Origin of the sequence: Flavobacterium saccharophilum (assembly GCF_900142735.1) — a bacterium.
In the GTDB taxonomy this organism is placed as follows: Bacteria; Bacteroidota; Bacteroidia; order Flavobacteriales; family Flavobacteriaceae; genus Flavobacterium; species Flavobacterium saccharophilum.
Window position 1 is genome coordinate 403701 of record NZ_FRBY01000004.1, and the last position, 57671, is coordinate 461371.

The following is a 57671-nucleotide window of genomic DNA, read 5'->3' on the forward strand; positions in this document are numbered from 1 at the left end:
TAGCATTAATTCTTCGATTGTCTTTGGTTACGGTCGTTTTTACAATGATGGTTAATGTTTCTGGAGCTTGGCGAGGTTTGGAATAAAGATGCGAGATTTTTCTGTTAAACACAAATTTTTCAAATACAAAACCATTTTTAAATTCAGACTAAAACTCCAATCTCACCAACGGCCGTTATGTGACGCTTTGTCTTAGTTTTTTGAAAATAATTTGTTTTAGTTCTGTTAGGGAAATATTGTATTTTTCAAAATTATCGTCCAACATTCTAAGATATTCCTCATGAGTGCAACTTACATATCTTACAGCTTGCTTATATATCACAATGTCGATCAACATCCATAAATAGGGATCCATTTGACCGATTTCAGTTTTCACAAATAATCTTTTACCTGATAATGGAAATATATAATCATCTTCATAAACATTTGGAAACTCATCTTTTTCAAAAATGATTGGGTTGTCAGAGCAAATAAAAGGCAAATCTTCGTGTTTCGGAATAATTGTATAAGGAGTTCTGCAATGAAGTCCTCGTACACTATCAAATAAAGAAGTCAGAAATCTATAACCTTTTATAAATTCGGGGTCGTTTTTCAATTCTTCTGATGCAATTTGATTTACTGAATCATCAGCATTGTGAACATTGAAACCTAATTGATTAGCGGGTGTACTTTGGATAATTATCTCCAATTCTTTTTTATTCTTTGGTAATCGCCAATACATAAGACTTGCAAAAGTGTTGAGCATTGGCATATCATCTTCATTTACATCAAACTTTGTGTCGCTTTCTGCTAGATCAATTTTTTTAATAATCTTAGATATTTTATCTTCTAAATCAGAATACGACTTTTCGATGAAATCACTATTGCCATGAGGTTTAAAAACTGTATTGGCATTTTTTTCATAGAAATATGAACCCGGAGAAAATTCTTTTCCTTTTTGAACAAAATATTTTTTTTGAACATTATAGATTTTAAATTTTCCAGATTGCTTTGTGAATCCTTTCAAATAAAAAACAGGAAGGTAATGATGTTTCGAGGAAATATTGTTCATTAGAAGGATTTAAAAATGTCAGATAACGTTCTGGTACAACAGCGGGTTTGGTACTAAATTAATCTCATTCTTCGGATTTGCCTAACCTTTCACATACTAACCAATTTTTCCATTAAGCCAAATCCCCACATTGCTTGTAGCGTATGTTGACCGATTTTTTTTATAGTTCGATAAAATCATTTGGAATACAGGCATTAGCAAACAGTTTCCCAAATTCCATTAATCTTCTTTCACTATTTATAAATACTCCTGTTTGTCTTTTTGTTACTTCGTCATAAATCACTTTTTGTTCACCAACTTGCCAAGTTCCAGCGAGATTTAAACTATTTAAATGATTCATATTCATCCAAATATTTTGAGGAAAGTCAAGTTTTTCCATGGGGAATTCTTCATAAAGAGTTTCCTTATTTATAAAATGATTTTTCTCTTCATTATAATCCGACTTTTGCTTTATTTTATAATTTTTCTGTTTAAGATAAAACAAGATTACCGCTTCATCTCTACTTAATTGTTTGATTATACTTGGAAACGCTGGATGAGCCAAATCTTGTTTAGATTTGTCAATAGATATAGCTAAAAGATTTATAAATAATTCACTTAGTAAAGTATTTTCATATGTCAAACTTAAACCTTCTAATGTCGGAATCACAATTTGCGGATGACCTTCGATTAAGTTTTCTTTATCAACTCTTTCTGAAACTTTTTCCAAGTATCTTTCCCATCTGTCGTGCTGTTTTGCTAAGTATTCAAATGGGGCAAGTAAAAAGCGAGAAGTTTTCGCAACACTCTCAAGAGATTTACCGATTTGTTTCATTGCAGGACTTAGAGTGTCCTCATACACTTTGTCAACAGGAATTAAACTCTTTATTTCATCTTGTATCATAATTTTCTTTTTTTTTGGTCAAAATATCTGCCAACGTTCTCGCGCTTGCGGCTGTTGCGGACTTAGAAGACGAGTATTTTTGGGTAAACGAAAATACGAATTAAAACGGTAATTCCACTAAATTCCGCAATAGCCACAAACGTGTGTTGGCAGTAGTTTTTAGTTCAGATACTAATTATTCTAAAAAACAGATTCATTTATATTTTCATTGATTAATTTATAGTCATTTGAATTTTTACTTAGAACTATTCTTGCAGTAATGAAGTTCAGTATATTCAGATGACAAATGATTTTATTGTTTTTAATTAAAAACTGATACGAATTGTATCGTTTTATGTCTTTCCAATTAAAACCGTCTATTTCAATATATGTAGGCATATCTATAATTAGTTTTCCAGATATTATTTCTTCAATAGCATTTCTGATAGCAATAGAAGTAGGATCTTTAAGATATTTTTCTTTAAAATGATAATAACCTAATTCATACGTTATTTTTAATAATTCTGGAATTATGTAAATTAAAGCTTTATTGTCATTCTCTAAGTTTATTTTAATATCTATATTGTTAAGTTTAGGATGTGAAATGGATGTTGTGTTTTTTCTTAAATCTTCAAAAGTATATGGGGGTTGATTACTTTTGGCTATTTTTTTGTTAATGGTTTTTAACATTCCTTCCATATTATCTGAATCACACACTATTTTTAGTGAGTTTTCAGTTTCAATAATAGTTTTTTGGATTATTTCAAATTTCGAATACTTTCCAGATTTTTCAAATATTAACTTACCTTTTATGCCTTCAAAAGCAGAATTTAATAGTGTATTAAAAGGATTAATTATACCATTTTTTCCTTTGATTTTTAAAAGAAATCTAATGATTTTAATGTATTCATTATTCGTTAACTCGTTGTCTATTTTAGACCCCATTTTACTGTTGCATAATTTACAACAATCATAAATTTTTAAATTACCACCTATAGCTTCAGGAAATATGTGTTCTTCATTGAACTCATTGATTACTTTTTTTTTCAAGCAAATAATACACTTTTTCATTTTTTTAGTGGAACGATATTTTAACGTAAGGTATTTCATTTGTTTTGGTTAGTTACTGCCAACTTGCATATATGTATAACAAAATCACACAAAGCTACCCAAATCAAGGTAGATATGTATGATTCTAATCACACATTATTCATTACCAAATATATCAATTTCTTTTTTCCAAATTATAAAAATTACGCAACAACCAAAATGTAAAAACCATTTCAACTCATTATTTTATAAAACATTCCTAATATCATATAATATAAAATCACAACTCTGCCTTAAATTTAAGGTCAATTTAAAACAAAGAAATCATGAGATCAATATGGACAGGTTCAATCAGTTTTGGTTTAATTAATATTCCGATTAAGTTGTTTTCGGCAGTACAGGAGAGTAACCTTGATTTGGATATGCTCGATGCAAAAGATCTTTCAAACATTATATTTAAAAGATTTAATGAGAGTACAGGCAAAGAAGTAGCTTACGGAAATATCATCAAAGGCTATAAAATAGAGGACAAATATGTAATTCTGGAGGACGAGGATTTTCAGGCTGCAGATGCGGTAAAAACTAAAACAATCGATATTCAGAGTTTTGTGTCTGAAAAAGAAATTGATAGCATTTATTACGAACAGCCCTATTTTTTGGAACCAGATAAAGGTGCTATGAAAGCCTATGCCTTACTTCGCGATGCGCTTGCGGCTTCCGGAAAAGTGGGAGTAACGAGTTTTGTACTGCGTAATAAAGAAAGTCTTGCGATTTTAAAACCGTACAAAAATGTGATTGTTTTAAACCGAATCCGTTTCGAGCAGGAAGTTAGAGATCCATCTGAATTAAAACTTCCGCCAGTTGCTAAATGTACGAGTGCAAAAGAAATGGATATGGCCGAAAAACTAATCGATCAGCTTACCGAGAAATTTGATATCAGCAGTTTTAAAGATGAATACACCGCTAAACTTTTGGATATTATTAAAAAGAAAGCCAAAGGAAAAGCGCCTAAAAAACCTGCAGAACTTAAAGTGGTTCACAAACAGACAGATGACCTTATGGAAATGCTGAAAGCAAGTTTAGAAACTAAAAAGAAAAAATCTTCTTAACCTCTGTCACGGTCTTCAATTTTTTTGATGATCTTTTTAACGTTGGCTCCTTTTTCTAAAACCGGTTTCCATAAATCGCCTTTTTTCTCAAAGCGGCTCAAAACATTTTTAATAGTAAATTGAGAAGGATGCAAATCATCGTTTACTTCGCTCCATTCTAATGGCGTAGAAACTGTTGCACCAGGTTTAGGACGAACAGAATAAGGCGCTGCCAAAGTTTGGCCGTGTCTGTTTTGTAAAAAGTCGATATAAATTTTACGGTCTCTTTTTTTGATGCTTCGTTCCAAAGTTGTTGTATCGGGTAAGCGTGATTGCACTTCTTTGGCAATTAATTCAGCTAATATTTTAGTGGAATCATAGTCATATTGCGCGCCTAACGGAATATATACATGCAATCCTGTAGCACCTGAAGTTTTACACAAACATTCGGTTTCCAGTTCATCCATGACTTCTTTGACGGTTAAAGCTGTTTTTACCACTTCTGTAAAATCCTGGTTATCGGGATCTATATCAATTACCAGCCAATCCGGATTTTCAATATGCTGAATGGTAGAATTCCATGGGTTGATTTCGATACAACCTAAATTCGCCATATAAAGTAAGGTTTCTTTATTGTTGCAAATCAAATAGTTCACATCAGCATCATTCGATTCTGAGAATATTTTTTTTGTTTTCAGCCAGGACGGACTTTTCTCAACATCTACTTCTTTTTGATAAAAACTCGTACCGGCTATTCCGTTGGGAAAACGATTCATAGATTGCGGACGATTTTTTAAATAGGGAAGTATAAGATCAGCCACTTCATTATAATACTGAACAATATCTCCCTTGGTAATTTTATCGTCAGGAAAATAGATTTTATTCTGATTAGTCAAATGAAGAACCGTTTTTCCCACTTTCAAATCATAATCATTTTCTGTTTTGCTTTTTTGAGTAGTTTCATCCATTTTTTCTTCTTTTTTTACTTCAGTTGTATTTTTGGTGTCTGTTGGTAGAAAAACTTCATTGGGCTTTTTATCTATTCTCAAGCCAAGATAAACCGGATGTCTAAGACGTTTATCAGCGGTCCACTCAGAGAATTTGATTTGGCAGACCAATTTTGGTTTTACCCACTGAATGGTATCCCGAAGACCTGTTTTTTCGTTTAAAGGAGAGTCAGTAATAAAATACGGCTGTAATTTAGTATATAGTTCTTCTAATATTTGTTCCGTAAAACCGGTACCGCATTTTCCAATATACTGAAGTCTTTTGCCATAATACTGCGCCATCAAAATAGCACCAAAATGCTTTCTTGAATTCTTTGGTTCGGTAATTCCAATAATAATAACTTCTTCCTGATTGGCGGTTTTAATTTTTAGCCAGTCATGCGAGCGTTTGTCTGATAAATAAACACCGTCTGCTTTTTTGGCCACAATACCTTCTTCTTTGTTTTTAGTAGCAAGTTCAAACTGTTTTATCCCGTCTCCAATAGAATGATCGGCATAGAAAATATTACTGAATTTGTATTTATTGAATAAAATTTTCAGTAGCTCTTTTCGATCCAGAGTGGATAGTTTAGTAACCAGATTTCCGTCTAAATTTAATAAATCGAAGACATAGTATTTTAAATTCCCGAAACCTGTTTTAAGGTAATTCTGAAGCAATTGAAAACTGGCTTTGCCTTGTTCATCTTCCACAACCACTTCACCGTCTAATACAACGGCATGATCAATTTTTTTTAATTCCTCGGCAATAGGTTTAAAATTGGTATTAAAAGAAATTTCATTTCTGCTGTATAATTCAACCTCTTCATTTGGATTGATGACCGCAATAGTTCTGTAACCATCATATTTGTTTTCGAAGATCCAGTCTTCATCATCAAATGCCTTATCGGTAATTGTGGCCAGCATCGGTTTAATGAATTCGGCAGGTTTAGCTGTTTTTTTAATTATTTGTTTAGTTTGATTTTCTTTGTCAGAATCTGCTTCTTTTTTCTCTCCCAAATCAGCTAAAGTCCTACTCGAAATAACCGATTTATCTTTTTGCAATATGTCGGTATCATTAACATATTTATCATTTTTTTTGATAAGCAACCACGCATTTTCCTGTTTACCATTTAATTTAACTAATGAAAATTCACCTTTGAGTTTTTTACCGGTAAGAACAAAACTCAGACGCCCTTTTTTTAAATTCGCCACCAAGGTTCGTTCGGGTGATGCTGTTTTCTCTGAGGGAGTATAGGTTCCGTTATCCCAAACAATAACATTTCCAGCACCATAATTTCCTGCTGGTATAGTTCCTTCAAAATCTTTATAACTGTACGGATGATCTTCAACCATCATGGCAAGGCGTTTCACATCAGGATCCATTGAAGGCCCTTTTGGAACAGCCCAACTTTTAAGAACACCATCCATTTCCAGCCTAAAATCATAATGCAAATGCGACGCGGCATGTTTTTGCACGACAAAAATCAATTTATTGGAAGATTTTTCAACTTTACCTTTGGGTTCCTGTGTTTGCTTAAAATCTCTTTTTTTATTGTATTTGGAAAGTGACATAAGTTAGAAATTGATACGTTAGAAAATGAGTGAAATAACTCCAAACTATATAGAAATACAGCTTAGAATAATTTAAGGAATTGTGATACTGGCTAATACAACAAATATAAAATTGAAAAAGAGGAAATTTTTTATAACATTCTGTCTGACGATTTCATAATTATCAGATTTTCTTGCGTTTTGCGCCTAATTTTTGAGACGATGTGTTTACGGTGCGTCTTCCAAATTTGAAACCTCGGGCTATTTTAGAATTAAAATTAAAAGTTAAGATTATTATTAAAATGGTTTGTTATCTAATTAACAAGTTTTCAAAAAAAACAGAAAAACTTCACGACCGAAAATATATTTTCATCTGATTTACAATAAATTGTATAAAATTTACGATTAATTATATAAAGTTATTCGTTTCATATTTTCGAAATTTGATGCAATTGAATAGTATTCAATCATATAGATTATTAATCCTTAACCTACACCTACCATGCTACACCGTAACTATATTACCATTTTGTCGAGTGCCTTATTAATGGCTTGTGGATGCTCAAATGACAAAGATCCTGTTGTAAATCCAGATCCCGGAACACCTACAAATCCTGTAGAAAATGAGCCGGCTAATACAACTTATAGCCCAGCTTTTTCAGGACAAACAAGAATTGGCGGTTTACAAACCAATACCAGCTATGAAGGAAAAGTCATAACCTCATCCTTAACTAGCCCATGGGGCATAAAAAGTCTTCCCGATGGGAGATTATTGATTAGTCAAAAAGCAGGCACCATGCGTATTGTCACTGCTGCAGGAGAAGTAAGTAGTCCAATAACGGGAATTCCAACTGTGAATCCTGATGGTCAGGGAGGATTGTTAGGTTTGTGTCTTGATCCTGAATTTTCTACAAACCGAATGATTTATTGGGTCTTTTCGGAAGCAGTGACAGGAGGAAATCAAACGTCTGTTGCTAAAGGAAAATTATCAACAGATGAAAAAACGATAGAAGGAGCAGTCGTAATTTATCGCGCTAATCCTGCTAATCCTAGTAATCTGCATTATGGAGGACGTATCCTTTTTGATCAAACCGGAAATCTGGTGGTGAGCACAGGAGAACGTTCTGTTTTACAAACAAGACCTTTGGCACAATCGGTTACAGCAGGACTAGGAAAAGTAATCAGAATAACTAAAAATGGACAAGCCGCGACAGGTAATCCAACGTTTACAGCAGCTGGCGCTTTACCAGAATTATATTCAATTGGCCACAGAAATCCTCAGGGATTGGCGCTTAATCCTGTTACCAACGAAATCTGGCTGGCGGAACATGGACCAAGAGGAGGTGACGAAATTAATAGACTGAAAGCAGGTGCAAATTATGGATGGCCAACAATTACATACGGAATTGAATATAGTGGAGAAAAAGTAGGAGCGGGGATTCAGAAACAAGACGGCATGGAACAACCGGTATATTATTGGGATCCCGTGGTGTCGCCAAGCGGAATGACTTTTTACACTGGTAATCGTGTTCCGGAATGGCAAAATAACCTTTTCATTGGAGCTTTAAGCGGAATGCACATTGTTCGTCTGGTTATAGAAAACAATAAAGTAATTGGCGAAGAAAGGCTTTTAGCAGGAGAAGGTCAACGTTTTAGAGATATAACACAAGGAAATGACGGAGCCTTATATGCAATCACAGATCAGGGCCGACTTTATAAAATAGACAAGAAATAAAATAGAAATAATATTAGAATGTAAAAATGGCGCTCATAAAGGCGCCATTTTTTTGTTATTTGAATAGAATTAGTATGAAAGATTTTCCTTGGATTTGTAATTACTTGGGTGCAAAGTAATTATTTGTTAGCAAAGCAACTGTTAAGGAAATAGCATAAACTGCAGTTGCAGTAAGGGCAAAAATTACATGGGCAATAAATAATTGTATATAATAACCTTTATAATCAATTGAGGGCTGATAACGCGAAATTTTAAAAAGAATCATCCAGCTGATAATGCCTGTAATTCCACTGGCAACGCCTAATAAAAGACCATGTAAAAAAGTTAATTCCAATATATTATGTGCCCAAAAATAATGGTAAATAGAAACGAAAGCCACTCCAATTCCATAATGAATCAACCAGCTCAATATGTTTTTGGAAGATTTGGAGAGATTGATATTAAAGTTATGCATTAAATAAGTTAGCAATACAGGTTCCTTATATATTTCTCTAAATTTTAGTGAGACTGCATAGCTAAATAATGTCATAGTCGATGTTGCGGCAATTGATACTATTATTATCTGGAAAATTAAGTAGATATCCATAACAGGTTAATTTTTTAGAGCGATAAAAATCAATATGTTTCATCAATTGTCATTGGTTATTGAAAATAGTTGAAACACAGCAATTGATATTAAGTACTCGCAATTGAATCATTTACCTAGATTCCATTTTTTTCTTCTTCTCGATTCCGAGTCTTTTGCTCTTCTATTTCGAGGTCCGGGTAAGTCAGATGATCGCCTTTATCAAGATTATTTTGATTTTTGTCCAGATTATTTTGATCATCGTAGATTTCCTCCTCCTCATCTTCGTGTAAAGCATCTAAAAATTCCCGATCCAAATTATCCTGATCGTTTGTGATAGAATCTTCTTCGTTAACTATGGTTTCTTCCTCAGGATTGTCATCGTCTAGCGGAATGTTTTCATATTGATCAACATAGCTTGTGCTTTCATCTGTTATAGGTTCTGTGACTGATGATTCGTTAGTTTGAAAATTACGGTCGTCTAGACTATAATTTTCCTGATTTTCTGTTTTCATATTTGAGCTTTTTTAATTTTTTTTCAAAGTCGATTTTTTTTCATCAGTACTTGGTTTTGCGCTTTCTTTTGAAGTAGTTTCATTAGAATCAGTTTTTTTGTCTGATTTAGCAAGTGGGATGTTGCTGCTTCTGTGATTTGTTGTATACATAATTCTAAATTTTAATTAATCTTGTAAGTCAAATGTAATGCGGTAGTAGTAATTTTATTTACAAGATTTTGGTTTGTAATTGTATAATTTTCAGTGAGTTGTATTTTGATTTGGGTTTGGAATTTATTGCAGAATTATAAGAACAAATTCAAAAAAAAGATGCCCTAATAGAACATCTTTAAAATTTATTTGGTAAAACTTGTTATTATGAGGGTATATAAACAGAAAATATACTGCCATGATTGATATTACTTGTTACTGTAATAAAACCATTATGATCGGCGATGATTTTTTTAGAAATTGTAAGTCCCAGGCCGCTTCCTGTATATTGATCATTACTATGAAGTCTGTAAAAAGGTTCAAAAATTTTAGTTTGATATTCCATACTAAATCCAATACCATTGTCGCTTATCTTGATTTTAGTATAATTAATTTCAGAATTTGCGCCAATTTGATTCATCTCTTCTTTTGATGGCTCTTCTGCTTCAATTTTAATTTGAGGTATTGTATTTTCTTTGGTATACTTGAGAGCATTTGCTATTAAATTGTTGAATAATTTTTGCATTTGATGGGGAACAATTCTCACTTGCGGTAAAGTATCAACTGTAATAATTGCGTTCTTCTCCAGAATATAATCTTTTAAATCGGCGATGATTTTCTTTACTATAACATTCAGATCGGTTCTTTGAGATTCTTTTTCATTAAAATTGATTCTCGAATAATCGATAAGATCGGTAATGAACTGATTCATATTTGAAGAAGCGATTCTAATTCGTTCCAGATTATGAAGTCCAGATTCTGTTAGATTTTTTTCGTTATCTAAGATTCGTTTACAAAACATCTGAATCTTTCGTAGCGGCTCCTGAATATTATTGCTTGCTCCGGTAGTAATAACTTTTAGCTGTTCGTTATATTTTTCTAATTCAAGATTTTTCTTTTTCAGTAATACATTTGTGGTTTCCAGATCTGTAATATCCTCAATCGCTAAAAGTATTAAACCTGCAGGCTGTGAATTTTGAATTTGATATGCATTAACAATCATAATTTTTTTACCGGTACCATTACAAAGAGTATCAACTTTAAAGTCCAAAACCGATTTTTTTTCACTAAACATTTTAAATAGTAATTCCTTAAATTCAGGAATATCCCATTGACAGTCTCCAATTTCGAAAAAGGAATGTCCTTCAGTTTCTTCTTCAGTGGTCTCAAAATATTTATAAAACGCCGGGTTAGCGCTTTTTACAAAAAAATCTCTGTCAATAATTAATAAAGGCTCACGAATAGTATTTACAATAGATTCAGAATAATTTCTCATCGAAATTAACTGTTCCTGACGATTCGTTAATTCATCATTGATAAATGATAATTCTGTATGGTTAGACTTTATATGTTCATTTGCAGTTTCTAATTCTAATGTTATTCTCTTAAGATCTTCATTTGCTAAAGCTAAATCATTTTGTAGTTTTTTAATTTGCAATTCATTGGATGCCTTTATGTTTGAGGTTTCTTTTTTATCGCCAGTAGTAATAATAGCCGAGGTAAAAGTTTCAGACATATAATCTTCTGTCATAAATTTTCGAACATAGATTTTTTCATGTTTTTCAATTGGTTCAAATAACTTTTGCCCATTTGCTATGCTTTCAGACTTTCCAAGAACTAAAATACCTTTGTCTTTTAGTGAATAATGGAAAGAGCTTAAAACTTTATTTTGCAAAAAGGAATCCAGGTAAAGAAGCACATTTCTACATGAAACCAGATCGATTCTCGCAAACGGAGGATCTTTTATAAAGTTGTGTACCGCAAAAATACACATGTCGCGAATCACTTTATTGATGTGATAGTGACCGTCTCTTTTGGTAAAATAACGTTGCAATCTGGTTGGCGAAACTTGTTGAACATCCTGCGGAGAGTAAATCGCAGTCCTTGCTTTTGTAATATATTTTTCAGAAATATCAGAAGCAAAAATCTGAACCTTAATAGCGCTGTTTCTTTCTGCTAAATATTCATGTAAAGCTATAGCCAGCGAATAGGCTTCTTCACCTGTAGAACAACCCGCAATCCATATACGCAAGTTATTATTTGTTGTATTTTGTACTAATTGCGTAAAAGCTAGTGCTGGAAGGGAATCAAAAAAGTTGTGATCTCTAAAAAAGTACGTTACAGGAATCAAAAAATCATTAAAAAGCAAATCCTGCTCCCTTTTGTCATTTCGAAGATGATTATAATAAGCCTGTAAATTTTCTTTTTGGCTCATTAACATTCGTTTCGCAATACCTCTTCTGATAGTAGGATGTTTGTAATGACGAAAATCATTTCCAGTTCTTAAGAAAATCAGATTTATAATTTGCAAAAGTATTTCTTCTTCATTCTTCGGCAAATGTTCTTCATTACTAAAAGCGTGATTTGTAGTATAACTTTTTCTTATTTCTACTAGTTGTGCAGGAATGAGTTCGGGCGCTAGTACATAATCAACAATATCTGCATCTATGGCACTTTGCGGCATTCCTTTAAATTCTGCCGTTTCAGGATCCTGAACAAGTGTTGTGCCACCAACTTCCTTTATCTTTTTAAATCCAAAAGTTCCGTCAAAGGCAGTTCCGGAAAGAATAACACCAATAGCAAAACTTTGATACACTTCTGCCAGTGATTCAAAGAAAACATCAATACTGGCAGTTCTACGTTCATTGCGCGTTCGCTGATGCAGTTTTAATACGCCGTCCTGCACAATAAGATTAGTGTTTTCGGGAATAATATAGATATGATCAGGAGCCAGATTAATGTCGTTTATAATCTCATGAACAGGGATTTCGGTCTGTTGGGTTAAAATTTCAGGTAAACTGCCCGCATGATCTGAAGATAAATGCTGTACAATTACATAAGCCATTCCAGAATTGACGGGTATCGCTTTTACTACTTTCTTAATAGCATCTAATCCGCCTTCAGAAGCACCAAAACCAACAACTGGAAAATTCTGTGTTGTTTTTTCGAAGAGTTTTGTATCAGTAAGTTTCATAGTTTAATCTAATTACTTAGATCAAAGATATAGTAAGTCTTTGATTATAAAAAGAATATAAAGAAGCTTGTGGAAATGATGTAAATTTGAAATGCTAAATATGTAAAAAAGCTTTCCAAAGCTTTTACAAATTAGATTTTATATAGTTTAAAAACTCTAATATTTAAAACCGAGGGAAATTTGTAAACAGGAAAGAAGTACTCAAAAATAAAATCTAATACAAAAAAATAAAAGTTGGACAAGTCTAAATCTTTAAATTGATACTTGGAAAATAACAAAAATCTGTTCGTAGAAATTAATAAAAAAAGTGCATGTATTGCAAGCATTTCTGTTACTTTTTTATCAATATCCGATAACTTATTTTTTAATTATAAAATTTCTCTTAAAATATTTTTTAGGTCATTAAAATTACTCGGTTTCGTTACATAATCTTTTGCATCAAGTAATTTTGCCAGATTTGCAGATATAGGTGCAGTCGAAAATATAATAACAGGAATATTTTTGATAGCATCTCTTTTTTTAATTTCTGCCAAAAGCTCGATACCACTCATTAAGGGCATATTGATATCAAGAAATATCAAATCAGGCTTAATTTCTCGATCAGCCAGTTTTTGAAGTGCTTCAATGGGATTGTGAAGTGCCATATAAGCAGCTGTTGAGACCGCTTCCAGTGCCTGTTGGAAGAATTCGCAATCATCAAAATCGTCATCAATTTGCAAAATATTTTTATACTTCATATGCAGCTTATTTGGTTTGACTTCTTTATCAGATGATTATCCTAGTAAATTTAAATCTTTTACAGATAATAAGTTGATTTTTAGATCTTTTTTTTAATTAAATTATAAGATTATTTTTATTTTTTTTAATTGAACAGAGCTAAAAAAAACTTGCTTTTAAAACAAGTTCTCTCTTTTAATATAGGCTTTGTATGATGCTAAGATGGAATTTTCAGAGAATCGGTGGTTATGCCTCCTAGGATTTTAAGTCTCTTATATAATCTTGATCATCATAATATTTACTGCAACTCATTGATACAATTATTAAAAACAGTACTTCCGTCATAATCTTAAAGTTTAAATTTTCTATAGATATAAGCTAAAGATTAGTTATTGAATTTTGCTAAAAATAACCTGATGTTAAAAGACGATTTTATATAATTTTTGTCTTTCGTTATATAATTCCCATGTTCGATAAGAGGAACGTTATTTATAGTAAATTTAAGCGCCTAAAAATAAGGACAGATAAAATCATTAAGATTGAAACCATGTAACATTTAAATCAAATTATATAAAAAAGCGAAGATTTATATCTTCATATTTGCTATAATAATGCCCAACAAAATTGAATCAATACTGAATTATTTAGTTTACAATCATAAAAACATAAAGCCGAAAAATCTATAAAAATAAAAACCTAAAAAAATAATCACACAGGAAGATTCATATTCTTGAATATTAAAAAAAGAAATGTTCAATTGAAGGTTTTGAAAACCTATTTTTTAATTATTAAAAATTTAATGATATGAACTCAGATTTTTTTGAAATAAACAACTATTTCGTTGACAATAGGAGCAGTTTGCGCAAGAATTATCATATTTATAATGATAAGAGGGAACGCATTGGAAGCATAAAACAGAAGCTAACATTAAAGGAAATGATGTTAAAATTATTTCCCTACAAAACTTTGTTTCCCTTTTCAATCGAAATTAGAAATGCAAATGGTGGTCTTGAATCTTCAATTGCAAAACATAATTTTTCATTTGTGTCTAATATTATGGTTTATGATGCACATGGCAAAAAGGTTGGAACAATCAATAAAAGAAATTTTTTCAAACCTGAATTTAAAGTTTTAAATGCTTCCAATGAAGTCATTGCCGAAATAAAGGATGCCTGGCATGGGCCAAATTTTGTTGTTTATGATACAACAGAAAAACAAATTGGGTCCATAGATAAAAAATGGAATGGAAGAATGAGGAATTTTGTCAAGTCAAATCGCAGTTATAATGTAAATATGAGTACAAGTTATTCAGAACATGAAAATAGGCTCACAGTTTTAACAAGCGCTATTACAATTAATATGCTTTTTTTTAAGTGAGTAAATTGAATATTTTGAAACAATATAAATAAAGTGGATTTTTAATTTATAAAAAAAAATTATTGAAAGAACTTTACACTCCAGAAATACCAAATAGGTCGATGACTTATAGTAATATACTACAAATTGATGACGATTCAGATGACTGTGAATTATTCATGGAAGCGCTGGAATCTGTGTCTGCGGCTACCTATACCGCAATTTATGATCCGGTGGAAGCACTGCGAAAACTGATGCAAAAGGAAATCTCTCCGGATGTTATCTTTCTGGATTTAAATATGCCCCTTATGTCCGGTCTTGAATTCTTAACTGAAATTAAAAAGGAAGAAGGATTAAAAGAAATTCCGATTATTATCTTTTCGACTTCGCAACTGGATGATATCATTCGTGAGGCCATAGCTCATGGTGCCGATGATTTTATATCCAAACCAAATAATTTTAACGACTTAAAGAAGATTTTAAGTCAATATATTTTTTCAGCTTAAGTGTTAGCCGTTTTATCATTGATTGTAGCCGCGGAAGGTGCATCAATACAAAAGGCACTTAAAAATAATTTAGAAAAGATTTTATTATTTTTCTTAATTTTATTGAGTAAACAATTGTTGCATAGTGTGATATGGCCTTTTAATTGTAATTAAATGAAATTATCTACTCAAATTTTTGTGGCTTTTACTTTGGTTATTTTGTTGTCCGTAGCGGACTCGTATACGAATTATCTGTTATCGAAAAAAGTACAGCTCAATTCACAGTTTCTTGCCAGATCTGAAGAGATTATTCGCAATTCTAATAAAACCCACAAATCGATTATCGAGATGCAAAGTGCTTTTCGTGGTTTTCTTCTTACCGAAGATTATACCTTTCTGGATTCCTATTTTATCGGATTAAAAAAAGTGCCTTTACTAATAAAAGAACAGGAAATCCGTATTGGAACTAAGAATGAACAACGGGCAATATTAGATTCTATAGGTAAACTTCATAGTGATTGGGTTCGATACTCAAAAGAGTTGATAAAGAGTAGAAAAGAATATCCGTCTTCTTATATGAATCTTTTTAATACTTCTCTAAAACGACATGTAGGGAAAAATATAAATGATGCCATTTCAGAAAAGTTTAACCGGTTTGATAAAATCGAATACAAAAGAAGAAAACACCATACAGAGATGTTATTGACTTCGCTAAAATATGCACATACTTTTTCTTTTATATTTCTGACACTCACCGTTATAGTAGGTCTCTTAAGTACAATGTTTATTATGTATATCACCAATAAAAGAATTACGGCAATGGTTCGTCTTGCTGAAAATATTTCAAAAGGGAATTTTACAATGGTGAAAGATACCAGAAATGATGAGCTGACTGCTTTGTCAAAATCGCTAAACAGAATGTCTGGTAAGCTGGATAAAAACATTCATGAACTTAAAAATAGAAACGCTGAGCTCAACAAATTTGCGTACGCGGTTTCGCATGATCTTAAAGCGCCAATCCGAGGAATTCACAACGTTGTCAGCTGGATTGAGGAAGATCATAATGAAGAGTTATCACCAGAAATTAAAAGATATCTTAAGATTATTCCGCAAAAGACAAGACGTATGGAAGCGCTTATTAATGGTCTGTTAGATTATGCCCGTTTAAACATAAAAGCACCTTCAGAAAATATAGATACTAATGCTCTGGTACATGAAATTGCAGATTCTCTTGTTCCTAGAAATTTTAAACTTGAAATAGGGAATCTTCCTGATTTATTTACTGAAAGAATTAAACTCGAACAGGTTTTTGCCAATCTGATTAGTAATGCAGTAAAATATACACCACAGGAAGATGCTGTAATTCAAGTCAGTTGTGTAACATTTGGAGGTGTTCATGAGTTTTCGGTAAAAGATAACGGAATTGGAATTGCTGTTGAATATCACGAAAAAATATTTGAAATTTTTCAGACGTTACGGGAACAAAACGAACAGGAAAGTACCGGTGTTGGACTGGCAATCGTGAAAAAGATCATTGACGACCAACAGGAAAGTATTATAGTCAAATCGAAATTGGGCGAAGGTGCCGAATTTATCTTTACATGGAGAAATAATTAAGTTATGAAAAAACCAACAATATTATTAGTTGAAGATGACGAATTGGATGTGATTAGCGTAGAGCGGTCTTTAAAGAAATTAGAAAGCGAATATGTGTTGCATACAGCCTATAACGGAATTGAAGCTTTAAAAATACTCAGAGATCCTGAAATACAATTTACTCCGGATGTTATTTTGTTGGATATTAACATGCCAAGAATGAACGGTATAGAATTCCTGAAAGTAGTAAGAGAAGATAAAAAACTAAAAGATTTAAAAGTGTTTATCATGACAACCTCTTCAGAGGAAATGGATCGTTCAGAAGCAGAAAAATTAGGAATAGCAGGTTATATTATCAAACCGCTGAATTATAATGATAACACAAAGCGATCTGATTCTATGGATGCGTTTGTGCAGTTTCATTTAAGAAAAATATTGTTTGACGAAATTTAAAACCTGAGGAGTATAATCAGGTAAGCTAAAATATAAAATATCAGATTTTTTTAATCATTCGATAAAGAATTGGGAATATGAAAAAAACAAACGAAATTAATATTGAAGAAGTTCAGGATATCCTTGAATTTCCAATTGTTTCAGGAGATAAACCTTCGCAGCCGAGAGGAAAAAAGGAAGATTCAGAAGAATCTATTTTGACTGATGCAGAGTTTTTAAAAATTTTGCTGAAAGTCAAAAATGGTAATTTTACGCAGCGTTTCCCAACGGATCAAAATGGAATTAAAAGATCAATCTGTGATACTCTGAATGAAATCATCGACCTGAATGAGCGTATGGTTTTCGAATTTCAAAAGGTTGGAAAAAGCATTGGTAAGCAAGGAAAATTAACGAATCGTGTTGCTCTTGACGGAGCGAGAGGTTCGTGGAGTTCCTGCGTTGATTCTGTAAATACACTGATTTCAGACCTGGTGCATCCAACGATCGAAATTGCACACGTAATTACATCAGTAGCAAAAGGAAATTTATCTCAGGAAATGCCGCTTTCTATTGAAGGAAACCCACTTCAGGGAGAGTTCTTAAGAATTGCAAAAGAGGTTAATGGAATGGTAAAACAGCTGAATCTGTTTTCGATGGAAGTTACGCGTGTGGCACGTGAGGTAGGTACAGAAGGTAAACTGGGAGGTCAGGCAAAAGTACGAGGTGTAGGTGGAGTTTGGAAAGATTTGACCGACTCGGTGAATAAGATGGCGAGTAACTTAACGGGGCAGGTACGTAATATTGCCGATGTAACAACAGCGGTAGCAAAAGGAGATTTGTCTAAAAAGATTACCGTTGACGTAAAAGGAGAAATTCTTGAGCTGAAGAACACCATTAATACGATGGTGGATCAGCTGAACTCGTTCTCCTCTGAGGTAACCCGTGTGGCGAGAGAGGTTGGTACAGAAGGAAAACTGGGTGGTCAGGCACAGGTAAAAGGAGTTGGAGGAACCTGGAAAGATTTAACGGATTCGGTAAATCAGATGGCAAGTAACTTAACCGGTCAGGTTCGTAATATTGCCGATGTAACAACGGCGGTGGCAAAAGGAGATCTTTCGAAAAAAATTACCGTTGACGTAAAAGGAGAAATTCTGGAGTTGAAGAACACCATTAATACCATGGTGGATCAGCTGAATTCCTTTTCTTCTGAGGTAACGCGTGTAGCGGTAGAGGTAGGTTCTGAAGGAAAACTGGGAGGTCAGGCAAAAGTGCGAGGCGTTGGTGGAGTTTGGAAAGATTTGACCGATTCGGTAAACCAAATGGCATCCAATTTAACTGGTCAGGTGCGTAATATTGCTGAGGTAACAACGGCGGTAGCAAAAGGCGATTTATCTAAAAAAATTACAGTAAACGTTGCGGGAGAAATCCTGGAACTTAAAAATACGATCAACACGATGGTGGATCAGCTGAACTCCTTTGGTGCCGAGGTAACCCGTGTGGCACGTGAGGTAGGTTCAGAAGGAAAACTGGGAGGTCAGGCAAAAGTAAAAGGAGTTGGGGGAACCTGGAAAGATTTAACCGATTCGGTGAATCAGATGGCATCGAACTTAACGGGTCAGGTGCGTAATATTGCCGAGGTAACCACAGCGGTGGCCAACGGAGATTTATCGAAAAAGATTACGGCTGTAGCCGAAGGGGAAATCCTGGAGTTGAAGAAAACCATTAATACGATGGTGGATCAGCTGAACTCTTTTTCATCAGAGGTAACGCGTGTGGCACTTGAGGTAGGTACGGAAGGAAAACTTGGAGGTCAGGCTAAAGTAAAAGGTGTTGGAGGAACCTGGAAAGATTTAACGGATTCGGTGAATCAGATGGCGTCTAACTTAACGGGGCAGGTACGTAACATTGCAGAGGTGACCACAGCGGTAGCAAAAGGAGATTTATCACGTCAGATTACCGTAGATACAAAAGGAGAGATTCTGGAGCTTAAAAACACCATTAATACGATGGTGGGTCAGCTGAACTCATTCGCATCCGAGGTAACCCGTGTGGCGCGTGAGGTAGGTACCGAAGGAAAACTGGGAGGTCAGGCGCAGGTGGAAGGTGTTGGTGGAACCTGGAAAGATTTAACGGATTCGGTGAACCAGATGGCATCGAATTTAACGGGTCAGGTACGTAATATTGCTGAGGTAACCACAGCGGTAGCAAAAGGCGATTTATCACTCCAAATTACAGTAGACGTAAAAGGAGAAATCCTTGAGCTTAAAAATACAATTAATACCATGGTGGATCAGCTTCGAGGCTTTGCTTCGGAGGTAACGCGTGTGTCCAGAGAGGTAGGAACAGAAGGAAAACTGGGAGGACAGGCGAATGTACCGGGAGTTGCCGGAACCTGGAAAGATTTAACGGATTCGGTTAACCAGATGGCAGGAAACCTTACTGCTCAGGTACGTAATATTGCCGATGTGGCGATTGCCGTAGCCAACGGAGATATGTCCCGAAAAATTACCGTTGACGTTCGTGGAGAAATTTTGCAATTGAAAGAAACCCTGAATACGATGGTGGATCAGCTTCGCGAATTTGCCTCCGAGGTAACTCGTGTGGCACGTGAGGTAGGAACAGAAGGAAAACTGGGAGGACAGGCGAATGTACCGGGAGTTGCCGGAACCTGGAAAGATTTGACCGATTCGGTGAATCAGATGGCGGGTAACTTAACCACTCAGGTACGTAATATCGCCGAGGTAACGATTGCCGTTGCGAATGGAGATATGTCGAAAAAAATTACCGCTGACGTACGTGGAGAAATTCTTCAATTAAAAGAAACAGTAAATACGATGGTGGATCAGCTTCGAAGTTTTGCTTCGGAGGTAACCCGTGTATCAAGAGAGGTTGGAACAGAAGGAAAACTGGGCGGACAAGCCTTCGTACCGGGTGTTGCCGGAACCTGGAAAGATTTAACGGATTCGGTGAATCAGATGGCCTCTAACTTAACGGGTCAGGTACGTAATATTGCCGATGTAACCAAAGCCGTAGCCAATGGTGACCTTTCAAAACAAATTACCGTTGACGTAAAAGGAGAAATTCTGGATTTAAAGAATACCTTCAACACGATGGTGGAACAGCTGAATTCGTTTTCATCTGAGGTAACCCGTGTGGCGCGTGAAGTTGGTACCGAAGGAAAGCTGGGAGGACAATCGGAAGTAAAAGGGGTTGCCGGAACCTGGAAAGATTTAACAGATTCGGTTAACTTAATGGCATCCAACTTAACGTCTCAGGTTCGTGGAATCGCGAAAGTTGTAACCTCCGTAGCAAAAGGAAACCTAAAGCAAAAATTATCCATTGATGCTAAAGGTGAGGTGGCACAATTAACCGATACCATCAACGAAATGATCGATACGCTGGCTACTTTCTCTGATCAGGTAACAACCGTGGCACGTGAGGTAGGAGCAGAGGGAAAACTGGGAGGTCAGGCCAATGTACCGGGAGCTTCCGGAACGTGGAAAAACTTAACCGAAAACGTAAACCAGCTTGCGGCGAACTTAACTACTCAGGTACGTGCAATTTCTGAGGTGGCTTCTGCGGTAACACAAGGGGATTTAACGCGAACTATTGGTGTTGAAGCAAAAGGTGAGGTAGAGGCTCTTAAGGATACCATCAATCAAATGATTTCGAACCTGAAAGCGACAACACTAAGAAATCAGGAACAAGACTGGCTGAAATCGAATTTGGCCAAATTTACCCAAATGCTTCAGGGGCAAAAAGAACTGAATTCGGTTACCAAAAAAATTCTTTCTGAGCTGGCAACGGTAGTAACGGCTCAACACGGACTCTTCTATATCTTACAGGAAGATGAGAATTTTGAGGATTCAAAACTGAATCTAATTGCCTCTTATGCCTATATCAAAAGAAAGAATTCTCCAACGCAATACGCTATGGGAGAAGGTCTTATTGGTCAGGTGGCGATCGAGAAAGAAAGAATTATTTTAAGCAATGTTCCGAAAGATTATATCAGAATCAATTCAGGTCTGGGTTCTGCCAAGCCTCAGGATGTAATTATTTTACCGGTTTTATTTGAAGGACAACTTAAAGCTGTTATTGAATTGGCATCACTAGACACTTTCAGCCAGACACACTTAGATTTCTTAGAAGGATTGACGGAGAGTATCGGAATTGTATTGAATACGATCGAATCAAATTCAAGAACAGAAGAACTTTTGGTACAATCTCAATCTTTGGCAAGTGAGCTAAAAAGTCAACAGGAAGTACTAAAAAATACCAACGAAGAACTGGAAGAAAAAGCCTTCTTATTGGCCAATCAAAAAGAAGAAGTAGAGCTCAAAAATCAAGAGGTTGAGGTGGCGAGAAAAGCCTTGGAAGAAAAAGCAGATCAGCTGACTTTAACATCAAAATATAAATCGGAATTCTTAGCCAATATGTCGCATGAGTTAAGAACTCCATTGAACAGTTTGCAGATTTTGGCCAACGAATTAATCGCCAACAGAGATGGAAACCTTTCTGAAAAACAAATTCAGTTTGCCAAAACGATCAATTCTTGTGGTGATGACTTAATTCAGTTAATCAATGACATTCTGGATCTTTCGAAAATTGAATCCGGTTATATTTCTGTTGATTACAATCCGATTAGCTTTAACGAAATCAGCCGATTTGTGGAATCCACTTTTAATCCAATTGCAGCAGCGAAACATCTTCGTTTTAAAATCACTATGGATGACGAACTTCCGGAGCTTATTGAAACCGATTCACAGCGTTTAAATCAAATCTTGAAAAACCTGCTGTCAAATTCGTTCAAGTTTACAGAAAAGGGAGAAGTACAATTAAAAATTTACAAAGCCAATAACAATTGGAAAATGGCAAATCTTAGTCTGGATAAAGCGGAAGCAGTTGTGGCTTTCGAAATTTCAGACACCGGAATTGGAATCTCCAAAGAAAAGCAAAATATCATATTTGAAGCTTTCCAACAGGCAGAAGGTTCAACCAGCCGTAAATATGGCGGAACAGGTTTGGGATTATCCATCAGCCGTGGACTTTCTGATTTATTGGGAGGAAGTATAGAACTGGAAAGTGATATGAATATCGGAAGTAAATTTACGCTGTTCCTGCCATTGCAATATGTAGATATTTCTGAGATTATTGATATTGATGTAGAAGAAGAAACAGATGTAAAAGGCCGCATCAAATCATTGCCTTCAGAGAAATTTAACCGCTCTGATATTGATTTGTTTTTTGTGGATGAAATAGGCGATGACAGAACCGATATTAAGCCGGGAGACAAAATATTATTGATTGCAGAAGATAATCTGACATTTGCCAAAATTATGCTCGAGCAAGCGCATATTAACGGAATTAAGGCTATAGTAACTACAAAAGGTAATGATGTGGTTGACTTTATAAATCAGTTTCATCCGCATGCAATTACAATGGATTTAAACATGCCGGATACCAGTGGATGGAAAATTCTGGACCGATTGAAAACCGATTTCAATTTGCGACACATTCCGGTTTATATTATTTCTGGTGAAGATGAACGAAACAAGGGCCTTAAACGCGGTGCAAGAAACTTCTTCCTGAAGCCGGTTAAGAACGATTCACTGTCGTATCTTTTTAATGATATTCATGATTTTAAGAATAAAAAGATCAAGAACCTTTTAGTGGTAGACGATAATGAACAAGAACTAAGCAGAATTATAAATGCAGTTGATGGTGATGATATTCGAATTTCCAGTGCACAAACAGCTAGTGAAGCCGTTAAATTGATTCAGGAAAAATCATTTGATTGTATTATCTTAGATTTGGTTTTGCCGGACGCAGACGGACTTGATATTATAACAGATTTGGAGAATAATATTGCCGGACAGGAAACCGCCATCATTATACATTCGGCAGGTGATGTCAATAAAAAACAACGCTTGAGACTGAATAGATTTGCGCATAGTATCATTACAAAAAGCGCCGGTTCAATGGAAGAATTGATTGATCAGACAGCACTTTTTATGCATCGTGTTCATAAAGAGCTGCCAGATGAAATGAAAGAAATCATCGAGTCTTTTTACTTAAGAGAGGATGTATTACCCGGTAAAAAAGTATTATTGGTTGATGATGATGTGCGAAATCTTTTTGCCTTAACAACGGCTTTAGAACGATACGGACTGGACGTAATTAGTGCCGAAAGCGGCCAGGAAGCAATTGATCTTCTAAATGAGAATAAAGATATCGATATTGTTTTAATGGATATTATGATGCCGGAAATGGACGGTTACGAAACCATGAAACGCATTCGTAAAGATGCAAGACATAAAGATCTTACCATTATTGCGGTAACCGCAAAAGCAATGAAAGGCGACAGACAGCGTTGTATAGAATCAGGGGCTTCAGATTATATGACGAAACCTGTAAATGTGGAGCAATTGTCTTCATTAATGCGCGTGTGGCTTAAATAATAATTTCATATTCAATGTAAAACCTAATGGGAGACAACGCAATTAAAATCTTAATAGTCGATGACAAAAAGGAAAACTTACTTTCCTTACAAGTCATTCTGGCTGACCGTGGTTATCAGTTTGTTGAAGCGACATCAGGAAAGGATGCGTTGCGGATTCTACTGAAAAACCAGGATTTTGCTATTATCCTAATGGATGTACAAATGCCATTGATGGATGGTTTTGAAACGGCCGAAATGATTCGCCAAAGTGAAAAACTAAAACATGTTCCTATTATTTTTCTAACCGCCAATATGAATACCAATGAATACATTTTCAAAGGGTATCAGTCTGGTGCTGTAGATTATATGATTAAACCGTTGTCACCTGAAATATTACAGGCGAAAGTGATGGTTTTCACCGAATTGTTCCGAAAAAATCAGGAGTTAAGAAAGAAGGAAGAAGAAACCCACACGCTGAACGAAATGATTTTAAAAGCCAATAAAGAACTTGCTTCTCAATACGCAGCGATCGAAAAACATGCTGATGAACTGAAAAAGAAGAACATGGAACTTGATGCGTTTACCTACATATCAAGCCATGATTTGCAGGAGCCGTTGAGAAAGATTCAGACTTTTGCAAATCTCATTATGTCTAATGAATATGCTAATTTATCTGAAGACGGTAAAACGAAATTTGACCGAATTTTATATGCCTGCAACAGGATGCGTGAGCTGATTAACAGTCTTCTTACGTTCTCGAGAGCCACTCTGGTTGACAGAAGGTATGAAGCAGTTGATTTGAATACCATTATTAAAGATGTAAAAGAGGCACTGCATGAAAATCTAAACGATATAGGAGCTACGATTACAACTGATTTTCATGATACAGCTAAAATAATTCCTTTTCAGTTTGTGCAGTTAATGGAAAACCTGATTCATAACGCCATCAAATTTGCAAAAACAGAAACGCCATTAGAAATTACCATAAAAAGTCGTTTGGTTAATGGGCCTGATTTACAAATCGAAAACCTGTCGACAGCTGTAAATTATTGTCATATTAGTTTTGGCGATAACGGTATTGGTTTTGAACCGCAGCACAGTGAGAAAATCTTCGGTGTTTTTCAGAAATTACATGGCAGGGATGTGTACGAAGGAACCGGCATTGGACTGGCAATCGTGAAGAAAATCGTTGAAAATCATAATGGTCATATAAATGCTATTGGTGAGCCTATGCAAGGCGCGACTTTCAATATTTATATTCCTTATTAGAGAGATGAGGTATAATGCTTGTTCCGTTTTTTAATAAGATTGATTTGCTAATAAAAAATTAATGAACTTTAGTTTAATATTTTTTTAAAGTAAATTATCTGATATTGAGATTTTTATAGTACTTTTAATGTATAAGACTCTAAACTTTTATCATATGAAAAACAAGATTTTAAAAGGATTATTATTAGGAAGTGTGCTAGTTTCAATGTTAGCCTGTAATACTAAGAAGGAAGAAGAAAAGCCCGTCGTAGTAGTTGATAAAGAGCAAATAAAAAAGGAAATTCAGGCTAAAGAAGATGAATTTGCGGCAACTTATAATTCTGGTGAAGCTAAAGAAATTGGATACTATGCTGATGATGCTATAAGTTATTATCAACACAGAAAACCTTTGGTAGGTAGGAAGGCAATTGGTGAGTTCCTGATGGCTGATTTAGGAACAAATTCTAATAAAATTTCTTTTAAAACGAATGAAGTTTTTGTTTCAAACGATGGAAATCAGGTAGTGGAAAGCGGTTCTTTTACCGTAACAGATTCTAGTAAAACTGTTTTAAATACCGGAAATTATCTTAGTTTATTTGAAAAAAGAAACGGTAAATATGTTTGCGTCAGAGATATGAGCGCTTCAGATATTGAAGTGGAATAAAAAGAAAACCAAATTTACAAATAAAAAAATGGACTAAAACCTAATAAGTTTTAGTCCATTTTTTTTGAAGGAGAAGAAGGTATTAACGTCTTCTTCCACCGCCTCCGCCTCCAAAGCCTCCGCCACCTCTGCTGCCTCCGCTAAAGCCACCGCTACCTCTGCTGCTGCTGTTAAAACTGCTGCCACCGCTACTTCTGGTACGGCCGGAATCAAAACTTGGACTTGATGAACGATTTGAAGTTGATGGACGATTTACGTTTGAAGATCGATCTGAAGTACCTGCTGACGGACGGTTCACATTCGAAGATCTGTCTGAAGTACCTGCTGATGGACGATTTACTTTTGATGAACGGTCTGAAGTACCCGCTGAAGGTCGATTTGCATTAGAGCCACGATCAGATGTCCCCGCCGTCGGTCGATTGTTGGTGTTTGCACGATTGCTCGTGTTTGCAAGATTTCCATTGCCATTACCATATCTTCCATTTGTCCGGTTATTGTTAACGGTATTGGATCGGTTTCTTTCGTTATTATAATGATTAATTTGATTTCTGTTGTTAATAATTACAGTGTTGTTACCTCCATGATAATGTCCTCCATAATAACCGCCGTGGTGATACCAATTGTTATGACGATAAATACCAACTGCCAACACTGTAAACGCTGCAAAATAAGGCGGATAATAGCCATAATAATACGGTGGATAATAAGGTACATAGGCAGGAGAATATACATATTGTACAATTGGAGCTGATTCTACGACAACAGTAGTGGTAGCAGGAACATTTACGGTAACAGGATTAGAACCCTGATAGGCAGGATTAGCAGTTACTGAATCACTTTTGGTTTTAGGTTCAATAACATAATTTTTGCCATAAAGATCTTCATCTCCAACCATTTGCAGAGAAACTTTTCCGTTCTTATCTTTATTTACTAATATAACGGCAACATCCTGGGTTTCTTTTTTACTAACGTTTACCTGCAGCACAAAAGTATATGCATTACCATCTTTTTTAGTGACGACTTTGATAAAATCTACTTTTTTGTCAAGATTTAAATCCAGGTTATTTATTCCTGTTTCTTTCTGATTTAATGATTTTTCAAATTCTTCAATTGTTTTTGATTTTTGAAAAAGATCCAGAACTGCATAAAGATCCAGATTATCGCCTGGAAGGCCTAACTCTGGCGCATCTTCTGCTGTCTGAGAAAAAACAGTAGAACTAAATAAACATATTACAACCACTAAAAAGGACAATAGAGATTTTTTCATAATTATAAAGTTTAGAAAAGTATACTGCAAGTTAGTGAATATCAATTGTATAAAAAAATATTGTGTTTATTTTATTTACACCTGTAATTTTGGCTATGCAGAAAGAAATAATTAGTTTTTTAACGTTCTAAGAAGAGATAGTATTAAGCGTCAGGCTTAGAATTATTAAATACTGTTGCAATAAACTAGTTTGAATAGCTAAATAATTTATTTTTGTATTAACTTAATTAATTATGGCTAAGAAAATTTTAATAGTTGATGATCATTTAGTAGTCCGAAATGGGGTTGCCATGGTTTTAGAAAAGCAAATTGAAGATGTAAAAATCTCAAATGCCGAAAATTTCTTTGATGCGATTGCACTGTTAAAAGAAGATTCTTTTGATTTGATTATTTTGGATATCAATATTCCAGGAGGAAAAAGTACAGAGATGATTACTGATTTGAGAGCGATTCAGTCTGCAGTCAAGATTCTTATTTTCTCTGCCCATGAAGAAGAGCAATATGCTGTAAAATATATTTCTGCCGGTGCTAATGGATATCTGAACAAACTTTCAAGCGAAGAAAAAATGATGTTTGCCATTAACTCTATTTTTGAATCGTCGACTTACATTTCTGCTGAACTGCTTACGAAGCTGGTCGATGCAAGGACAAGTAAAAAGGTGATAAATCCGTTAGAAGTCTTGTCTAAAAGAGAGCTTCAAATCGCACAATTGCTAATAAACGGTAATGGTAATCTTGAAATCTCGAATATGCTGGACATTCACATGTCTACAGTAAGTACCTATAAAGCCAGAGTGTTCGAAAAGCTGAAAATCAATAACCTGGTTGAACTTATTAATATTTACAAAACTTTTGAATCTTAGGTATACTCGACTATAATTTCAATAATGGTGCCTTCATTAATCGAACTCGAAATATTAATATCTCCTTTGATGATAATAAGAAGTTCTATAATCATGTGAAGTCCCAGATGATAATTTTTTACAATTGGGTTTTTGTAAAAATCAAGATAATAATCAATGAGTTCCTTACTCATTCCTTTTCCATTATCCATAATTATTAGTGATAACATATTATCTTTTGTGGCACATTGCAATTCTATTTCCCCGTTATTTGTGTTTTTTGTAGCGTTATCCAATAGATTATGAATGATAATTGATAATGCCTTTTTATTTGTTTTGATGAAAAAATCTTGTGGAACTTTATTGATAATAACTGTATTTTCTGATGCCGCTATTTTTTCAAAAATCTGAATTTTTTCTTCAATTAAATCATGTAAAGAATACCCTTTGTCTTCAAGCTTTCTTCCTTCTATAAATATCGTCGAATATTTAATTAGGTTTTCAACATATTCATATAGTTGATCTGACGATAATTGTATTGTTTCTATTTGTCTTTTTAGTTTTTCATCTTGTTGAATATTTATATTATCAGACAAATGATTTAGTGAAGCCATCAGAAATTTTAAAGGACTTTTTATATCATGGCTAATGCTTTTTACTAAAGTCTCTTGTTGCTTGATTTCCTGCTTTAGGTTCTTTTCTGTAGCTTTTAATTTGTTTACTGTTTTGGCTAGTTTTTTGGTTTTTTTTTCAATAACCTCTTTAAGCATTACATTCTTTAATTTTATATAATACAACCTTAAATGCCACATAAAAAACAAAAATAGTACGACCAACAAATAACAAAGAATCGTAAACCAGACGGTTTGATGAAACATTGCCGGAACTATCAGTGTAACTTTTTTATAAACGTAATTCCCTTCAAAACTAGATAATCCTCTGATTGTAAGAGTGTATTCTCCTGGAGGTAATGTGGTAAAGGATATGGATTTCTCGGATCTTATTTTTTCCCATCGACTATAAGTTCCTTTATCAAGCTTGGCTTCGAGATGTATATTTTCAGGATTCCCATAATACGGATAAGCAATTAAGAAGCTTACCCTTTGAAAATTATTTTTTAATACAATCGTATCTTTTGGAAAAAAAGACTTCTGATCTACAATGACCTTATCAATATAAAATTTTCTATTAGGAAGTAAAGTTTTTATTTTATAAGGATTAAAAAACACAATACCATTCATAGACGGTAAAGCGATTTGATCATTTTGAAGAATGTTTCCACAAGGCTGGCAGCCTCCGTTAAATTCATTCGTTAAAAAACCATCCTCTTTATTGTATAGATGATAATATATTGGTGTACTCTTGTTCTTGGCATATTTTAATAATGCCATTCTGGATACCTGAAAAAGACCTTTGTTAGTAGGAATCCAGAAAAAACCTTTTTTATCTTCGATTAAACAATGTGCAGAATTTAGGTAGTTATCTTCATCTATTGGAAAAGTTGACAATACACCATCTGAATAAAGGAAAAAACCTTTTTCATAAGTCGTTATCCATATTTTTTTTTCGCTGTCAATAAAAATACTTCTAATGTTTAGTCGCTCACTTTTCTTTACAATTGAAAAAGTTCCTGTATCAATTTTATATTTAAAAAGACCTTTTTCTGTTCCAAAATAAAGTGTATTGTAGTCGTATTGTGCAATATAAGTGATATTAAATTTTAGAATTTTTATAAGCTTGAGTACTTTATTTCTGATACAGTATAATTTTGCATGATTGTATTCATCCTTTTGAAGGCTAATCCAAATCGTATTATTGTCGTCTTTAAAGATGGTTTTCGGGCACTGTTTTAAATCATAACTAATATGTGTTTTATAATCTGATTTCTTTAAATAGCAATGAACTCCGTTACGCCTTCCAACCCATAAATTATTCTCATCATCTTTGGCAATAGATATATGTTCATTGAGCTCCATGCTTTTCAGAAAAGGAATACTGTCCAGAACTTTCTTATTATTGAAGATTAAACCTTCAGCGGTAACAATTGTACTATCTGTATAAGGTAAAGCGGCATAATAGATTTCTGCTGACTTATGTATATCTTTTTTTATCGTTTTAAAAGCAGGAAAGGTGATAATACACAAACCATTTGTATAACTTCCTAAATATAGTTTTTGGCTTTTCTTATCATAAAAAATAGAAATAATATTGCTTTTCTCAAACTCTGCAAAGTTTACTAAAGGAACTGCTGATAACCGTCCTTTTTCATTTGTTAAGAGATAAATTTTATTTTTTGAATAAAAAAATACCTGGTTTGCAGTTATGTTCCAGTATCGTTTTTGTTTAGTATTAAAAAGTGGGGAGTTTAGTTTTCCTGAGGATTTTCCAGTATCAGAAAAACTATCATAATCACCATTATTTTTGACGTAGTAAAGTTTGTCATTCAGTGCGAAGAATTTAAAAATATTCTCGCTTTTGTAGGCAATTTTATAGATGGTCTTTTTTTTAGCATCGCATAATTCTACTTTTTCGGTATCAACAAAAAAAAGATTGCCATTGGGCATTCTAATATAATAAGCCTCACGGGGATTGATTGTATTATGAGAAGGTAATCCGTCATGATAAAAGAACCGTTGACCATTTCTGGTAATGTTATAGGCAGGACTTCCTTTTTTGATTATTTTAATCGTCCTCTGATTAATAAGAACAAGCTCTTTTTTTTCTGTATTAAAACAGTACAGACTGTCTTTTTGTACGTTTCCTAAAATTTCAGTAAAACGACATTCCTTTAAATCAGTATTAGAAGAATTAAAAGTAAGGAAAGTATGACCATCGTAACGAACAAGACCATTTTCAGTCGTAATCCAGATAAAATTGTACTTACCCTGTACAATCGCTTTTACACTACTTTGAGGTAATTCATTGTTGTCTGCAGTATACCATCTTGCTGTGTAATTTTCCTGACAAGTTGCTTTAACTGCTGTTAGCAATAATAAAAAGTAACAATAGCGAAGGGATATAAGCAACGTCATTTTTGACATCGGACTGGTTTTAGACACACACAAACTTAGCAAACATTATTCATTATTTTGAATTTGTAGTTTTAAATCTACACACTTGTAGGTTTATTGAGACAGATTCTTGTAATCATAAATGGTTGATAAGGCTATATTTGCCCGAAACCACAGTCTTGAATTTTGGTAAAAAATGGTAATACCCCGAATTTTTATCAAGATGAGATTAATAAAAAAAGATTATGAAAATAGGTATTATAGGAGCTTGCAATATGACTTTGGATATTGCTACCAGAGCAGCAAAATCGGGACATGAAGTATTACTCAGTCATCCTAGATGTATTGAAAGTTTAAGGCCGATCGCAGCAAGAATGGGAGACAAAGTAAAATTGGTCGCTAAAGATAAAGCAGTAAAAGCAAAGATGATTGTACTATTTGTTCCTCGTGAAGAACTTAATGGATTTTTTGACGGTCTGCCAGATATGTCAGAAAAGATACTGGTACACACCAATAATCCTTTTTTTAGTACAGAAAGTTATTTATCGCCAATTGGAGAGGTAAAATCTTCAAGTGAAATTATAAGTGCACAATTGCCTAGTGCACATCTGGTTAAAATTTTTCATGTACTGGAACCTGAACTTATTTTATCGAAATGTCAAAGCCAAAACGGAAACGAAATATTCTTTATGGGAACCAATCAGGAAGCAAAAAATAAGGTGAAAAGTTTTTTAAAAACGATAGACTTGTCAGCTTGTGATCTTGACGAATTGTGTTCAGCGGGCCAATGCTAGGATTTTTAATCTTATAAAATACTTCCAGGTTGTCGTTCTGTAAATATCAGCATGAAAAAACATTATGACAACAAGGAAGTAAATTACATTTCAAGATTTACAATGATTTATTATTAATCAAATTTAAATAGTTTTTTGAAAATCATTTTTACAAACTTAAAGGCTGTCCTTATATAATTAACATTATTTCTTCCTTAAAATTCTTTAAAAATCTTCCTTAAAATAAGAGACAAAATTCAACATGTAATGTTTTGATTTACATGATTGTGCTATATAATAATATAATTGAATTTATCTACTTTGATAGCTTTTATCTATTGTGGTAAATTAATTTAATATGCATCTTTTGCTTTACTTTTTTATTTTGTTTGTAAATTAGTCTGATAATAAATCGATTAAGATTAAAACAAAAAATAAAATTGTAATTATGGACAACCAATCAAATGACATTAGCAAATGCCCTTTTCATAACGGGAGCATGGACAAAGTAGCAGCTACAGGCACAAAAAATCGTGACTGGTGGCCAAAACAATTAAAGGTAAATATTCTGAGACAAAATTCTTCGCTTTCAGACCCAATGGGTGAAAATTTTAATTACGCAGAAGCCTTTAAAAGTCTTGATCTTGAAGCAGTAAAAAAGGACTTACATGTACTTATGACTGATTCGCAAGAATGGTGGCCGGCAGATTTTGGTCATTACGGAGGTTTATTTATAAGAATGGCATGGCATAGTGCGGGAACGTACAGAGTAGAAGATGGTCGTGGTGGCGCAGGTGCAGGACAACAACGTTTTGCCCCACTTAACAGCTGGCCGGATAACGTGAGTCTTGACAAAGCCAGAAGATTATTATGGCCTATAAAGCAAAAATACGGTAGAAAAATTTCCTGGGCCGATTTGATGATCCTGACAGGAAATATCGCCTTAGAATCTATGGGCTTTAAAACTTTTGGTTTTGCCGGAGGAAGAGCCGATGTTTGGGAACCAGACGAAGCTGTTTATTGGGGTTCTGAAACTACATGGTTAGGTGGAGATGAACGTTATAAAGACGGTTCTGAAGGTGTACCGAAAGATCATGGCGTTGTTTCATCTGATGATAATGCAGATGGTGATATCCATTCAAGAAATTTAGAAAAACCACTTGCCGCTGTGCAAATGGGACTTATATATGTAAACCCGGAAGGACCAGACGGTAATCCGGATCCTATTGCTGCTGCCAAAGATATCAGAGATACTTTTGGTCGTATGGCTATGAACGACGAAGAAACAGTAGCGTTAATTGCAGGTGGACATACATTTGGTAAAACACACGGAGCTGCTTCTTCTGATCACGTAGCAGAAGAACCGGAAGCCGCAGGTTTAGAATTACAAGGTTTTGGATGGAAAAATAGCTACGGTTCTGGTAAAGGTGGAGATGCTATTACAAGCGGACTTGAAGTAACCTGGACAAAAACACCAACACAATGGAGCAATAACTTCTTCGAAAACTTATTTGGTTTTGAATGGGAACTTTCTAAAAGCCCTGCTGGTGCACATCAATGGGTAGCCAAAAATGCAGAACCTATTATTCCGGACGCTTTTGATAGTTCTAAAAAGCATTTACCAACAATGCTTACAACAGATTTATCATTACGATTAGATCCTGAGTACGAAAAAATATCCCGACGTTTTCTTGAAAATCCAGACCAGTTTGCAGATGCCTTTTCTCGCGCCTGGTTTAAATTGACACATCGCGATATGGGACCTGTTTCGCTTTATTTAGGAGCCGATGTTCCGAAGGAAGAGTTGATATGGCAAGATCCTATTCCTGCTGTAAATCACGAACTTATAAATGCGAATGATATTGAGCAATTAAAAGGAAAAATTCTGAATTCAGGATTAAGTATTTCTCAATTAGTTTCAACTGCATGGGCTTCAGCTTCTACTTTTAGAGGATCTGATAAACGTGGAGGTGCTAATGGAGCACGTATAAGACTGGCTCCTCAAAAAGACTGGGCAGTAAATAATCCGGCTCAGCTTAAAATTGTTTTAGATAAACTGGAAAGTATTCAGGCCGAATTTAATGCAGCTCAGGGTGGTGGAAAAAAAGTTTCGCTGGCAGATTTAATTGTTTTAGCAGGATCAGCAGGAGTGGAGAAAGCGGCTGCAGCTGCCGGAAGCTCTGTTACTGTACCTTTTAGTCCGGGACGTATGGATGCCTCTGCAGAGCAAACAGATGTTGAATCTGTTGGGTTCTTAGAACCTAAAACAGATGGATTCCGTAATTACAGAAGAACAAAATCAGCTGTTGCTACTGAAGAATTACTTATTGACAAAGCCCATTTATTAACGCTTACCGCACCAGAATTGACTGTACTTTTAGGTGGATTACGTGTTTTGGATATCAATGCGGACGGCTCTAAAAATGGAGTATTTACCAATCGTCCGGGTCAGCTTACCAATGATTTCTTTGTAAACTTACTGGATATGAATACACAGTGGCAAGCGGTTTCTAACGATAAAGAACTTTATACAGGAAACGATCGCTCAACTGGTCAGCCAAAATGGATTGGTACCCGTGCCGATCTTGTTTTTGGATCTAATGCAGAATTAAGAGCGCTTGCAGAAGTTTACGCTAGCAGCGATGCGCAGGAGAAATTTGTAAAGGACTTTGTTGCCACATGGAATAAGGTAATGAATCTGGATCGATTCGATTTAAAGAAATAATTTCTTTTCAATAGAATAAAAAATGAAAGAGGAGCCCTGGTTGTGGCTCCTCTTTGTCTTTATAGGCTTAAACTAAACTGCGTTTAGCTGCGTTTTTTTTCTTCTTTTTCTTCTTTTTCAACCAAATAATAAATCCGGTTACAGGTAAACTGGCTGCAATTAAACTGGCTAAGAACGCAATGATTTTCCCAAAAAGGCCAAAAAATCTTCCGGTATGAAGATCATAATTACTAGCTTCGATAATATCAACAGTATTAAAATCCTTATATAATTTATAACGAAGCAATTGACCCGTTGAAGCATCAAAGAAAAAAGTATTTTGTTTTCTGGACCATTCATACGGATATAACATTCTCAATCTAAGACCTCCGTCTTTTCTTATAGACAGGGTTACTGTATTGGCTCCCGGATATTGTTGTATCGCAGTTGTGTAAATTCGATTATAAAGTACGGCCAATGGCTCTTCTTTAATAATTGCTTTTGATTCTACTTTTATGCCTTCTGTAACTTCACTTCCGGTTAAGAATGCAGCTGCATTTTTTACGCCTTTAAAAGCAAAAAATAAACCGGTAAGAGCAATAACAAGCAGAAAGAAAGAAGCATAGAAGCCTAATACATTATGTAAATCGTAATTAACGCGTTTAAATGTTCCTTTCCATTTAATCGTCAAAGCTTGTTTTATTGCTTTTATGCGACCTGGAAACCATAATATAATTCCGGTTAGTAACATCAAAGTGAAAATGACTACAGACCATTTCTGAATAAAACTTCCAGTATCGCCCAAAAGCAAAGAAGTATGAAGCTTTCTGACCGTAGTTAACCAATCCTGAGTGCCAGTCGAAATTAAAGTACCATCATAAGGATTAAAATAATATGTTTTCTTTTTTGTAGAAAGTTCGACAGCAGCATTAGAAACTTTTTGATCTACTTTGATTGAAGTGATTTTTTGATCGGGTTCTGCTTTTTGAAAATTGAGGACAATTTTCTCAACGCCTGCAAAGTTCTTTTCCTGAATTGGTACAAGTAATTCTTCTTTTTTGCTCAAGCCTCTTAATTCTTCCTCAAAAACATAAATACAGCCAGTAATACTAATTATAAAAACAATTATTCCGGTTGCCAAACCTAACCATAAATGGACCTGGCGTGCTATATTTTTAATTTGTTTCTGATTCATTTTATAAAGCGTATACTAAAATTAGAGGCTGTTTTTTGAAAAGTTTTTCAAACAAGCTGCGCAAATGTAGATGTATTTTAGAAACATTCCAAATAACAATTTCGACAAATTAAGTCGTTTAGGTAGTAATTCAGTTAAAATGGAGAGCCGAATTTATTTTGAAAAAATAGCAATTTGCTGTTGATATATTTAGAAATATATTGTTCTTTTGCGCTCAATTTAGAATCAGTTTAAATAAGTATAAATATGAGGACAGCAATACTTTCAATTTCAGATTATATACAAGTACTAAATAAAAGAATAGCAGGTTTATCTTTGAGATCAGCATTAATTTTGATGTTTTTGTTGTTTAATTCCAGTGTACAGGGACAAACAACTGCAACCGGTTCAATTTCAGGTAGCGTAATTACCAATGACGGAAATGCCAGTCAGGGTGTAATTGTTAAACTAATAGAGATTAATAAAAACGCAGTAACCAATTCGGCTGGAAATTTCGAATTTAAAAAAGTACCATTCGGAAAATATACGTTGGAAGTTACCATGTCTGGTTATGAATCATCTCTGGAAAGTACCGAGATTACAGAGCTAAATCCAACGGTTTCAATTGACATCAAAGTAAATTCTTCCATTCAAAATCTGGAAGATGTGGTAATTCGTACCGGAGGAAATCGTTTTGCCAAAAAAGAAAGTTTTGACGTTGCCAAGATGCCTTTAAAAAACATCGATAACTCTCAGGTTTATATTGTAGTAAGTAAGGAATTAATGAAGGAGCAAGTAGTAACAGACTATAATAGTGCTTTTAAAAATGTTCCCGGTGCTGGTATTGCAGAAGTAAGAAATCAGGGACGTACGACTTCAATTTCAAGGGGTTTTCCAACTCCTCAGGTAGTTAGAAACGGTGTTGGAAGTTTTACTTACACTACAATTGATCCTTCAAATTTAGAGCGTATTGAGGTCATCAAAGGACCATCAGCAACACTTTTTGGAAGTACGTTGTCATCATTTGGTGGATTATTTAATCGTGTAACTAAAAAACCTTTTGATAGTTTTAAAGGGGAAGTTTCATATTCTGCAGCAAGTTGGGATCTGAACCGTCTGACTTTTGATGTGAATACTCCTTTAAACGAAGATAAAACAGCTTTGTTAAGAATCAATACAGCCTTACATAGTGAAAGAAGTTTTCAGGATGCCGGATTCAATAAAAACTTCTCAATTGCTCCAAGTTTCTCTTATGCAATCAATGACAGGTTGAGCCTTTTAATTGATATAGAATTCAGTATGTACAAAGCAACTTCACCAACCAGACTTGCACCTTTTGTTGTAGCAAACACGGAAAGCAGTATTGAGGAACTTGATATGCCTTATAAATTATCTTTTGCTAACAATACTATTAATTACACGAGTCAACAATACAACATTTTTGCACAGTTAAAATATAAAATGTCAGATAGTTGGGATTCTCAAACTATTTTGTCAAGAACAAGATCATCTTCTGATGGTTATGTGGTGGCTTTGCAAATGAGATCACCTACAACATTAAGACAACAGGTAACCTATCAGGAGTCACCTTTTTATGGAACGGATATTCAGCAAAATTTTATTGGAAAATTCAATATTGGCAAACTTAAAAACAGAGTAGTAGCCGGTCTTGATTTTTACAGCCTGCGTGCTACACGAAACGATGCCATTGTCAATATGCCGGCAATGGATTATAAAAAGCCTGGTGACGCTTATAACAATTTTAATATTCAAAAAGTACAGCCAATGTTTGCAGGTGCTACTTTTAATAATTTTGTATCTAATGACGAAGATACCTACAGCGCCTACGTTTCTGATGTTTTAAATGTAACCGATAAATTATTAGTAATGGGTGGAATTCGTTTGGATAAATATGAAAATCATGGAACCTATTATCCTAGCAAAGATTCTATTGCCGGAAATTACAATCAAACCGCTTTCTCTCCAAAATTTGGAGTAGTGTACCAAATTGTGAAAGACAAAATTGCGGCTTTTGGTAACTACATGAATGGTTTTAGCAATGTTTCAGGTTCAGATTTTGAGGGTAATACTTTCAAACCAAATCAGGCCAATCAATGGGAAGGTGGTTTTAAATTTGACCTTAGTAAAATATCAGCTACATTAAGTTATTATGACATTGCCGTAACAAATATAACACGTGACGATCCGGATCATGCAAACTTTTCAATTCAGGATGGAACTCAGGTCAGCAGAGGTTTTGAAGCCGAACTGATTGCCAACCCAATTTCGGGATTAAATATCGTGGCAGGTTATACGTACAATGATAGTAAATACGAAAAGAGTAACGCAAGTGTTCAGGGATTACGACCAACAACGGCAGGTTCTCCGCAAACAGCCAACTTATGGGCAAGTTATAGGCTAGTTACAGGTAGGGCACAAGGTTTAGGAATTGGTTTTGGAGGTATTTACGGAAGCGAATATTATCAGACAAACACAACAACTTTCAAATTTTCGATTCCTTCTTATACTGTTTTGGATGCTTCGCTTTTTTATGATCAGCCAAAATATAGAATTGGCCTTAAGGTGGACAACTTAACAAATGAAAAATATTGGTCTTACAGACTTGCAGCTCAAAACCCAACACGAGTTACTGCTAATATAACATTTAAGTTCTAAGTAACTTTAAATCAAAAAAAAGGGATTGTTTCATTCATGAGACAATCCCTTTTTTACTTTAAGAATTTGAATAGCATAAAAATGCTTATTCTTCTTCCTCTTCTTCCTCATCCGGTTCTGCTTGATTGGCACTGTATTCGTCCAACGTTCTTCTATCCGGATCATTTTTGTCGCTTAAATCTCTTTCAGCATCAATAGTTCGATTGCTGTTTTTTTGAAGATTAATATCATCGTTATCATCGAGATTTTGTCCGTCTGAATGATCAGTGTTATAAGGCTCTCTGTCTTTGTAATTATTCTGATGCTGATTAACTGCCGGATCTTTGCTCTCCATTGTTTCAGAAGTAATCCCTTCATTATCTGCTCTGCTGTTTCTGTGGTTTGAAGTATTCATAATAATAAGATTTTATAATTAATATTTACAAATCTATTAATCAAAAACAGAAGTAACTTATAAGATTTTTATTTGCAATTGTATTATTATCAGGTTTTTACAGTTATATGTTAGCTGTTTTTTAAGAAGAAAAAGGGTAAGCAGCCATAATTAAATAAGCAATTATTATAATACTCATTAGAAAAATAACAACGGTCAGCACCGTTATTAATAAGGTAGAATATAAGTATTCGCCTTTTTGCAGCAGTTTGTGCGTTTGTCTGTATTTCCAATACGATAAAAAAATGGTACTGGCACCTGTAAAGACTAATGCTATACCAATAATTATAGTTAAACCATTTTTAGGAATATTGGCTTCCTGAAAAAAACTGGCTGGTAATTGATTTACAAATAATGAAAATTTTACGATTACAAAGCCAAAAACCATTATTCCGATGCCTGTTCGCACCCATGAAAGAAAGGTTCTCTCATTTGACATTTGTTCGTTGATCATTTTTTTATTATTCTCCATTGTGTTCAATGTATATCTTAAAATTATAATAACAAAAGGGAAAAAACCTGTAAAGAATCTCTCCTTACAGGTTTAGTTTTTTTTATGTATTTGAAATCAGTTAAACAGATTCTATATAGGTTTTGAAATTGAGTATATCATCTTTTACCAGTTTTTCAAAATACGGATTAAGCAATTTTGCAGCGCTTTCTCCAGCAACTCCCAGCGGTGCGTGATAAGAAATAGTTACAATGATTTCTGTATTTTTTCCACTTGGTCTGAAAACAACTTTTCCCGCATTTTTTATGGAAGATTCCGGAAGAGAATTCCAACTGATTAATCTTTCTTTTTCATCTTTTATGATTTCAGCATTCCAGGTTATTTTACCTATTCCAGCCGGTCCTTTCGCAGTCCATTTCGAGGTAGTGTAAGTTAGCGGTTTTACAGCTTCAAGATGGTTCATGAATTTCGGAAAATTTTCGAAGTCACGCCAAAAATTATAGACCTCACTTATAGGTTTATTAATAATACTGTTAACTCGAATATTTACATTTGATGCCTTATCGTTTTTAAGATGATCTACAGCATCATACACCGGGCAATATCCTGACAGTCCGCGTAAAAGCATTGCGCCTCCTGAACCTATTTGTGTGATATTTTTGTCTTCTTTGGATAATCCTTTATACAAAAGATAACCGCCGCTGGTCACCATTAAAAATCTTTCCAGCGCTGAAACGTTTGTTTTAAGTTTTGAAGTTCCTGAATTAGAAACTTTTTTTTGAGATGTTGTTGCTGTTTCCATAATTCTATTTTTTTATTGATGTGCAATTGTTAGAGGGTTAAAATTAAGCTCTTTAAGCTGTTTTTCTTTTACAAGATTAATTTTGATTTTTACAGAATTAAGCTTGATAGAAGGAAATTGATCAGGTTTAAAACTTAGCAATATATGTTTAGCCTTAATTCTTTAGATTAAAACCTATTTACAATTTTAGAAATCAAAAAGGTTTCTCTTTTTGCATGTAGCTATGTGTTTTTTGTTTGATATGAATTTTATGTAAATCGATTTGTGCCGGACCATTGATAACAGATCCATCTGTTGAAAATCGGGAACCGTGACAAGGACAGTCAAAAGATTTTTCATCAGCATTCCAGTTTATAATACAGCCCAAATGAGGGCAGACTGCAGAAAATGCTTTTAAGGAATTATCATAATCCCGGTAAACGGCAATTCTCTTTAATCCGGATGAAATTACACCGCCTTCTCCAGCGGGTAAATCTGCCGTATTTTTTAAGTCAGATGTTGTAACCCAGTCTACATATTGTGATGCCATATTGCCTATTTCTTTTGCAAAATCAACGGCTATTTTAAGGGTAATGCGCGATGGGTTGTATAAATCTTCGTATTTATTTTTTATGCCCGTAATACTATCACAAATAATCATAGCGCCAATTGTAGCATGTGTCATACCGTTTCCGGAATCTCCTGTAATGATATAAATATTTTTATCTCCTGGGTTTTTGCCCATAAAACCCAAAGAATCCACAGGCTCCATAACTTGTCCTGACCATCTGTAAGTAAGATCATCTTCCAGCATCGGGAAATAATCTCGTGTCCAGGCTTCTAGTCTGTCATAACGCTCGGTCGCTGATATTCCGTCTTCATCGGCCTGACCAGTTTTGTGATCTTCACCTCCGGAGATTAGTAAATCGTATTTGTCATCATAATTTTCAAGACGTACATAATGATAAGGTTGTGAAACCCATTTTGATTTCTGATCACCGGTATCCCACCAAAGTGCGTAGGGAAGTTGCCCTTTCGGAATTTTACCTGCAATAACATAAGTTCTGTACGCATGTTGTTTGGTATGCATGGTCAGAACATCGTTTACGGGACTGTTTGTAGCTACTACAATATGTTGTGCAGAAAACATGTAGCCGTTCACTTTTGCTCCTTTTTTTGTAATATCTTCAGCATGCGCTTCGGTATATATAATGCCTCCCAAAGAAGTAATAGCTTCAGTAAGACCTTTTAAATAATGTAAAATATGAAATTGCGCCTGATTTGCAAAGGCCAGACATCTTTGGTTTTCGGCATTAGCCAATCCAGGAACTGATTTTAAAATACAAGTTTTTAATCCCGCTTTTTGTGTCACATGAAACTCCTTATCTAGATTTTCTTCTTTATCAGTTGGATGAAGAAATAAATAACCGTTTACTCTTTTAAAAGAACAATCAATATTTAATTCTGTCACAATTTTTTCAATTTCATCAATTGCTTTGGAGTGACTTTCAGCCGCAAGTGTGGCAGAGTTTTCTCCAAATATTTTTTCAAGGAAATAATAACGATCATCAAGCGCACAGGTTAAATGTGCTGTTGTGCGTCCGGTTTCGCCACTTCCTATAAAACCATCTTCGACCAGAACGACTTTTTTACCGGCTTTGAGTAATTTATAAGCGGTAGTTAAACCCGCAATTCCGCCACCAATAATAAGTACTTCAGTTTCTATATCCTGATTTGGTTTATTGCAGGAAATAATTTGAGTAGAATCAATCCAAAACGAAACATTATCGCCTGAAGTAATACTGGAGCTTTTTAAACTATGATTTGATTTATTGTCCATGATTGTTTTGTTTTTGAGGTTTGTCTATGTAAGAGACTGATTTTTAAAGTAAAGCAATCAAAGCTAGTAAGCCTTTGTATGGAAATCTTATAAGTTTAAGCCTAAATTTTATAGGATTACCATTATGTTAAATGCTTCTATTTCAGATAGTAATAAAAAATAAAAAACCGCTTAAAAACAATTTTAAGCGGTTTAAAAAAATAAAAAAAACGAAATTATTTCACCAAGTATTTTTTCTGAATTTGTTTTTTAACTTTTTTATCAATTCCATATTCTACTAGTAACATTTTGTCGATACTGCCATATTTCTTGATAGCAGTATTCCACGCTGATTCTAAGTAAGCTTGTTTTACACCCATTAATTTTGCCATTCTTTCTTCCGGAATTCCGTAGGCTTTGTACTTGCTTAAATCTGTTTTTGCGATGGCCTCGTTAGATCTTAAATAGTCTTTCATAATTTCTTCATCAGAAACATCTAAAATATGTAACAATAAAGAAGACGCAAATCCTGTTCTGTCTTTACCAGCCGTGCAATGAAATAGAACAACAGTTTCTTTTTTCTTCACTTCATCAAAGAAAGGTTTAAAGTCTTTTGCGTTTTCAGCAAATCCTGCATTGGCCGCGACCATTAACGAATCTGCCTGTGCTTCGTTGAAAGTTGGCGACATCATAATTTTCATAAATTGTCCCATTTCTTTACCGTTTATTGAACCAATGTTAGCTCGTGTAGTTACAATTTTTTCTCCTGTCGGAATAAAATCAGGATCTTTTTTTATTTCGTCGTCGTTTCTAAAATCGACTATAGTCGTAATGTTTAAGGCGTCGAATTTTTTAATATCATTTTCTGTCAGTTTAGAGAAATTACCCGATCTGAAAATAATATCTTCCTTGATTTTTTTGCCGTTTTTATTGTGAATTCCTGATAGTGATCTGAAATTTGGACTGTTTTCGATTTCCATATTTTTCTGAGCCTGACTTTGAAAAGCAATCATTAAAAAGACTGCTGTTGTGCGTAAAAGAGTTTGAGTTTTCATATTTAATTATTTTGAAATTAGAGACTGGAATTTTAATGCAAACTGAAGTATCAGCTTGCATTAAGTAGTATTTATAAAGTTTTTGAAAAGAAATGAATCTTATAAAATCTGGTATTTAAGACCTAACTGACCATTGATAGACGACCATTCGCTGTTAGTAATTCGGCCTTCATTGTTCCCCATGAATTGTTTGAATGGTTCGTTAGTAAGATTTCTAACTTCCATAAAAACTTTGATTTTATTGCTGATAGAATAATCCGCAGAGAAATCAACAGTGAAATTTGGCATAGCCGAGATATAATAGTCCGGACCTAAATTTTGATTAATCGTTTCTACTGATTTTCCTCTGTAATTTCCGGCGATTCTAAACATGAAGCCATATTTTTCGTAGAAAAGAGAAGAATTAAACAATAACTTAGATTGATTTGGCAATGTAGTTTCGTCCGTAGCCGTTACATTTCCTTGCGCATCATATCTTGAAACTTCTAATTTTGATTTGATAATTGAAGTATTAAAATCGATTCCGAATCCGCCCCAGAAACCATTCCATTCTGTAAATCTTTTTGTGATTCCAAATTCAAAACCTAATAAACTGGCGTCTTTAATGTTTTTAGGCTGCGTCACGATATAATTAACGTTATTGATTCTTTCTGCCGAAATATCCCTGAAAATATAGTCGCTAATATCTTTGTAGAAAACACCCGCCGTAATCAATCCGATATCTTTTAAGAAATACTCTCCCATAAAATCTAAATTATTAGAAAAAGTAGGCTTTAGATCCGTATTTCCCCTTGTGATTTTTGGAACACCAGCCGTCACATCTATAATTTCACTCGGATTTAAATCGGGTAAATTTGGTCTTGAAAAAGTTCTGGTATAAGCCGCTCTGAAATTGATGTTTTCATTGAAAGCATATTTCAAATGCACCATTGGCAAAAACGCATTATACGATGATGTTTTGGTAATTGGCGTTGCCACTTTAGTTTGCGAATCATAAGCGGTACTGCTCATCGTAACATTCGTTTCTTCATTTCTGGCACCGGCAATGATTTTTGTTTTTTCAGATAAATCATAAACGCCCATAACATAAGCGCTGAACACATTTTCTTCGCCTTTAAACTTTGTGGTTACATTCGTAGCCGGAGAATAATCTGCAAAACCATTTGCTTTTAAGTATGATGGTGTGAAAATATCAAACAATTGATTTTTCGTAATCGGATTTACAATTAGGTTATTAAACGGACTTCCAATTTCTGAGAAGAAATTATTAGCATTTGGATAAGGTTCCGTTTGTAAACTGCTCATCGGAAGTAAGGCTGGCGAGCCTGGAATTCCTAAAGCGGCTCCCGGCAAATAAACGATTGGCGTTTGCTGTCCTTCATAATCTTTGAATCTTAATTTTGAACCCGCTTTGATTACAAATTTGTCTGTTGCATCATAATTAAAGTTAATTTGTCCCACTTTATCATGATCCCTTTGGTCCAATTGGGTAATGACCAATTGTTGTAAAGTTAATTTCGTTGGATCCATAACATCATTCGGATTCGTCAGTTTTGGATCGATGTTGTAAATGTTTACACCATTTCCGTCAGGAGCATCAAAAGTATTATAAACAGCGCCATCTGATGATCTTACACCAAAATCACCAACCAATTTTTGAGAAAACTGAGCAATTGGTAATCCTCGCATATCAGAAGGCATATTTGGTGGAGTGTCCAAAAGATACGTCATTTCGTTATTGGCAAACGACCAGTCAAATTTTAATTTAGAACCAATTCTGTGTTCTCCGCCAATTTCAATTCCATTTAAATCTGTTTTATAATCAGAATAACGGTAGCTAAAAGTATATCTCTTTTTAGCAAAGTCATAGAAAGATTCATAAACCGGACGTACATCCCTGAATTTATCATACAAGAATTTCCCGAAAAACTTATTCTTATCGTTCAATTCAAAATCAATTCCACCGCTTATTGCTTTTGTAGTTCTTTGTCCAAAATATCTTTTAGCATCAACTGTATTAATACCATATTTTTGAGATTGTACAGGAGCATTAATGTTGTAATCCACTACCATTTCATCAGTAGCGAAATTTCTGTCCCAAATAGAAGCTGCCAATACAATTCCTAATTTATCTTTAAAGAATCTTTGTCCGTAAACTAAAGAGGCATTATAAGAACCTTTTTCAGCTTTTTGATTGTAACCGCCTCCAAGACTCGCATTCAGCATTGTTTTTTTAGGGGCTGTTCTGGAGATAAAATTTACAGATCCACCAATGGCATCTCCTTCCATATCAGGGGTTATCGCTTTTGATAACTGGATGTACTGAATCATTTCGGTCGGAATGGCATCTAAAAGTGTGTTTCTCGTTCCCATTACAGAGGCACTTGGCAATCTGGTTCCGTTGTACAAAGTCGATGTCCATCCGTAAGGCGTTCCGCGTACACTCACCTGATTGGCTTCTCCATGATAACGGTTTACACTCACACTTGGCATTCTTTGAACCGCTTCGGCAGCATTACGGTCTGGTAATTTTCCCACGGCATCTGCAGAAAGCACATCCATAATGGCCAATGATTTCTTTTTCATGCTTAAGGCTTTGATTTGAGATGGCCCAGTAAAACCTTTTACAATAATTTCTTTTAATGCACCTTCTTCTGCAGCAAGAGTAACCGTTCCCAAATTATTAATACCCGAAACTAATTTTATTTCTTTGGTAATCGTTTGGTATCCCATATAACTAAAGGAAACTGTAAGCTTTTCTCCCGATAAATTCGAAACTTGAAAATTCCCATCAAAGTCTGTTGAAGTTCCCGTTTTTCTTTCTAAAATAGAAATATTTACTCCCGGTAAAAACGTTTTTCCATCAGAAACTTTTCCGATCATTGAAGCATAATTTTGCGCTATAAGTTGATTTCCGGATAAAATCAAAGCAAATAACAATAGTAGTTTTTTCATTGTGTGTAGTTAATTTTTATTTTCTGCTGCAAAACTATCTGATGGTTATTTTCCGGAAGTCTTTTTAAATTTAGGCGTACAAAAAAGACTAAAATTATTTTTAAGTTATTGATTTTTAGTTGTTTGTGAATAATATCAAATGGTTAACTAAATATGAAGGACTTGTTATTTTGAAATTGAATTTGGTCTGGAAATACTTTTCTTATAAAAAAACAGGCTTTACGAGAATGCATTTTCTGATGATAAAGCTTCTTCATGCACTTTTTTATAGTCACTTGGAGTTGCTCCGGTAATTTGTTTGAAATATTTGTAGAAAGTCGATTTGTTTTTGAATCCGCTTTCGTATCCAATAGTGACAAAATTGGCATCTTGTTTTTTATCAATTAATCTTTTGGCTTCTTCAACTCTTAGGGAATTTATGTATTGATAAAAATTGGTTTTCAATTCGACATTAAGCGCTTGTGTGATTTTTACTTTTGAAATATGTAAATCAGCCGAAAGTTTATCCAGATTGAATTCAGAATCGAGATGGCCTTTTTTGGTTTTGAAATAAGCTTGAATAGCATTGATGATCTCATTCATTTCATCTGATTTCAATTCGTAGTTTTTATACTTCTCTTCGTTTTTAAGTTCAATAACCAGTTTTTGAATTTCAAAAAATATGGCAAACCGAATGTGAATGACGTAAATGAAGATAAAGAGCATCAGACAATAATAAACGAATCGAAGGTTTACGATCATCTCCCTATTAAGAGCCAAAAGTACAAGTCCCAAAACAGTTAATACTCCCAATGAACAAAAAACGCTTCCTATGACTTTTACAATACTGATTTTTAAATTGAAAATTCGTGTTGTATCTAATCGTGATGAGCGGATGTATCGTAGACAATAAACACTATAACCCAGGAAAGAGGGCAGCAAAAGCAACATTACGATAAGGTTAGAAAGTTTAATGATTTTTGGGAATACAGGATTGGTTACCGCAATAAACACTACAACTATGTTGAAAGCAAAACCTATAAAGAACGGAATGCAATGGTAACAGATTTTTCGGGTGGAAATGGGTTTGCCAAATACCGAAAGCATATAAAAATAAAGCAACGGACCGTAAAGGAAAGAGAAACTCCCGTGCAGTTTTTCAAACAGGTTGACATCCTGATAAAAGAAGAGTATGGAGATCTTATAGAGAAGGTGAAAAAATATAGTGCCGAAAAAGAGAGTGAGATAAAAATCTTCCTGTCTGAATTTTTTATTAAAAAAGATTAATAAAGCAGTTATTAAGGATTGAATCGAGGTTAAATAGAGAAGGAATAACATAATAAGTTGTATTGATAAACAAAACTAGTCGATGAGAATTATCATAAGGTTACCAAAAGATTAAGCTACCTGAACCTGAAAAATTTGACAATCATTTTAGTTTTCATTTCTGAAGAAAATTATAGAATGTTATTTCACTAAAAATTCAAAAAGTTTACTAATAGTAAAAAAACGAACTATTATGAAGTTCTGGAAATTCAGATAAATTGCTTCCGCAATTATTGTTTTGTAAAGTGATATGAGGCCTTATTTTTAAAGAGAATTTTGAATAAAAGCCGTAGTTTTCAGCTAACTATGTTTTCTGTTTTTTTACAAATCCTTAACAAATTACCGCCCTTAAATTTCCTTTTTTTTAACAATTACATAATTCTCGTTTTTTCACTATTTGTAAAATTCATTGTTAATTTGCTTCAATAAATTTAATATTTGTAAACAATTAACCATGAAAACAATTTACAAGGCAATTTTTATTTTTTCTGCTATACTCTTTGCACAAAACATGACAGCGCAAAAAGGAACCATCAGCGGAACCATTACAGATTCACAGTCTCCATTGCCGGGAGCCACTATTATATTGTCAAATAATCAAAAAACAACAACTGACTTCAGTGGTTCTTTTACGATTCAGGATGTTAGATCAGGAAATTTTGATTTGCAAATTGCTTATATAGGATATGAAACAAAAACCATTACTGTTGAAGTTAAAGACAATCAAAAAGTAAGTTTAGGTATTATCACACTTTCTACCAATTCAAAAGAATTAAACGAAGTTGTAGTAAGCGGAATGACCCAAAGAAATAGTGAAGCAAGAGCGCTGAACATGCAAAAGAAATCAATGAGCATTGTAAACGTAATTGCTGCCGATGGAATAGGAAAACTTCCGGATCGTAATGCTGCAGAAACGGTACAGCGTATGCCCGGAGTTTCGATTGAAAGAGATCAGGGTGAGGGACGTTTCGTTTCGGTGAGAGGGTTACCACCTTTTTGGTCATCAACTACAATCAACGGAAACAGGATTCCGACTGCTGAGGAAGAAACTACTTCAAGAGCTACTGCATTTGACTTCTTCCCATCAGATCTTATCGCTTATGTTGAGGCTACAAAAGCCATTACACCAGATATGGACGGAGATGCCATTGGAGGAAGCGTAAATTTTACCACGCAGACTGCTCCAACCAAAAGAACCATTAAAGCAAGTGTTTTTAGTGGATACAATCAAAAATCAGACAAAGGAATTTACAGCGGATCGCTTACTATTGGTGACAAAAGTAAAAACGGAAAATTCGGTTACATTATAAATGGTACGTACTGGGACAGAAATTGGGCAACGGATAATTACGAAGCCAGAAGACAAGGAGATCAGGGAGTTTACCGATTAGAATTGCGTGATTATACCGGAGTTAGAAAAACAACAGGTTTAAATGGTGCAATGGAATTTAATCCGTCTTCAAGAGATAAAATCTTCCTGAAAGCAACTTATGGCGGACTTACAGATGAGGAAACACATTACAAACACAGAATCCGTTTTGACAAATTCAGTAGTGCAAGCAACGCTTTAACTGTTGAACAACAAGATATTCACAACGAATTAATGACACAGTTTATTGGAATTGATTTAGGTGGAAAACACCAATTGGCCAATGGCAATTTAGACTGGAGTCTGGCTTCTTACAGAAATCAGTTTAAATATGGAAATATTCCAAATGCAGAAGACAACAGTTATTTCTTAATGCAGTTCAACCAAACCGGAGTAGGCGTTAAACCGGAATATATGAATACGGTTCCGGTTGCAAATGGCGGAGCAGGAGGACCAAGAGCCTATTGGGCTGCTGACGGCGGAATGCTGGATCCAAACAATCCAAAATCAATATTTGACTTTTTCTCAGATCCAAATTTCCAGACAGATCCGACAAAAATGAAATTCTCCACTTTAGAGTTGTATAAAATCAGCATTGTAGAAAGAGATAACATTATTGCGGCCGTAAACTACGAGCACAATTTTAATGAAAAACTTAAAATGAAATTTGGTGTGAAATTAACAGACAAAGATCGTATCGCCACATTTAGAGATGAATATTACAATTGGACAGGATCGCCAACACCATTTTTATCAGATTACAGTCAGGATTTAATTCTTCAGCCTGGAGGAACAGATTATATGAGAAAAGAAACAGGAACGAATATTGGAAACACTTTCGGACCGGTTTTATCTACAGATGGAATGACGAATTTTTTCAACACTTCACAAGGTAATTTAGTTTTAAATCCGGCAGATTCTCAAATTCCGGAATTAGGAAAAGGATTAGGAAGAAACTTTAATGTAGACGAAACAACTTCTTCTTTTTATGCAATGGCAACGTATTTAGCTACTGATAAATGGACAGTTTTAGGAGGGGTGAGAGTTACGAATACCAATACGAAAGTAACCGGAAAAACAGTAGAAAATGATGTAGTGGTTGATGCTGAAAACACTAAAAATTATACCTCAGTATTGCCAATGTTACATATAAAATATTCTCCGATTGAGAATTTAAACCTTCGTTTTGCTACAACCAGAACTTTTGCAAGACCAAACTTTGGAGACATTTCTCCAGCCGGTTCTTTGAATACTATTGATGGTGAATACGCTGGTGGAAATCCAAATTTGAACCCAACTTACTCTTGGAACTTTGATTTATTGGGAGAATATTTCCTTGATGAAGTGGGAATTATCAATGCTGGAGTTTTCTACAAATCAATTACAGATCCAATTTTTGACGATACCTACCAAGGAACTATTAACGGAATTTCGGATATCGAAATCAGCTCACCAACAAACGGTGGTAACGCCTGGATTGGCGGAGTGGAATTCGGATTCACAAAAAGATTCAGCTTCTTGCCAGGATTCCTGAAATATTTCGGAACTCAGATCAATGCAACACTTATGAATTCTGAAATGACTTTGGGTAAAAACGCTAATAATCCAAACGGAAGAAAGGTGTCAACTCCTTATCAGGCAAAAGAATTATACAACTTACAATTGTTTTATGAAAGCGGAAAACTTAACGTGAGAGCAGCTTTTAACCACAAAGGAGCCTACGCAACAAGTTTTGATGCCAATGCCAAAAATACTGACATGAACGACATTTATTATGGTAAGTACAATTCACTTGACTTCTCTGCTTCTTATAAAGTAGGCGACCATTTCACCATTTTCAGTGATGTAAATAACGTTTTGAATGAGCCTTTAATGTATCATTTTGGAGAAACGCCAAACCGACCAAAACAGGTGGAGTATTATGGAGCGAAATTCAATCTAGGACTTAAATATAATTTATAGACAACTATAAGTTAACCCGTTGGATGTTGGAAGGTTTTATTTTTACAGTTTATTTTTTTTTAATCGACTGCATTTAACGGGTTTCTAAAAAAGGATATCCAATCTAAATTTTACAGCACAATTATCATTTTAATTTTAAGGAACTAATGTCTAATAAAGCATCTAATTTCAGGTTTATTTTAAAAACATCCATAGCGGCATTTGGTACTTATTTTTGTATGTATGCTTTCAGGAAACCTTTTACGGTAGCCACATTCGACCATATGTCCTTCTGGGGAATTGACTATAAAATATTGCTGATTTTAGCGCAGGTTTTAGGGTATACGTTATCTAAGTTTTTGGGAATCAAGATTATTTCAGAATTGAAATCATCAAAAAGAATTCTTTATTTAATAAGCTTTATTGCGATTTCAGAATTGGCATTACTAGGTTTTGCACTAGTGCCTGCACCTTATAACATCGCATTTTTATTCATAAACGGACTGCCTCTCGGAATGATTTGGGGAATCGTTTTCTCTTATATAGAAGGAAGAAAAACAACCGAATTATTAGGCGTTATTTTATGTTCAAGTTTTATAGTTTCCTCGGGCGCGGCAAAGTCTGTCGGTTCCTTTGTCTTGAAGGTTTTGGGATGCAATGAGTTTTGGATGCCTTTTGTTTCGGGATTGATTTTTATAATTCCGTTAATCGTATTTTCATTGTTTTTGGAGAAAATCCCAAATCCGGATAGCGAAGATTTGGCTTTACGATCGAAAAGAAGACCGTTGAGTAAAAAAGAACGCGCTTCGTTATTTCAGCAATTTGCTTTTCCGTTAACGGCCATTATCATCTTCTACGCGATGCTAACGGCCATGAGAGAATTTAGGGATAATTTTGCCAGAGAATTATGGGATACTTTAGGGTATAAAGAAAGTATTTCAATTTATATGTATTCTGAAATTCCAATTGCGATTTCAGTGCTGGTAATTTTGGGTTTCTTAGGAAGCATGAAAAACAACTACAAGGCGTTTAAAAGGTATCATTTGGTTTTGTTTATTGGTTCATTGCTTATTGGGTTAACGACTTTTTTATTTCAAAAGCATTTAATGGGGCCACTTCCGTGGATGATCATTTCAGGTTTTGGAATGTACGTTTGTTATGTTCCGTTTAACGGTCTGTTTTTCGACCGAATGATTGCCACTTATAAAATTGATGGAAACACTGGTTTTTTAATTTACATCGCCGATGCTTTTGGTTATTTAGGAAGCGTTTTGGTCTTGTTTTTCAAAAATTTTGGTGACAAGAATATTTCACTCTTAAGCTTTTTTACCACTTGTATTTATCTGTTATCCTTTGTCGGGATAATTACAACCATAATGTCGTTTAATTACTTTAAGCGCAAATTCAAAAAAACAATAAAAATTAACACCACTCCTTTATACACCTGAACAAAGGAAAAATTAGAATAAATAAATTACACAAACACAAAAACATGAAAGAGAAATATGATTTAATAATTGTAGGGTCGGGAGTTTTAGGCACATTTCATGCCTACCACGCTTTACACAAAGGAATGTCAGTTGCTATTCTGGAAAAAAATAGCAAACCCGAAGGCGCCACCGTTCGAAATTTTGGTCAGGTTGTACCATCAGGAATGGACAGAAAATGGCAAAACTTCGGAAAAGAAAGTTTAAAAATTTACAAAGATATTCAGTCCCAATTTGATATCAGTATTCGTCAGAACGGAACGGTTTATTTGGCTTCAAACGACGAAGAAATGCAATTGATAGAAGAGTTGCATCAAATCAATATTTCAAATGATTACGAATCTAATTTGCTGACAAAAGAACAATGTCTGACAAAATACGCCGGATTGCGATCTGATTATTGTACAGGAGGATTATTTTTTCCACAGGAAGTAACGGTTGAACCTTCAACAATGATTCATAAATTACATCAATACATGATAGCCAATTTAGGTCTTGATTTATTTATGAATACCACTGTTTTGAATGTTGAAAACAGAACTGATGGAGTAGTGGCAACCACTTCTGCCGGACAAGAATACAAAGCTTTAAAAATCATTATCTGTAACGGAAGTGATTTCAAAATACTGTATCCTGAAATTTACAACAGCAGTGATTTGGTTGTTTCTAAACTTCAGATGTTGCAAACTAAACCTCAAAATAACTATAAATTAGATGGTTCTATTTTGACGGGATTAACGATTAGAAGATATGAATCTTTTGAAGAATGTAAATCGTATGCGACAATAAAGGCAAAAGAAAATCCCGATAGTTTTGAGAAGAAATACGGGGTTCACATTTTATTCAAGCAAGCGCTGGACGGATCTGTAATTTTAGGAGATTCACACGAATATGCTCCGGCAAAAGATATTGATTCCCTTGGATTTGATTTGAATATGGATATTGACAATTTCATGATTGAAGAAGCCAAAAAGATAATCGATTTGCCAACGTATGAAATCCAAAACAGATGGTTCGGAATGTATTCACAATGCAAAACCAAAGATATTTTTGAGCATACAGTTGATGAAAATATTCATATCATAACCGGAATTGGAGGCAAAGGAATGACCGGAAGCGCAGGATTTGCCAAACATAATATTGCCAAAATTTTTAATGTTTAATTTTTCTAGCCACTCCCGATAGCTATCGATAAAGGATTAAAAAGATTTAAAAAAAATCTGCCTTAATCTGCTTCAATCTGTAAAAATCTGCGTGAAAAATTAAGCACAATTACATTCAACATGTAAATACATGTTCACAAAAAATAAAACACACAAAATGAAAATTAATGAAATTGAAATGGTCGTTTTTGATATGGCCGGAACAACAATAAACGAACAAAATATAGTATACAAATCACTGCATAAAGCCATCAATAAATTCGGAATTGAAGTTTCGTTGGAATTGGTATTGTCATTAGGTGCAGGAAAAGAAAAACATCAGGCCATAAAAGATATTTTAAAGCACATCAACAATACAGATTCAAATACATCAAATTTAATCTTTGAATATTTCAAGGAAATACTGGATCAGGAATATTTGTCTGCAAAAGTGTTACCAATTGAAGGTGTCGAAAATGTACTTCAAAACCTTAAAAAAGATGGTGTAAAAGTAGTTTTAAACACAGGGTATAGCAGTCATGTCGCCAATACATTATTAGAAAAATTAAACTGGAAAAAAGACAATCAGTTTGATGCTTTAATTACAGCTGATGATGTTGTACTAGGCCGTCCTTTTCCGGATATGATCCACAAAGCGATGCAGTTGTTTGCTATTACAGATGCTTCAAAAGTATTAAAAGCAGGAGATTCAGCTATTGATATTGAAGAAGGTAAGAATGCAAAATGCGGTATTACAATCGGCGTTTTATCAGGAGCGCAAACACGATCTCAACTCGAAGAAGCAAAGCCTGATTATATTTTAGAATCTCTGGCCTCTTTATATAGTATTGAGAATTAAAGAGCTCTTTTTTTTAACACATAGGAACATAGATTTTAGGCACTCAGAAAGGCGTTTCACTTTTTTGAAAACACATAGCTATGCCCTTTATTTAAAATAAATAATGTTTTTATGTATTAAAAATAGCCACTCCCGATAGCTTTTTTGGATAGAAGATTAAAAATAAAAATCTAATGGATCTGCGTGAATAATGATACACATCGCTATGTGTTTTCAAAAAAGTGAAATGCCTTTTTACATATTTTATGCTATGTTTCTATGTGTTTAAAATGTTCGCAACGTATTAAAATAGAATTCTTTATAAGTAAATAAATAGTAACCCATTAAAACAATTCAACCCAATGAAAAAGATTTTTAGATTAAGTTACGTTACAATTCTGGCAAGTGTACTTTTAGTTACATCTTGTACCAACGATACAACATTTACGAGCGACGAAAGCGCTGTAAATGCGAATAAAACGAATTCCAAAACAGCCAAGACAGCACTTGCCGGAGGCGTTAAAAAACTCCTTATTATTGGTATTGATGGCTGTCGCGGAGATGCTTTAATGGGCGCCAACACGCCAAATGTTCATGCTTTATTACCGAATTCAGTTTACAGTTTAGATGCTTTAACAGAAGCGCCAACCTGGAGCGGAAACGGCTGGTCGACGATGCTTAGTGGTGTAACACATTTAAAACATGGCGTTACGGATAACTCTTTTTCAAGTCCGAATTTCGGAACCTATCCAAGTTTTTTAAAACGTCTTGAAACTTACAATGCCTCTTTGAGAACAATGTCTATTGTTCATTGGGCGCCAATCAATACTTACATTGTAGACGGAATTGATTTGGAGAAAACCCTTACCACAGATTTAGCGGTAAAAAATGAAGTTGTTGCGGCTTTGACAAACGACAATCCGGATGCTTTATTTTTACATTTTGATGATGTAGATCACGCCGGTCACAGCTACGGATTTTCATTGAATGTACCACAATATAAATCTAGTATTGAAACTACTGATGGTTATATTGGAGAGATTTTAACTGCTTTAAAAAACAGACCCAATTATGCCAACGAAGACTGGCTGGTTGTTGTTGCACCGGATCATGGTGGAACATTGGCAGGATCTCACGGAGGATCATCTTATGAAGAAAGAAATATTTTTACCATCTTCAACAATAAGAATTTCACTTCAACAAAAATTGAAAAACCAGTTGATCCAACAACATCAATCACAGGAAGTTTTGCCCATTTTAATGCAAATAACAAATATGCTTCAACGACGAATGCACTTTACAATTTCGGAACTTCAAGTTTTACGGTTGAATGCAGAGTAAAAACTTCAGGGTATTCTAGTGATCCTGCTTTAGTTTCAAATAAAAATTGGGCAAGTGGTAAAAATCGTGGATTTGTAATTTGTGCCAATACAGGAGGAGTATGGAAAGTAAATATCGGAGACACTCAAAATCGTGTAGATATTTCCGGAGGTACAATCACCGACGGAAAATGGCATCATTTAACTTTGGTGGTAGATCGTACAGCTAAATTGGTTAAAACCTATCAGGATGGCGCTTTTGTTGGTCAGGCTACGATTCCAAATAACTTTGGAAGTTTGACTTCAGGATTGCCATTTGCAGTGGGGCAGGACGGAACATTAACGTACGGCGCCAATGTAAACGGAAATATTGCAGAGGTTCGTGTATGGAATAAAGCTTTAGCTGAAGCTTCTATCTTAAATTATACTTGCTCATCTGTTACTTCTTCTCATCCGGACTACGCCAATCTTATTGGTTATTGGAAAGGAAATAATGGTTCAGGAAATAGTTTTACAGATTCAAGTACAAAGCAAATACCTCTTACGTTTGCTAATACACCAACATGGACAACAAGTACAGCTACCTTAAAATGCGGAACAGCAACTGGAGTTGTTCCAAAAATGGTAGATATCGCCTATTCTTCTCTACAATGGTTTGGAGTACCGATCAACTCAGGATGGTCGTTAGACGGACGCTCATGGCTTCCGGCGGGAAATTAATTCAGTTTGTGTTTTTTATTGTTAAAAGGTTGTCTCTGTTTCTGGAGATGACCTTTTTTTTATTTAACCGCAAAGTTTTTTTACCGCAATCCCGATAGCTATCGGGAGCTAAGGTTTACGCAAGGTTCGCAAAGTTTTAAAGCCAAAGCTTTGCGAACATTGCGTTTTTATTTTCTTTGCGAACATTGCGGTTAAATATAACGCAGATTAGCTATTACTTTCGGAGTAGAAGTAAAGCACAAGCATAACACAATTTTCGGAAGTTCTGTTTTCAGGAACGTGTGGATGTCTTCCATTAAAACATAAAGAATCACCTTCACTCACAAGTACTTCAACATCATCAATAATATAAGTCACGCTTCCTTTGATGATGTATTTAAATTCCCAGGCATCTGTAATTACTTTTTCACGTTTGCAATTGGGTTCAACTTCAAGGATTACAGCTTCAAAACCAATAGAATTAATGCTTTTACTGAAAATATGATAGTAATTAAAACCAGTTGTTTCGGCTTTGTCTTCTTTCTCTATCTTTTGATAGTCTTCTTTTTTAATGTGGATGTATTTGGCATTTTTGGTATTTTCTACACCTTCAAAAAAGTAACTGACATCGGTATTTAAGGATTGTATTAATTCAATTAAAACGGGTAGGGACGGTATGGTTCGGCCGTTTTCGATTCTCGAAATTAGTCCGTTACTAACGCCGGCTCTGTTGGCAACTTCATGAATAGTCAATGAATTTTTCTTTCTAATTTCTTTTAATCTTTTTCCAATACCAATTAAAAAATCTTCCATAATAAAACCTGTAGTTTAAATGGTAAATATAATACATAGTCTCCAATGTTTAGTTTTTAATCTGAGGCAAAACTTAACATTGGGGCGTTATTTTTAAAGGTATATTTGTTAATAATTAATTAACATTCAGTTAAAATGTAAATAACATTGAAAATTATTTAAAATTTCACTCTAATAATATATCTGCACATGAAAGAAAAAGAAAATGAATTAAATGAAAACTCTGAAAACGATAGTTTAAAAACCAGTGAGCAAACTCTTGAAAATGAAATTGCTTCTGACAATGACATAAAAACAGAAACAACAGATTTAAAACCATCGGCAGTAAAGCCAAAAACGATCGTAACAAAAAAGAAACCCGTTAAAAAGACTGAAGTTCTAGTACCAGAAACTACAGAACAAAAAGAAGAAACTGTTTCGGCTGAGGCTTTGGAAAAAACGGAAGAAATTGTTTCAGAAGATAAAAATAATAGTAAATCTAAAAAGAAGAAGATCAAGATGAAAGAAAAAGACGCAAAAGACAAGGACAAAGAGAAAGCAAAAAAGAAAAAACAAGTAGCTAAGAAAAAAGAAAAAGCGAAAGAGGATAAAAAGAAAGAGAAAGCTAAAAAGGCAAAACAAAAAGCAAAAGCTAAAAAGAAAGCCAAAGCGAAAAAAGCAAAAGACAAAGCTAAAGCGAAAAAAATCGCTAAAAAGAAAGCGAAAAGATCGAAATCAAAATCGAAAAAGAAGAAATAAAAATAAAGCCCTGAAATTTCAGGGCTTTATTTTTTTACTGCAGTATTCTTTTCTTTATTCCGAATGTGTTCCCGATGCGAGATTCCCCAATTGATCATTTCAGCTATAATAGGTCCAAAAGATTGACAATATTCTGTTGATTCATAAAGTATTGGCACTTTCGCATCACGGTCTTCTGTTCTTTTAACCAGATTATTGAGTTCCATATCTTTTAATTCTTTCGAAAGCATACGCGATGTAATTCCGGGAATACTTTGCTGAATTTCCTTGAAGCGCGTATTTCCATTACAAATGGAGTTGATAATAGGCAATTTCCATTTCCCTCCCAAAACATGTAAAGTATCCTGAAGCGCCTGAAACTCTTCCTTCTGATTTCTCGCCATAGCTAGTATTTATTGTGAAAATATTTTAATAAAGATAATAAAGGCTTGCAAAATATAAAAGAAGAAATTCTTTATGATAATGATTTTGGTATACTCCATGATACCGCTAAGAAAGTAATATACTTTCAGATTTAACTTTGTACCGTTAATTTAAAACATAAAAAAATGGACAATTTAAAAAATAAAGTTGCCG

At 34.3% G+C, this 57671-nt stretch carries 43 protein-coding genes (2 of these 43 cut by a window edge); 21 read left to right on the forward strand and 22 right to left on the reverse strand.

Annotated elements, in window-relative coordinates:
* The 4 genes from BUA98_RS14900 to BUA98_RS14915 form a co-directional block, all read right to left on the reverse strand.
* Nucleotides 1-6 carry the 5' portion of a phosphotransferase gene (locus BUA98_RS14900; protein WP_072973817.1) on the reverse strand. It extends 987 nt beyond the left edge of the window, so only the first 6 of its 993 coding nucleotides appear in the window; it begins with the start codon at nucleotides 4-6; its stop codon lies beyond the left edge, outside the window.
* A gap of 169 nt (nucleotides 7-175) precedes the next feature.
* Nucleotides 176-1051 (reverse strand): DUF4238 domain-containing protein, encoded by an 876-nt coding sequence (locus BUA98_RS14905; RefSeq protein WP_072973818.1) that lies wholly within the window; start codon nucleotides 1049-1051, stop codon nucleotides 176-178.
* Between the two features lie 160 nt (nucleotides 1052-1211).
* Nucleotides 1212-1934 carry a DUF4393 domain-containing protein gene (locus tag BUA98_RS14910; protein WP_072973820.1) on the reverse strand — a complete coding sequence of 241 codons (723 nt, stop codon included), beginning with the start codon at nucleotides 1932-1934 and terminating at the stop codon, nucleotides 1212-1214.
* Between the two features lie 180 nt (nucleotides 1935-2114).
* Nucleotides 2115-2984 carry an HNH endonuclease gene (locus tag BUA98_RS14915; RefSeq protein ID WP_072973822.1) on the reverse strand — a complete coding sequence of 290 codons (870 nt, stop codon included), beginning with the start codon at nucleotides 2982-2984 and terminating at the stop codon, nucleotides 2115-2117.
* Nucleotides 2985-3289: 305 nt separating this feature from the next.
* Here BUA98_RS14915 and ku point away from each other — a divergent pair, with 305 nt between their 5' ends.
* Complete coding sequence (ku, locus tag BUA98_RS14920) at nucleotides 3290-4072, forward strand: non-homologous end joining protein Ku (RefSeq protein WP_072973824.1); 783 nt, start codon at nucleotides 3290-3292, stop codon at nucleotides 4070-4072.
* Here ku and ligD read toward each other — a convergent pair.
* Nucleotides 4069-6609, reverse strand: coding sequence for a DNA ligase D (gene ligD / locus BUA98_RS14925; protein ID WP_072973826.1), 2541 nt, complete (start codon nucleotides 6607-6609; stop codon nucleotides 4069-4071). The genes ku and ligD overlap by 4 nt on opposite strands.
* Before the next feature lie 481 nt (nucleotides 6610-7090).
* On the opposite strand from ligD, the gene BUA98_RS14930 reads away from it, so the two are divergent.
* A complete protein-coding gene (locus BUA98_RS14930) occupies nucleotides 7091-8323 on the forward strand; it encodes a PQQ-dependent sugar dehydrogenase (protein ID WP_072973828.1) in 1233 nt (410 codons plus the stop codon).
* Nucleotides 8324-8423: 100 nt separating this feature from the next.
* Here BUA98_RS14930 and BUA98_RS14935 read toward each other — a convergent pair whose 3' ends face one another.
* The 5 genes from BUA98_RS14935 to BUA98_RS14950 all read right to left on the reverse strand — a co-directional run bounded on the left by BUA98_RS14935 (nucleotide 8424) and on the right by BUA98_RS14950 (nucleotide 13303).
* The gene (locus tag BUA98_RS14935) at nucleotides 8424-8909 is read right to left on the reverse strand and encodes a hypothetical protein (RefSeq protein ID WP_072973830.1); all 486 of its coding nucleotides are present in this window, start codon (nucleotides 8907-8909) and stop codon (nucleotides 8424-8426) included.
* 116 nt (nucleotides 8910-9025) lie between these two features.
* Nucleotides 9026-9403, reverse strand: coding sequence for a hypothetical protein (locus tag BUA98_RS14940; protein WP_072973832.1), 378 nt, complete (start codon nucleotides 9401-9403; stop codon nucleotides 9026-9028).
* 12 nt (nucleotides 9404-9415) lie between these two features.
* Nucleotides 9416-9553, reverse strand: coding sequence for a hypothetical protein (locus tag BUA98_RS22385; RefSeq protein ID WP_159433470.1), 138 nt, complete (start codon nucleotides 9551-9553; stop codon nucleotides 9416-9418).
* A 205-nt stretch (nucleotides 9554-9758) separates the two neighbouring features.
* Nucleotides 9759-12566, reverse strand: coding sequence for a CheR family methyltransferase (locus BUA98_RS14945; protein WP_072973834.1), 2808 nt, complete (start codon nucleotides 12564-12566; stop codon nucleotides 9759-9761).
* Between the two features lie 368 nt (nucleotides 12567-12934).
* Nucleotides 12935-13303 (reverse strand): response regulator, encoded by a 369-nt coding sequence (locus tag BUA98_RS14950; RefSeq protein WP_072973836.1) that lies wholly within the window; start codon nucleotides 13301-13303, stop codon nucleotides 12935-12937.
* A gap of 916 nt (nucleotides 13304-14219) precedes the next feature.
* On the opposite strand from BUA98_RS14950, the gene BUA98_RS14955 reads away from it, so the two are divergent.
* The 7 genes from BUA98_RS14955 to BUA98_RS14985 all read left to right on the forward strand — a co-directional run bounded on the left by BUA98_RS14955 (nucleotide 14220) and on the right by BUA98_RS14985 (nucleotide 25503).
* Nucleotides 14220-14660, forward strand: a complete 441-nt coding sequence (locus tag BUA98_RS14955) for an LURP-one-related family protein (RefSeq protein ID WP_159433471.1) — start codon at nucleotides 14220-14222, stop codon at nucleotides 14658-14660.
* 62 nt (nucleotides 14661-14722) lie between these two features.
* Nucleotides 14723-15145: a response regulator gene (locus BUA98_RS14960; RefSeq protein WP_208857992.1), complete on the forward strand. Its 423-nt coding sequence runs from the start codon at nucleotides 14723-14725 to the stop codon at nucleotides 15143-15145.
* Between the two features lie 153 nt (nucleotides 15146-15298).
* Nucleotides 15299-16741, forward strand: a complete 1443-nt coding sequence (locus tag BUA98_RS14965) for an ATP-binding protein (protein ID WP_072973841.1) — start codon at nucleotides 15299-15301, stop codon at nucleotides 16739-16741.
* A gap of 3 nt (nucleotides 16742-16744) precedes the next feature.
* Nucleotides 16745-17173 (forward strand): response regulator, encoded by a 429-nt coding sequence (locus BUA98_RS14970; RefSeq protein ID WP_072973843.1) that lies wholly within the window; start codon nucleotides 16745-16747, stop codon nucleotides 17171-17173.
* A 77-nt stretch (nucleotides 17174-17250) separates the two neighbouring features.
* A complete protein-coding gene (locus tag BUA98_RS14975) occupies nucleotides 17251-23610 on the forward strand; it encodes a HAMP domain-containing protein (protein ID WP_086065341.1) in 6360 nt (2119 codons plus the stop codon).
* A gap of 26 nt (nucleotides 23611-23636) precedes the next feature.
* Nucleotides 23637-24860: a sensor histidine kinase gene (locus BUA98_RS14980; protein WP_072973845.1), complete on the forward strand. Its 1224-nt coding sequence runs from the start codon at nucleotides 23637-23639 to the stop codon at nucleotides 24858-24860.
* A gap of 154 nt (nucleotides 24861-25014) precedes the next feature.
* Nucleotides 25015-25503, forward strand: coding sequence for a YybH family protein (locus BUA98_RS14985; RefSeq protein WP_072973847.1), 489 nt, complete (start codon nucleotides 25015-25017; stop codon nucleotides 25501-25503).
* Nucleotides 25504-25585: 82 nt separating this feature from the next.
* On the opposite strand, the gene BUA98_RS14990 is transcribed toward BUA98_RS14985, so the two are convergent.
* Nucleotides 25586-26770, reverse strand: coding sequence for a hypothetical protein (locus BUA98_RS14990; protein WP_072973849.1), 1185 nt, complete (start codon nucleotides 26768-26770; stop codon nucleotides 25586-25588).
* Nucleotides 26771-27003: 233 nt separating this feature from the next.
* Between BUA98_RS14990 and BUA98_RS14995 the strand changes: the two genes are divergently transcribed.
* Complete coding sequence (locus BUA98_RS14995) at nucleotides 27004-27633, forward strand: response regulator (protein WP_072973851.1); 630 nt, start codon at nucleotides 27004-27006, stop codon at nucleotides 27631-27633.
* On the opposite strand, the gene BUA98_RS15000 is transcribed toward BUA98_RS14995, so the two are convergent.
* A complete protein-coding gene (locus BUA98_RS15000) occupies nucleotides 27630-30653 on the reverse strand; it encodes a ligand-binding sensor domain-containing protein (protein ID WP_072973853.1) in 3024 nt (1007 codons plus the stop codon). The two genes, BUA98_RS14995 and BUA98_RS15000, sit on opposite strands and share 4 nt — an antisense overlap.
* Nucleotides 30654-30868: 215 nt before the next feature.
* Between BUA98_RS15000 and BUA98_RS15005 the strand changes: the two genes are divergently transcribed.
* Both BUA98_RS15005 and katG read left to right on the forward strand, forming a co-directional pair.
* Entirely contained in the window at nucleotides 30869-31417 is a 549-nt protein-coding gene (locus BUA98_RS15005) for an NAD(P)-binding domain-containing protein (RefSeq protein ID WP_072973855.1), read from the forward strand.
* Between the two features lie 427 nt (nucleotides 31418-31844).
* Nucleotides 31845-34121 carry a catalase/peroxidase HPI gene (katG, locus tag BUA98_RS15010; protein WP_072973857.1) on the forward strand — a complete coding sequence of 759 codons (2277 nt, stop codon included), beginning with the start codon at nucleotides 31845-31847 and terminating at the stop codon, nucleotides 34119-34121.
* Between the two features lie 67 nt (nucleotides 34122-34188).
* Here the strand turns inward: katG and BUA98_RS15015 are convergent, their stop codons facing one another.
* On the reverse strand, nucleotides 34189-35295 hold the full coding sequence (locus BUA98_RS15015; RefSeq protein WP_072973858.1) for a PepSY-associated TM helix domain-containing protein: 1107 nt from the start codon (nucleotides 35293-35295) through the stop codon (nucleotides 34189-34191).
* Between the two features lie 246 nt (nucleotides 35296-35541).
* Here BUA98_RS15015 and BUA98_RS15020 point away from each other — a divergent pair, with 246 nt between their 5' ends.
* Entirely contained in the window at nucleotides 35542-37950 is a 2409-nt protein-coding gene (locus BUA98_RS15020) for a TonB-dependent receptor (protein WP_086065343.1), read from the forward strand.
* 85 nt (nucleotides 37951-38035) lie between these two features.
* Here BUA98_RS15020 and BUA98_RS15025 read toward each other — a convergent pair whose 3' ends face one another.
* The 7 genes from BUA98_RS15025 to BUA98_RS22220 all read right to left on the reverse strand — a co-directional run bounded on the left by BUA98_RS15025 (nucleotide 38036) and on the right by BUA98_RS22220 (nucleotide 46437).
* On the reverse strand, nucleotides 38036-38344 hold the full coding sequence (locus BUA98_RS15025; RefSeq protein ID WP_072973860.1) for a hypothetical protein: 309 nt from the start codon (nucleotides 38342-38344) through the stop codon (nucleotides 38036-38038).
* Between the two features lie 121 nt (nucleotides 38345-38465).
* Nucleotides 38466-38855 carry a YidH family protein gene (locus tag BUA98_RS15030; RefSeq protein ID WP_072973861.1) on the reverse strand — a complete coding sequence of 130 codons (390 nt, stop codon included), beginning with the start codon at nucleotides 38853-38855 and terminating at the stop codon, nucleotides 38466-38468.
* A 100-nt stretch (nucleotides 38856-38955) separates the two neighbouring features.
* Nucleotides 38956-39636 (reverse strand): SRPBCC family protein, encoded by a 681-nt coding sequence (locus BUA98_RS15035; protein WP_072973863.1) that lies wholly within the window; start codon nucleotides 39634-39636, stop codon nucleotides 38956-38958.
* A gap of 193 nt (nucleotides 39637-39829) precedes the next feature.
* Nucleotides 39830-41455: an FAD-dependent oxidoreductase gene (locus BUA98_RS15040; RefSeq protein WP_072973864.1), complete on the reverse strand. Its 1626-nt coding sequence runs from the start codon at nucleotides 41453-41455 to the stop codon at nucleotides 39830-39832.
* A gap of 215 nt (nucleotides 41456-41670) precedes the next feature.
* Nucleotides 41671-42489, reverse strand: coding sequence for a tyrosine-protein phosphatase (locus tag BUA98_RS15045; protein ID WP_072973866.1), 819 nt, complete (start codon nucleotides 42487-42489; stop codon nucleotides 41671-41673).
* Nucleotides 42490-42588: 99 nt separating this feature from the next.
* Nucleotides 42589-45444 (reverse strand): TonB-dependent receptor, encoded by a 2856-nt coding sequence (locus tag BUA98_RS15050; protein WP_072973867.1) that lies wholly within the window; start codon nucleotides 45442-45444, stop codon nucleotides 42589-42591.
* 219 nt (nucleotides 45445-45663) lie between these two features.
* Entirely contained in the window at nucleotides 45664-46437 is a 774-nt protein-coding gene (locus BUA98_RS22220; protein WP_159433472.1) for a helix-turn-helix domain-containing protein, read from the reverse strand.
* Between the two features lie 42 nt (nucleotides 46438-46479).
* Between BUA98_RS22220 and BUA98_RS22390 the strand changes: the two genes are divergently transcribed.
* The 6 genes from BUA98_RS22390 (at nucleotide 46480) to BUA98_RS15085 (ending at nucleotide 55565) form a co-directional block, all read left to right on the forward strand.
* Nucleotides 46480-46710 (forward strand): hypothetical protein, encoded by a 231-nt coding sequence (locus BUA98_RS22390; RefSeq protein WP_072973871.1) that lies wholly within the window; start codon nucleotides 46480-46482, stop codon nucleotides 46708-46710.
* A gap of 493 nt (nucleotides 46711-47203) precedes the next feature.
* Nucleotides 47204-50080, forward strand: coding sequence for a TonB-dependent receptor (locus BUA98_RS15065; RefSeq protein ID WP_072973873.1), 2877 nt, complete (start codon nucleotides 47204-47206; stop codon nucleotides 50078-50080).
* Nucleotides 50081-50226: 146 nt separating this feature from the next.
* Nucleotides 50227-51507: a DUF5690 family protein gene (locus BUA98_RS15070; protein WP_167547717.1), complete on the forward strand. Its 1281-nt coding sequence runs from the start codon at nucleotides 50227-50229 to the stop codon at nucleotides 51505-51507.
* 44 nt (nucleotides 51508-51551) lie between these two features.
* Nucleotides 51552-52709 carry a TIGR03364 family FAD-dependent oxidoreductase gene (locus tag BUA98_RS15075; protein WP_072973877.1) on the forward strand — a complete coding sequence of 386 codons (1158 nt, stop codon included), beginning with the start codon at nucleotides 51552-51554 and terminating at the stop codon, nucleotides 52707-52709.
* A gap of 157 nt (nucleotides 52710-52866) precedes the next feature.
* Nucleotides 52867-53547 (forward strand): phosphonatase-like hydrolase, encoded by a 681-nt coding sequence (locus tag BUA98_RS15080; protein ID WP_072974110.1) that lies wholly within the window; start codon nucleotides 52867-52869, stop codon nucleotides 53545-53547.
* Between the two features lie 341 nt (nucleotides 53548-53888).
* A complete protein-coding gene (locus BUA98_RS15085) occupies nucleotides 53889-55565 on the forward strand; it encodes a DUF4983 domain-containing protein (RefSeq protein ID WP_072973880.1) in 1677 nt (558 codons plus the stop codon).
* Between the two features lie 207 nt (nucleotides 55566-55772).
* Here BUA98_RS15085 and BUA98_RS15090 read toward each other — a convergent pair whose 3' ends face one another.
* Complete coding sequence (locus BUA98_RS15090) at nucleotides 55773-56357, reverse strand: helix-turn-helix domain-containing protein (protein WP_072973882.1); 585 nt, start codon at nucleotides 56355-56357, stop codon at nucleotides 55773-55775.
* Nucleotides 56358-56546: 189 nt separating this feature from the next.
* Here BUA98_RS15090 and BUA98_RS22495 point away from each other — a divergent pair, with 189 nt between their 5' ends.
* Nucleotides 56547-57095: a hypothetical protein gene (locus BUA98_RS22495; RefSeq protein ID WP_208857993.1), complete on the forward strand. Its 549-nt coding sequence runs from the start codon at nucleotides 56547-56549 to the stop codon at nucleotides 57093-57095.
* A 26-nt stretch (nucleotides 57096-57121) separates the two neighbouring features.
* Here the strand turns inward: BUA98_RS22495 and BUA98_RS15100 are convergent, their stop codons facing one another.
* On the reverse strand, nucleotides 57122-57478 hold the full coding sequence (locus tag BUA98_RS15100; protein ID WP_072973884.1) for a winged helix-turn-helix transcriptional regulator: 357 nt from the start codon (nucleotides 57476-57478) through the stop codon (nucleotides 57122-57124).
* Nucleotides 57479-57643: 165 nt separating this feature from the next.
* On the opposite strand from BUA98_RS15100, the gene BUA98_RS15105 reads away from it, so the two are divergent.
* Nucleotides 57644-57671, forward strand: the beginning of a protein-coding gene (locus BUA98_RS15105) for an SDR family oxidoreductase (RefSeq protein ID WP_072973886.1). Its footprint extends 716 nt past the window's final position; only the first 28 of its 744 coding nucleotides appear in the window; its start codon is at nucleotides 57644-57646; its stop codon lies beyond the right edge, outside the window.

Bases quoted from the DNA above. Each gene is read 5' to 3' on its own strand.
- BUA98_RS14905 (WP_072973818.1), bottom strand. From the start codon at position 1,051: ATGAACAATATTTCCTCGAAACATCATTACCTTCCTGTTTTTTATTTG.
- BUA98_RS14910 (WP_072973820.1), bottom strand. From the start codon at position 1,934: ATGATACAAGATGAAATAAAGAGTTTAATTCCTGTTGACAAAGTGTAT.
- BUA98_RS14915 (WP_072973822.1), bottom strand. From the start codon at position 2,984: ATGAAAAAGTGTATTATTTGCTTGAAAAAAAAAGTAATCAATGAGTTC.
- ku (WP_072973824.1), top strand. From the start codon at position 3,290: ATGAGATCAATATGGACAGGTTCAATCAGTTTTGGTTTAATTAATATT.
- ligD (WP_072973826.1), bottom strand. From the start codon at position 6,609: ATGTCACTTTCCAAATACAATAAAAAAAGAGATTTTAAGCAAACACAG.
- BUA98_RS14930 (WP_072973828.1), top strand. From the start codon at position 7,091: ATGCTACACCGTAACTATATTACCATTTTGTCGAGTGCCTTATTAATG.
- BUA98_RS14935 (WP_072973830.1), bottom strand. From the start codon at position 8,909: ATGGATATCTACTTAATTTTCCAGATAATAATAGTATCAATTGCCGCA.
- BUA98_RS14940 (WP_072973832.1), bottom strand. From the start codon at position 9,403: ATGAAAACAGAAAATCAGGAAAATTATAGTCTAGACGACCGTAATTTT.
- BUA98_RS22385 (WP_159433470.1), bottom strand. From the start codon at position 9,553: ATGTATACAACAAATCACAGAAGCAGCAACATCCCACTTGCTAAATCA.
- BUA98_RS14945 (WP_072973834.1), bottom strand. From the start codon at position 12,566: ATGAAACTTACTGATACAAAACTCTTCGAAAAAACAACACAGAATTTT.
- BUA98_RS14950 (WP_072973836.1), bottom strand. From the start codon at position 13,303: ATGAAGTATAAAAATATTTTGCAAATTGATGACGATTTTGATGATTGC.
- BUA98_RS14955 (WP_159433471.1), top strand. From the start codon at position 14,220: ATGATGTTAAAATTATTTCCCTACAAAACTTTGTTTCCCTTTTCAATC.
- BUA98_RS14965 (WP_072973841.1), top strand. From the start codon at position 15,299: ATGAAATTATCTACTCAAATTTTTGTGGCTTTTACTTTGGTTATTTTG.
- BUA98_RS14970 (WP_072973843.1), top strand. From the start codon at position 16,745: ATGAAAAAACCAACAATATTATTAGTTGAAGATGACGAATTGGATGTG.
- BUA98_RS14975 (WP_086065341.1), top strand. From the start codon at position 17,251: ATGAAAAAAACAAACGAAATTAATATTGAAGAAGTTCAGGATATCCTT.
- BUA98_RS14980 (WP_072973845.1), top strand. From the start codon at position 23,637: ATGGGAGACAACGCAATTAAAATCTTAATAGTCGATGACAAAAAGGAA.
- BUA98_RS14985 (WP_072973847.1), top strand. From the start codon at position 25,015: ATGAAAAACAAGATTTTAAAAGGATTATTATTAGGAAGTGTGCTAGTT.
- BUA98_RS14990 (WP_072973849.1), bottom strand. From the start codon at position 26,770: ATGAAAAAATCTCTATTGTCCTTTTTAGTGGTTGTAATATGTTTATTT.
- BUA98_RS14995 (WP_072973851.1), top strand. From the start codon at position 27,004: ATGGCTAAGAAAATTTTAATAGTTGATGATCATTTAGTAGTCCGAAAT.
- BUA98_RS15000 (WP_072973853.1), bottom strand. From the start codon at position 30,653: ATGTCAAAAATGACGTTGCTTATATCCCTTCGCTATTGTTACTTTTTA.
- BUA98_RS15005 (WP_072973855.1), top strand. From the start codon at position 30,869: ATGAAAATAGGTATTATAGGAGCTTGCAATATGACTTTGGATATTGCT.
- katG (WP_072973857.1), top strand. From the start codon at position 31,845: ATGGACAACCAATCAAATGACATTAGCAAATGCCCTTTTCATAACGGG.
- BUA98_RS15015 (WP_072973858.1), bottom strand. From the start codon at position 35,295: ATGAATCAGAAACAAATTAAAAATATAGCACGCCAGGTCCATTTATGG.
- BUA98_RS15020 (WP_086065343.1), top strand. From the start codon at position 35,542: ATGAGGACAGCAATACTTTCAATTTCAGATTATATACAAGTACTAAAT.
- BUA98_RS15025 (WP_072973860.1), bottom strand. From the start codon at position 38,344: ATGAATACTTCAAACCACAGAAACAGCAGAGCAGATAATGAAGGGATT.
- BUA98_RS15030 (WP_072973861.1), bottom strand. From the start codon at position 38,855: ATGGAGAATAATAAAAAAATGATCAACGAACAAATGTCAAATGAGAGA.
- BUA98_RS15035 (WP_072973863.1), bottom strand. From the start codon at position 39,636: ATGGAAACAGCAACAACATCTCAAAAAAAAGTTTCTAATTCAGGAACT.
- BUA98_RS15040 (WP_072973864.1), bottom strand. From the start codon at position 41,455: ATGGACAATAAATCAAATCATAGTTTAAAAAGCTCCAGTATTACTTCA.
- BUA98_RS15045 (WP_072973866.1), bottom strand. From the start codon at position 42,489: ATGAAAACTCAAACTCTTTTACGCACAACAGCAGTCTTTTTAATGATT.
- BUA98_RS15050 (WP_072973867.1), bottom strand. From the start codon at position 45,444: ATGAAAAAACTACTATTGTTATTTGCTTTGATTTTATCCGGAAATCAA.
- BUA98_RS22390 (WP_072973871.1), top strand. From the start codon at position 46,480: ATGGTAACAGATTTTTCGGGTGGAAATGGGTTTGCCAAATACCGAAAG.
- BUA98_RS15065 (WP_072973873.1), top strand. From the start codon at position 47,204: ATGAAAACAATTTACAAGGCAATTTTTATTTTTTCTGCTATACTCTTT.
- BUA98_RS15070 (WP_167547717.1), top strand. From the start codon at position 50,227: ATGTCTAATAAAGCATCTAATTTCAGGTTTATTTTAAAAACATCCATA.
- BUA98_RS15075 (WP_072973877.1), top strand. From the start codon at position 51,552: ATGAAAGAGAAATATGATTTAATAATTGTAGGGTCGGGAGTTTTAGGC.
- BUA98_RS15080 (WP_072974110.1), top strand. From the start codon at position 52,867: ATGAAAATTAATGAAATTGAAATGGTCGTTTTTGATATGGCCGGAACA.
- BUA98_RS15085 (WP_072973880.1), top strand. From the start codon at position 53,889: ATGAAAAAGATTTTTAGATTAAGTTACGTTACAATTCTGGCAAGTGTA.
- BUA98_RS15090 (WP_072973882.1), bottom strand. From the start codon at position 56,357: ATGGAAGATTTTTTAATTGGTATTGGAAAAAGATTAAAAGAAATTAGA.
- BUA98_RS22495 (WP_208857993.1), top strand. From the start codon at position 56,547: ATGAAAGAAAAAGAAAATGAATTAAATGAAAACTCTGAAAACGATAGT.
- BUA98_RS15100 (WP_072973884.1), bottom strand. From the start codon at position 57,478: ATGGCGAGAAATCAGAAGGAAGAGTTTCAGGCGCTTCAGGATACTTTA.